Annotated in this window: 36 protein-coding genes (1 of these 36 cut by a window edge); 14 read left to right on the top strand and 22 right to left on the bottom strand. The window is 70.4% G+C overall.

Annotated elements, in window-relative coordinates:
• The 5 genes from ACFY9I_RS30465 to ACFY9I_RS30485 all read left to right on the top strand — a co-directional run.
• Positions 1 to 4,081: the end of an amino acid adenylation domain-containing protein gene (locus ACFY9I_RS30465; RefSeq protein WP_391007391.1), read on the top strand. 8,207 nt of this gene lie to the left of the window's left edge; only the last 4,081 of its 12,288 coding nucleotides appear in the window; its start codon lies beyond the left edge, outside the window; it ends in the stop codon at positions 4,079 to 4,081.
• Positions 4,074 to 8,963: a beta-ketoacyl synthase N-terminal-like domain-containing protein gene (locus ACFY9I_RS30470; RefSeq protein WP_391007393.1), complete on the top strand. Its 4,890-nt coding sequence runs from the start codon at positions 4,074 to 4,076 to the stop codon at positions 8,961 to 8,963. The genes ACFY9I_RS30465 and ACFY9I_RS30470 overlap by 8 nt, the downstream gene beginning before the upstream one ends.
• A 135-nt stretch (positions 8,964 to 9,098) precedes the next feature.
• A complete protein-coding gene (locus ACFY9I_RS30475) occupies positions 9,099 to 9,794 on the top strand; it encodes a DUF6875 domain-containing protein (RefSeq protein ID WP_391007395.1) in 696 nt (231 codons plus the stop codon).
• Positions 9,794 to 10,864, top strand: a complete 1,071-nt coding sequence (locus ACFY9I_RS30480; RefSeq protein WP_391007397.1) for a methyltransferase — start codon at positions 9,794 to 9,796, stop codon at positions 10,862 to 10,864. The genes ACFY9I_RS30475 and ACFY9I_RS30480 overlap by 1 nt, the downstream gene beginning before the upstream one ends.
• 253 nt (positions 10,865 to 11,117) lie before the next feature.
• Positions 11,118 to 12,593, top strand: coding sequence for an FAD-binding protein (locus ACFY9I_RS30485; protein ID WP_391007398.1), 1,476 nt, complete (start codon positions 11,118 to 11,120; stop codon positions 12,591 to 12,593).
• A gap of 180 nt (positions 12,594 to 12,773) precedes the next feature.
• Here the strand turns inward: ACFY9I_RS30485 and ACFY9I_RS30490 are convergent, their stop codons facing one another.
• Positions 12,774 to 13,646, bottom strand: coding sequence for a universal stress protein (locus ACFY9I_RS30490; protein ID WP_391007400.1), 873 nt, complete (start codon positions 13,644 to 13,646; stop codon positions 12,774 to 12,776).
• A gap of 703 nt (positions 13,647 to 14,349) precedes the next feature.
• Here ACFY9I_RS30490 and ACFY9I_RS30495 point away from each other — a divergent pair.
• On the top strand, positions 14,350 to 14,784 hold the full coding sequence (locus ACFY9I_RS30495) for a VOC family protein (protein ID WP_391007401.1): 435 nt from the start codon (positions 14,350 to 14,352) through the stop codon (positions 14,782 to 14,784).
• 102 nt (positions 14,785 to 14,886) lie between these two features.
• On the opposite strand, the gene ACFY9I_RS30500 is transcribed toward ACFY9I_RS30495, so the two are convergent.
• Entirely contained in the window at positions 14,887 to 15,435 is a 549-nt protein-coding gene (locus tag ACFY9I_RS30500; protein WP_391007403.1) for a hypothetical protein, read from the bottom strand.
• A gap of 590 nt (positions 15,436 to 16,025) precedes the next feature.
• Here ACFY9I_RS30500 and ACFY9I_RS30505 point away from each other — a divergent pair.
• On the top strand, positions 16,026 to 16,163 hold the full coding sequence (locus ACFY9I_RS30505) for a hypothetical protein (protein ID WP_327695736.1): 138 nt from the start codon (positions 16,026 to 16,028) through the stop codon (positions 16,161 to 16,163).
• 108 nt (positions 16,164 to 16,271) lie between these two features.
• Here ACFY9I_RS30505 and ACFY9I_RS30510 read toward each other — a convergent pair whose 3' ends face one another.
• The 3 genes from ACFY9I_RS30510 to ACFY9I_RS30520 all read right to left on the bottom strand — a co-directional run bounded on the left by ACFY9I_RS30510 (position 16,272) and on the right by ACFY9I_RS30520 (position 18,381).
• A complete protein-coding gene (locus ACFY9I_RS30510) occupies positions 16,272 to 16,673 on the bottom strand; it encodes a DUF4440 domain-containing protein (RefSeq protein ID WP_391007404.1) in 402 nt (133 codons plus the stop codon).
• Positions 16,674 to 16,974: 301 nt separating this feature from the next.
• Positions 16,975 to 17,325, bottom strand: coding sequence for an SgcJ/EcaC family oxidoreductase (locus ACFY9I_RS30515; protein ID WP_391007406.1), 351 nt, complete (start codon positions 17,323 to 17,325; stop codon positions 16,975 to 16,977).
• Positions 17,326 to 17,568: 243 nt separating this feature from the next.
• Entirely contained in the window at positions 17,569 to 18,381 is an 813-nt protein-coding gene (locus tag ACFY9I_RS30520) for an MBL fold metallo-hydrolase (RefSeq protein WP_391007407.1), read from the bottom strand.
• Between the two features lie 91 nt (positions 18,382 to 18,472).
• Here ACFY9I_RS30520 and ACFY9I_RS30525 point away from each other — a divergent pair, with 91 nt between their 5' ends.
• Positions 18,473 to 18,847, top strand: a complete 375-nt coding sequence (locus ACFY9I_RS30525; protein ID WP_391007409.1) for a winged helix-turn-helix transcriptional regulator — start codon at positions 18,473 to 18,475, stop codon at positions 18,845 to 18,847.
• Between the two features lie 183 nt (positions 18,848 to 19,030).
• Here the strand turns inward: ACFY9I_RS30525 and ACFY9I_RS30530 are convergent, their stop codons facing one another.
• The 5 genes from ACFY9I_RS30530 to ACFY9I_RS30550 form a co-directional block, all read right to left on the bottom strand.
• On the bottom strand, positions 19,031 to 20,098 hold the full coding sequence (locus ACFY9I_RS30530; RefSeq protein ID WP_391007411.1) for a hypothetical protein: 1,068 nt from the start codon (positions 20,096 to 20,098) through the stop codon (positions 19,031 to 19,033).
• Positions 20,099 to 20,147: 49 nt separating this feature from the next.
• A complete protein-coding gene (locus ACFY9I_RS30535) occupies positions 20,148 to 21,839 on the bottom strand; it encodes a hypothetical protein (RefSeq protein ID WP_391007413.1) in 1,692 nt (563 codons plus the stop codon).
• A 107-nt stretch (positions 21,840 to 21,946) separates the two neighbouring features.
• Entirely contained in the window at positions 21,947 to 22,204 is a 258-nt protein-coding gene (locus tag ACFY9I_RS30540) for a hypothetical protein (RefSeq protein ID WP_391007415.1), read from the bottom strand.
• Entirely contained in the window at positions 22,171 to 22,725 is a 555-nt protein-coding gene (locus tag ACFY9I_RS30545; protein WP_391007417.1) for a hypothetical protein, read from the bottom strand. The genes ACFY9I_RS30540 and ACFY9I_RS30545 overlap by 34 nt, the downstream gene beginning before the upstream one ends.
• Positions 22,707 to 23,450: a site-specific integrase gene (locus ACFY9I_RS30550; protein ID WP_391007419.1), complete on the bottom strand. Its 744-nt coding sequence runs from the start codon at positions 23,448 to 23,450 to the stop codon at positions 22,707 to 22,709. The genes ACFY9I_RS30545 and ACFY9I_RS30550 overlap by 19 nt, the downstream gene beginning before the upstream one ends.
• 412 nt (positions 23,451 to 23,862) lie before the next feature.
• Here ACFY9I_RS30550 and ACFY9I_RS30555 point away from each other — a divergent pair, with 412 nt between their 5' ends.
• From ACFY9I_RS30555 to ACFY9I_RS30565, 3 genes are all read left to right on the top strand, one after another.
• Positions 23,863 to 24,336, top strand: coding sequence for a hypothetical protein (locus ACFY9I_RS30555; RefSeq protein WP_391007421.1), 474 nt, complete (start codon positions 23,863 to 23,865; stop codon positions 24,334 to 24,336).
• Positions 24,333 to 25,190, top strand: coding sequence for a SigB/SigF/SigG family RNA polymerase sigma factor (locus ACFY9I_RS30560; RefSeq protein WP_391007423.1), 858 nt, complete (start codon positions 24,333 to 24,335; stop codon positions 25,188 to 25,190). The genes ACFY9I_RS30555 and ACFY9I_RS30560 overlap by 4 nt, the downstream gene beginning before the upstream one ends.
• 98 nt (positions 25,191 to 25,288) lie before the next feature.
• Positions 25,289 to 25,711: an ATP-binding protein gene (locus ACFY9I_RS30565; protein WP_391007425.1), complete on the top strand. Its 423-nt coding sequence runs from the start codon at positions 25,289 to 25,291 to the stop codon at positions 25,709 to 25,711.
• A gap of 25 nt (positions 25,712 to 25,736) precedes the next feature.
• On the opposite strand, the gene ACFY9I_RS30570 is transcribed toward ACFY9I_RS30565, so the two are convergent.
• The 5 genes from ACFY9I_RS30570 to ACFY9I_RS30590 form a co-directional block, all read right to left on the bottom strand.
• Entirely contained in the window at positions 25,737 to 26,672 is a 936-nt protein-coding gene (locus ACFY9I_RS30570; RefSeq protein WP_391007427.1) for an anti-sigma factor RsbA family regulatory protein, read from the bottom strand.
• Positions 26,669 to 27,004, bottom strand: a complete 336-nt coding sequence (locus ACFY9I_RS30575) for an STAS domain-containing protein (RefSeq protein ID WP_391007429.1) — start codon at positions 27,002 to 27,004, stop codon at positions 26,669 to 26,671. The genes ACFY9I_RS30570 and ACFY9I_RS30575 overlap by 4 nt, the downstream gene beginning before the upstream one ends.
• Positions 27,005 to 27,149: 145 nt before the next feature.
• Complete coding sequence (locus ACFY9I_RS30580) at positions 27,150 to 29,651, bottom strand: SpoIIE family protein phosphatase (RefSeq protein WP_391007431.1); 2,502 nt, start codon at positions 29,649 to 29,651, stop codon at positions 27,150 to 27,152.
• Positions 29,652 to 29,750: 99 nt separating this feature from the next.
• Entirely contained in the window at positions 29,751 to 34,031 is a 4,281-nt protein-coding gene (locus ACFY9I_RS30585; RefSeq protein WP_391007433.1) for a HAMP domain-containing protein, read from the bottom strand.
• Positions 34,032 to 34,302: 271 nt separating this feature from the next.
• Complete coding sequence (locus tag ACFY9I_RS30590; RefSeq protein ID WP_391007435.1) at positions 34,303 to 34,665, bottom strand: anti-sigma factor antagonist; 363 nt, start codon at positions 34,663 to 34,665, stop codon at positions 34,303 to 34,305.
• Between the two features lie 206 nt (positions 34,666 to 34,871).
• On the opposite strand from ACFY9I_RS30590, the gene ACFY9I_RS30595 reads away from it, so the two are divergent.
• The 3 genes from ACFY9I_RS30595 to ACFY9I_RS30605 all read left to right on the top strand — a co-directional run bounded on the left by ACFY9I_RS30595 (position 34,872) and on the right by ACFY9I_RS30605 (position 36,764).
• Positions 34,872 to 35,306 (top strand): ATP-binding protein, encoded by a 435-nt coding sequence (locus ACFY9I_RS30595; protein WP_391007437.1) that lies wholly within the window; start codon positions 34,872 to 34,874, stop codon positions 35,304 to 35,306.
• Between the two features lie 383 nt (positions 35,307 to 35,689).
• Positions 35,690 to 36,085, top strand: a complete 396-nt coding sequence (locus tag ACFY9I_RS30600) for a hypothetical protein (protein ID WP_391007439.1) — start codon at positions 35,690 to 35,692, stop codon at positions 36,083 to 36,085.
• Positions 36,086 to 36,104: 19 nt separating this feature from the next.
• The gene (locus ACFY9I_RS30605; protein WP_391007441.1) at positions 36,105 to 36,764 is read left to right on the top strand and encodes an acetoacetate decarboxylase family protein; all 660 of its coding nucleotides are present in this window, start codon (positions 36,105 to 36,107) and stop codon (positions 36,762 to 36,764) included.
• A 169-nt stretch (positions 36,765 to 36,933) separates the two neighbouring features.
• On the opposite strand, the gene ACFY9I_RS30610 is transcribed toward ACFY9I_RS30605, so the two are convergent.
• The 7 genes from ACFY9I_RS30610 to ACFY9I_RS30640 form a co-directional block, all read right to left on the bottom strand.
• Entirely contained in the window at positions 36,934 to 37,659 is a 726-nt protein-coding gene (locus tag ACFY9I_RS30610) for an SDR family NAD(P)-dependent oxidoreductase (RefSeq protein WP_391007443.1), read from the bottom strand.
• Positions 37,660 to 37,807: 148 nt separating this feature from the next.
• Entirely contained in the window at positions 37,808 to 39,613 is a 1,806-nt protein-coding gene (locus ACFY9I_RS30615) for an RICIN domain-containing protein (RefSeq protein ID WP_391007445.1), read from the bottom strand.
• A 21-nt stretch (positions 39,614 to 39,634) separates the two neighbouring features.
• On the bottom strand, positions 39,635 to 41,815 hold the full coding sequence (locus tag ACFY9I_RS30620) for a beta-galactosidase (protein ID WP_391007447.1): 2,181 nt from the start codon (positions 41,813 to 41,815) through the stop codon (positions 39,635 to 39,637).
• 57 nt (positions 41,816 to 41,872) lie between these two features.
• Positions 41,873 to 42,802 carry an ABC transporter permease subunit gene (locus tag ACFY9I_RS30625; RefSeq protein WP_391007449.1) on the bottom strand — a complete coding sequence of 310 codons (930 nt, stop codon included), beginning with the start codon at positions 42,800 to 42,802 and terminating at the stop codon, positions 41,873 to 41,875.
• Positions 42,799 to 43,623: an ABC transporter permease subunit gene (locus ACFY9I_RS30630; protein WP_391007569.1), complete on the bottom strand. Its 825-nt coding sequence runs from the start codon at positions 43,621 to 43,623 to the stop codon at positions 42,799 to 42,801. Before ACFY9I_RS30630 ends, ACFY9I_RS30625 begins: the two co-directional genes overlap by 4 nt.
• Before the next feature lie 112 nt (positions 43,624 to 43,735).
• Positions 43,736 to 45,124 carry an extracellular solute-binding protein gene (locus tag ACFY9I_RS30635; protein WP_391007451.1) on the bottom strand — a complete coding sequence of 463 codons (1,389 nt, stop codon included), beginning with the start codon at positions 45,122 to 45,124 and terminating at the stop codon, positions 43,736 to 43,738.
• 343 nt (positions 45,125 to 45,467) lie between these two features.
• The gene (locus ACFY9I_RS30640) at positions 45,468 to 46,544 is read right to left on the bottom strand and encodes a substrate-binding domain-containing protein (RefSeq protein WP_391007453.1); all 1,077 of its coding nucleotides are present in this window, start codon (positions 46,542 to 46,544) and stop codon (positions 45,468 to 45,470) included.
• Positions 46,545 to 47,088 lie beyond the last annotated feature (544 nt).

A 47,088-nucleotide genomic window follows, 5' to 3' on the forward strand; every position in this document is an offset into this window, starting at 1 on the left:
AGGACTCCTGGTCCCCGCCTCGGACTTCCAGCGCCGCATCGCTCTGGACGAGCAACTGCCGGGGGCCCGGAACCGCTACGCGGTGCCACTGGTCTGGCGGGTGCGCGGCGGACGGCTGCGGCCCGAGCCGCTGCGCCGGGCCCTGAACGCCGTCGTGGAGCGGCACGAGGCACTCCGCACCGGCTTCGTGGAGAGCCGAGGCCGGTTGTGGCAGCGCATCGGGGCACCCTGGCAGCCGCACCTCGAAGAGGTGGACCTGACGGGCCTGTCGCCGGCCGGGCAGGAGGAGCGGTGGCGGCAGTGGGTGCACGATGCCGCGTCCACGCCCTTCGACCTGGCATCGGGCCGGTTGTTGAGGTCGGCCCTGTTCGACCTGGGCGAGCACGGTCAGTTGTTGGTGCTCTGCCTGCACCACCTCGTGTGCGACGGCCCCTCCCTGGCACCCGTCGTGCGCGACATGAACACCGCCTACGAGGCTGGGGGTGGTGGGGGTGAGGTGGTGCAGTACCGGGAGTTCGTGCGTGAGCAGGAGGAGCTGCAGCGTTCCGTGGCCGGCCGGGGAGGGGTGGAGCGTTGGTGTGAACGGCTGGCGGGGGCTCCGGCGTATCTGCCGTGGCCTGCTCCGGCCTCGTTGGAGCCGTGCGGTGTCGTCGAGGTCGAGTTGCCGGACGGGCTGCTGGAACGTCTGCGGGAGGTGTCCGAGCGCGAGAGTGTCTCCTGGTTCATGACGGTGGCCGCTGCCTTCGCCGGTGCCCTGCACCGCTGGACGGGGGAGGCGGACATCACCTTCGGCTGCCCGGTGGCCAACCGGCCGGAGGAACGTCACGCCTGGATCGTCGGACCGTGTACCAACACCGTCGTCATCCGCTCCACCGTGGAGGAGGACACCTCGGTCGGGCAGTTGCTGCGCGCCACCCGCGAGCGGGTCCTCGAAGCACTGGAGGACCAGCACGTCTCCTTCGACAAGGTGATCGCCGCACTCAACCCACCCCGCAGGTACGGCACCACCCCCTACGCGGACGTGGTGCTCAACCTGTTGCCGCTGGACGAGGACTATCCACTGGGCGACACCACTCTGACCCCGCTCACCAGCAGTCAGCTGGCCACGGAGCTGAAGTTCGCCGTCACCGTCACCCTCTTCCGCGAGGAGGGGCGGGATCGTGTGGGCCTGTCCTATCGGGGTGACCGTCTGGCCCGGAAGGATGCCGACGCCCTTGCCGCCGTCTTCGGCGGGCTGCTCAGGGCCCTGGCCGGCGCACCGAACCGCCCTGTCCTCGCCCCGGATGCCGAGGCTGGGGGTGGTGGGGGTGAGGTGGTGCAGTACCGGGAGTTCGTGCGTGAGCAGGAGGAGCTGCAGCGTTCCGTGGCCGGCCGGGGAGGGGTGGAGCGTTGGTGTGAACGGCTGGCGGGGGCTCCGGCGTATCTGCCGTGGCCTGCTCCGGCCTCGTTGGAGCCGTGCGGTGTCGTCGAGGTCGAGTTGCCGGACGGGCTGCTGGAACGTCTGCGGGAGGTGTCCGAGCGCGAGAGTGTCTCCTGGTTCATGACGGTGGCCGCTGCCTTCGCCGGTGCCCTGCACCGCTGGACGGGGGAGGCGGACATCACCTTCGGCTGCCCGGTGGCCAACCGGCCGGAGGAACGTCACGCCTGGATCGTCGGACCGTGTACCAACACCGTCGTCATCCGCTCCACCGTGGAGGAGGACACCTCGGTCGGGCAGTTGCTGCGCGCCACCCGCGAGCGGGTCCTCGAAGCACTGGAGGACCAGCACGTCTCCTTCGACAAGGTGATCGCCGCACTCAACCCACCCCGCAGGTACGGCACCACCCCCTACGCGGACCTCGCCCTCACTCCCATCGTCCCGGAAGCCAGGCGGCCGTCACTCGGTGGCCACCCGATGCGGCGTTTCCCGGTGGGAGCGGAAGGCAGCGAATGGGCCGCCAAGGGCGCGGTGACCGCGTCCTTCCAGGAGGAGGGCGGCACGCTGCGGGGTCTGCTTGCCTACCGCGGCGACCGTGTTGGACGAGAGGAGGTCGAACGGCTGGCCCTGCTGGTGGCCACGGTCCTCGACACCGTCGTCCACGACCCCGGCCGCCGGCTGCTCTCGCTGGCCCGCATCAGTCCCGGGGAGCGCGCCGCTCTGGCCGCATGGGAGGAGGGGCCCGCCGCCTCGCGGCCCACCACGGTCCCGGAGCTGATCGCCGAGCGGGTGCGGGCGACGCCGGACGCCACGGCGATCGACACGTCCGAGGGGCCACTGAGTTACGCGTCGCTGGACGCCCGGGCGAGGCGGCTCGCCGCGCACATCCGCAACCTGATACGCCGGGACGGCGAGGAACCCGTGGTGGCCCTCCTGCTCGACAGGGGCGCGGACCTGGTCGTCGGCATGCTGGCGGCGTGGTACGCCCGCTGTGCGTACTGCCCCGTGGACCCCGGCTATCCCCCCGCGCGGATCGGCTACATCCTCGACGACCTCCGGGCGCAGGTGGTCCTCACCGGCCCCGGTCACCCGGTGCCGAACCCCTCGGCGGGTGGGGTCACCGCGCTCGATGTGACGCGGGCAACGGCACGTCCGGCCGCCGAGAGCGGCCACGTCCTCGACGACCCCACCGCGGAACCGGACCTGCCCCGCCCTGACGACACCGCCTACGTGATCTACACCTCGGGCTCCACGGGCCGCCCGAAGGGCGTCGTCGTCCGGCACCGGGGGCTCGCGCAGCACGCCCGGTGGTACGCGGAGACATTCGCCCTGCGGCCGGACGACCGGGTGAGCCAGCTCATCAACATCGCCTTCGACGCGGCCAATTCGGAGATCTGGCCGGCGCTGATCACCGGTGCGGTACTGGTGCCGCACACCGGCCCCGTCCTGCCGGGTGAGGTCTCCCGCTGGCTCGACCGCAACCGGATCACCGTCGCCGGCGTTCCCACCGCCCTCGCCGAGGCCGTGTGGGACCACGGCGAGGCACCCCGGGCGTTGCGCTGGCTGGTGTACGGCGGGGCGGTACTCGGTTCGGCCCCACCCCGGGACCTGCCGTACGGGCTCGCCAACTGCTACGGGCCGACCGAGGCGACCGTCACCGCGGCCAGTCGTATCGTCATCCCGAGTGAAGGCCATGTGCGGCCGGGCCGAGTCGGCCGCCCGGTGACCGGGGTGCGTATCCACGTGGTGGACGAGGCGGGCAACCGCTGCCCCGTCGGCACCAAGGGCGAGATCCTCATCGGAGGCGGTGGTGTGGCGCGCGGATACTGGCGGCGCCCCGAACTGACCGCCGAGCGGTTCCTCCCCAGCGGCCCCGACGGCGCGGCCGGGCCCGTGTACCGCACCGGGGACCTGGGGCGCTGGCTCGCGGACGGGACGCTGGAGTTCGTCGGCCGGGTGGACCGGCAGCTCAAGGTACGGGGCCACCGCATCGAGCCTGAGGAGATCGAGGCGAGGCTGGCTGCCCATCCACTGGTCAGGCAAGCCGCCGTGCACGCCTTCGAGTACCCGTCCGCGAGGCTGGTGGCGTACGCCGTGAGGCAGTCCCGAACCGGCCCCGACCACGCCGCCGGACAGGAGAGCGCGACCGTACTGGGGAACCTGCGCGAAACGCTGCCCGCCCATCTGGTGCCGGACGCACTCGTCTGGATCGATCAGCTGCCGCTGACACCGCACGGCAAGGTGGACTACGAGGCCCTGCCTCAGCCGACCCGGGACGACTTCCTGGGCGCGGCCCCGGCCGTGGCGCCCATGGGCGACCGGGAGGTCCGCATCGCCGGTCTGTGGCGTGAAGTGCTGGGTGTCGACGACATCGGCGCGCACGACAACTTCTTCGATCTGGGCGGTGACTCGCTCCGCCTGGCCGCACTGCACCGCCGTCTGGAGAGCACCTTCGGCGTCGATCTGCCGATCCAGCGGCTCTTCGAGCACTCGACGGTCCGTGCTCTGGCCCAGGCGATCGGCGCCGCGCGGACGCCGGACGCCGTCGACACGACGGCGAAGTCGGCTGCGGACGATCTTCAGGAACGGGCCAGGAGGAGCCGTCAGGCCAGGCGGAGGGAGCGCCGCACGGCGCACGGCCCGCAGGAGGGTACCGATGCGTGAGGACGCTGTTGCGATCATAGGAATGGCGTGCCGGCTGCCGGGCGCCGCGGACGTCCGGCAGTTCTGGGACAACCTGGTGGCCGGCCGTGACACGGTCTCCCGCTTCACGCCGGAGCAGCTCTCAGGCGCGGGCATCGACCCCCGGACCACGGCCAGACCCGATTTCGTGGCCGCGCGCGGAGTGGTCGACCACGCCGACCGCTTCGACTGGTCGTTCTTCGGCTACAGCCTCGGGGAGGCCCGTGGAATCGACCCGCAACAGCGGATCTTCCTGGAATGCTCCAGCACCGCACTGGACGACGCGGCCATCGACCCGCACCGCTTCCCGGGCCCGATCGGAGTCTTCGCCGGGTGCGACGCCGTGCCCCTGGGCGCGTCACAGGAAGAGCTCGTCGCACAGACCCTCGGCCGGGACAAGGACTTCCTGGCCACCCGTGCGGCGTACAAACTGCGGCTCACCGGGCCGGCGATGACGGTGCAGACAGCCTGCTCCACCTCGCTGGTCGCGGTGCACCAGGCGGTGCAGAGCCTGCTCGGATACGAGTGCGACGCCGCCCTCGCGGGCGGCGTCGGGCTCTTCTTTCCACAGGTGACCGGTTATGTGCACCAGGAGGGCGGCATTCTGTCGCACGACGGTTACTGCCGGCCGTTCGACGCCGACGCCGCCGGCACCGTCTCCAGCTCCGGCGCGGGCGTCGTGGTCCTGCGCAGGCTGGAGGACGCCCTGCGTGACGGCGACCGTGTGGTGGCGGTCATCAGGGGCACCGCGGTCAACAACGACGGCGGAGGCAAGGTCGGGTTCACCGCGCCCTCGCTGGGCGGGCAGCGCGACGTCATCCTGTCGGCCCTGGCCCGGTCGGAGGCCGACCCGGCGGACATCGGCTACGTCGAGGCGCACGGCACGGCCACCCGGCTGGGTGACCCGGTGGAAGTGGCGGCGCTGACCGCCGCGTTCCGTACGAGCACGGACCTCGTCGCTTCCTGCGCTCTGGGAGCGGTCAAGGGCAACATCGGGCACACCGGCTCCGCCTCCGGCATCAGCGGTCTGATCAAGACCGCGCTGATGCTGCGGCACCGGGAGCTGGTACCCACCGCGCACTTCCGGCGACCCAATCCCCTGATGAAGATGGAGACCACGCCGTTCACGGTGGCCGAACGGCACGGCCCCTGGCCCGAAGGAAGGCCGACGCTCGCCGGCGTGAGCTCCTTCGGGGTCGGCGGCACCAACGCGCACGCGGTCCTGGAGGCCGCACCCACGGTGTCCGCCGCGACCGTCGCCGTGAGCCACTCGGGCCCGCGTCTGCTGGCGCTGTCGGCCGCCTCGCCGAAGGCGCTGCGCACGGTTCGCGGCGAGCTGGCCCGGCATCTGAGGAACGGCTCACCGCCGCTGGACGAGGTGGCACGCACCCTGGCCGACGGCAGGCGCGTCCACCGGTACCGCACCACGCTGGTCGTCCGGGACACGGAACGCGCCGCCCGCCTGCTCGCGACGCCCGAGCCGGAGCGCCCGGCGGCGGCCGCACCTCAGTCGCCCCAGGTGGCCTTCCTGTACCCCGGGCAGGGAACGCTGCGTCCAGGCGGATCCGCCGCCGGAGCGCATGCCGTACTGCCGGTGTTCGCCGAGGCGTTCGACGAGGTGCGCGCATGGGCGCTGCGCGAGGCCGGCACGGACCTCGCGGCGTTGTTACGCCCGCGGACCCCACTGGAGTGGTATCACGATCCGGTCCATCAGCAGCTCGGGCTGTTCGCACTCGGACACGCCTTCACCCGCACCCTGCGGAGCTGGGACATCCGTCCCACCGCTGTGCTGGGCAACAGCATCGGCGAGTATCTCGCGGCCCTCGCCGCCGGGGTGTGGGAGCTTCCCGACGCCTTGCGACTGGTGTACACACGCGCGCGGGCCACGCGTTCCACGCCCGCCGGGCGGATGCTCGCCGTCGAGCTGACCGGAGACGGCGTCCGCGAGGCCGTCGATGACGTTCTGTCGGCCCTTCCGGAACCGAAGCCCGTGGTGGCCGTGGACGGTCACGACCGCTTGGTGCTGTCCGGCTCGGAGGAGGCTGTACGGCGGGCGGAGGACCGGCTCGGCAGGTGGCCCACGAGTCTGCTGGAGACCCGCAGGGCGTTCCACTCCCCCTTGATGGAGCCGGCCGTCGCCGATCTTCGGGCCTGTGCCGGACGGCTTCCCGCCCAGGCTCCGCAGATCCCCCTGGTGTCCAACGTGACCGGCGGCTGGGCCGAGCCGGAAGCCGTACCCTCCGCTGATTACTGGGCCGCCCAACTGCGCGGCACGGTACGCCTCGGGCAGGGCATGGACACGCTCCTGTCCGGATCCGCCGACGTCTTCGTCGAACTCGGCCCGGGCACCTCCATGACCCGGGCGCTGCGCGGTCACCCCCGCTGGAGCGCGCGGTACACCGCCGTGCCCCTGCTCGACGGCAGGACGCAGGACACCGAGGCGGGGGTGGCCGAGGCGGTCGGCAGACTCTGGGAGGCAGGTCTCGGCGTGGACGTCGGGCAGTTCGCCGGCCCGTCCCGGCAGCGCTGCTCCCTGCCACCGCACCCGCTGGACTCACGCCCTTGCGGCACCGGCACGGAGCAGGCCGTGGCTCCCCGGCCCGCACCGGTCACGGCTGCTCCCTCGCCCGCACCGGCCACGGTGACCGCGTCGCGCATCGCCGACCGGTTGGAGCCCGCGCCCGCCACCGGTCCCACCCTGTCCCAGCGGCCCGACCTGGCCCGTCTCCTCGACACCTACACCGCGGCCCTGATCACCCGGATGGCGCTGCGGATCGGCGGCCTGCGGCCCGGCGACTCGGTGGCCGGGGACCTCCTGCTGGACCGCCTGGCCGGCGGTGGGACGTTCGAGCGGCCGGCCAGGCTGATGGTCAAGGCCATGACCGAGCAAGGGTTCCTGACCCCGGACCCGGCCTCCGGCGGCCACGGCGTGCTGGTCCCGGTCGACGTCGACGAGCGGCTGGGGCCGGCACTCGACGCGGCCGGCCTCGACGACGTCAAGGGCGTGCGCCGGATGCTCGACCACTGCGCGAACGCCTATCCGGAGGTCCTCGCCGACCGCCGAAAGGCGGTGTCCGTGCTGTATCCCGACGGCACCGACACGTTCCTGAGGGCCTGTCTGACCGGCAACTCCATCGACGTCTCGGACGCGGCGCCCCGCGTGGAACAACTGGCCGCGGCCGTGGCCGTCGCCCGGAGCCTGCGGGAGACGGAGGGACCGTTCCGTGTGCTTGAGGTCGGCGCGGGGAGCGGAGAGCTCACCAGACGCGTCATGGCGTCCTGGCCCGCCGGTCCGCATGACTCGTACACCTGCACCGATATCAGCGGACTGGCCGTCAACCAGGCCGGCGAGCTGGCAGGCGAACAGGGCTGGCGGCAGTTCACCAGTGCTCGGCTGGATCTTGCCCGGGACCCGGCTCAGCAGGGGTTCGCCCCCGGCAGTTTCGATGCCGTGATCGCCTACAACGGTCTCCACGTCGTACCGGACCTGCCCGCGACACTGCGTCGTCTGCGGCGACTGCTGGCCGATGGAGGCTGGCTGGGCGCCGTCGAGGTCACGCGTGTCGCACTCTGGACGCACTTCATCTGGGGACTGGCGCCCGGCTGGTGGGACTTCGACGACGACCTGCGTACCGACTCGGTCCACCTGCCCGCCGACCGGTGGCGACAGGCCCTTGACGACGCGGGGTTCACCGATGTGGCCGTCCTGGAGCGGCCTGCGCAGGACCACGCGGTCCTGCTGGCCACCACGCACACGAGTACCCCGTCCGGGACGGCGGCCCTCGCGACGCCCCCTGCCGAGCTCGCCGCCGCCGAGGTGCCGCCCCCGGCGGGGCGTACGGATGTCTCCGGAGCGGCACCGAGCGGCGATGCCGTCGGCCTGGCGCGGATCTGGACCCAGTTGCTGGGGACGCCCACGGTGCGCGACGAGGACGACTTCCTCGCTCTGGGAGGGGACTCGCTCATGGCCGTGCGCCTGCGTGGACGCATCAACGAGGAGGTGGGAGCGGCCGTACCCCTGGCGGAGTTCATGGAACAGCCGACGTTCGGCCGGTTGGTCGCGCTGGCCCGGGACGCGGCGGGCGAGCGGCCGGTGCGATCCCCGGAAGTCCCCCGCGAGCTGGTGGTCTTCCACGAGGGCGGACCTCGTACGCCGCTCTTCCTCGCCGCGCCGGCGACCGGGAGCTCGCTGTGCTACCGCCGGTTCGCCCGGCACAGCGGCGGGGAACGCCCTGTCTACGGCATCGACGCCCCCGGGCTGCTCGACGGCAGGCACACGCCCGAGCGGATCGAGGACCTGGCCGCTCACCACGTCCAGGTGCTGCGGAAGGTACGCCCGCACGGCCCTTACGCCGTGGGGGGCTGGTCCGTGGGTGGTCTGGTCGCCCACGAGATGGCGGTGCAGCTGGAGCGGGCCGGTGAGACGGTGGAGCTGTTGCTGCTCCTGGACGGCTTCGCGCCGGACAGCGGCGGTCGCCCCCTCGGGTTCACACCGCAACACCTCGCGGCGGGTATGGGGCATCAGGCACTGGCCGCTCTCAGACTCGGCCCTGCCGGAAGGACGGTTCGGTCCCTGCCCGGTGTGGGTGGGGTCTTCCGCTCCTACGTACGGGCCATGCTCCGCTACCGTCCGCGGGCCGTGTCCTGCAGAGCGGTGTTGTTCAAGGCCGGACTCACTCACCGGACGGCCCTGCGACTGGGGGACCGGCTGAGTGCCATGCACCCGGCCGGGCTGCGCGTCCTGCCGTGCTCGGGCAGGCACTGGACCATGCTGACCGAACCGCACGCGGAGCTCCTGGCCCGGCAAGCGAGCTGGGAACTGGCCCGGCAGGCGAGCTGGGAACTGGACCGGCCAGAAAACTGACGGACCGGGCGCGGGCCGGCGGTCGGGCAGGGGGAGGCGGGCGCCCCGGGCCTGATCACGGTCGAGATCATCCGCCGTCGTCCCACGAAAACGGACGGCCTGAGGCCGCCGTATCGATCGAAGGAGTCAGATGCCATGGGTGCCGATCCGGACACCAGGCCGACGGACGCCCGGTTCCACCGCGCTGTCACCGTCTCACCGCTCCACGGCTACGAGGACCGTGCCGAGCGCGACCTGCGAGCGCTGACCACCTGGTTGCGCCGGTACGTCAGCCGTCCCCATCCAAAGCTGGGCCGCAAGGGCCCGATATGCCCCTTCGTGCCGGTGGCCCTCAACGCCGAGGCCGTCGGCTACCACCTCCAGTACGAGATCACCGGCAAGGACCCGGACGAGCTACGTGAAGTCCTGGCCCACCATCTCCAGCGGTTGCCCGTGACCGGAACTACCTGGCAGGGGGCGTCCCTCGACAGTCTCATCGTGGCTCTGCCCGATCTGGTCCAGGAGGGCTGGGAGGCCCTGGACGAGGCACATGCCCGGCTCAAGGACTTCGCGGTCGAACGCGGTCTCATGATCGGCCAGTTCCATCCCGGCTGCGACGAACGCTCGGTGCGCAACGACGGGTTCAGCGTGTCCCGGTCACCGATTCCCTTACTCGCCGTGCGTCATATGGCCTCCCACGACATCCTCTTCCTGCACGAACGCCCCCACTGGTTTGCCGCGTACCGCTCCCGGTTCCACGCACACCACGCGCACGGGCGGATCCGTGATCCGCTCATGCTCGAACTCTTCGCGGCGGCGGAGCGGCGCCGCATGCCCTGGAGGGAAGCCTGATGCGGCCGGACGAACTCGACAGCGCCGTGGAGGCGAGGGCACTGCTGTACGCTCCACTGGTTTCCCGGGCGCTGTGCAGCGTCGTCGAACTGGGCGTCCCGGACCTGTTGGCGTCCGAGCCCCGCACCGCAGCCGAACTGGCCGGACTGACCGGTGCCCACGAGCCGAGCCTGCGCCAGGTGATGACCGCGTTGACGGCCTTCGACGTCTTCGCGGCCCATGCGGACGATCGCTTCGCACTCGCCCGGATCGGCTCGGCCCTGGTCTCCGACGCTCCCGGCAGCGCGGCGGCGAGCGCGCTGATGGCGCTGGAGATGACGGGCCGGGCGTGGAACGGCATCCCCGGCACCGTGCGGACCGGAGTGCCGGCCTTCGAGACGGAGTTCGGGGCCGACTTCTTCGGCCATCTGGACGGGCGGTCCGATCTGCGCACCGTCTTCGACCGCACGCAGGCCGCCGACCTCGATCTGGAGATCGCCGCCATCCTGGGGGTGTACGACTTCTCCGGCACCCGCACCCTCGTCGACGTGGGGGGCGGAGACGGCGCGTTGCTCGCCCGCCTGCTGGACACGTATCCGCAGCTTCACGGCGTACTCGTCGACCGCCCGAACGCGGTGGCCGCGGCCGGCGTCCGCCTGAAGGAGGCCGGGTTCGCCGCCCGCGCCGATCTGAGAACGGGGGACTTCTTCCAGGACGTTCCCGAAGGGGGCGATGTCTATCTGCTCCGGGAGATTCTGCACGACTGGGACGACGACCGGTGTGTCGACCTCCTGCGCGTCTGCCGCCGTGCCATGCCGGAGGAGGGGCGTCTCATCGTCATCGAGCTCGCCGCGGACGACACCACCGGCGGTGGCCCCCAGGCCAGGATGACCGCCCTCATGTCGCTCTACATGCTGTCCGTGCTGCCAGGCCGGGAACGCACCACGCGCGAGTTCGCGGCGCTGTTGTCCGAAGCCGGACTGAGACTCGACGCCACGTACCGCCTGACGGGTCAGAAAGTCCTCATCGAGGCGTCCGCCGATCCCGAGGCGGGACCTTCGGGATCCGGGGCGGGCCGCGAGCGGGACTGACACGCCATCGTCCACAGGTTGCCCCGGCGAGGCCACAGGGGTCCGTGGCCATCACATGTCGTCACAAGCGGTCCGTCCGTGGGGCGGTGCCGCGTGAGGGGAGATACACATGTCCGCATGGAACCGCCGTCAGTTGATCCGTGACGCCGTCGTCGCCGCTTCAGGGAGTGTCGGCGGACTGGCACTGGGAACCTCCGCACCGGCCAGGGCGGCCGCCCCCGCGGACAGTGGCTGTGCGGCCCCGTTGGGCCCGGTGACCGCCGGTCCGGACGACCCCCGGTACGCGTACCTGGTACAGCGCGGTCCGAAGCGCTGGACGGGAACCCCGGATTATGTGCGGGTGGTCGGATCGACCCGGCAGGTCGTCGCAGCGGTGCAGGAAGCCGTGGACGCCCGGAAGAAGATCGCGGTGCGCAGCGGCGGGCACTGTGCCGAAAGCTGGGTGGACGACCCGGCTGTTCGCGTGCTCATTGACATGTCTGGGATGACACAGGTCTCGTACGACCCGACGCGCAGAGCCTTCGCCGTGGAGCCGGGTGCCACGCTCGGCGAGGTCTACCGGCGCCTGGTCCTGGGCTGGGGGGTCACGATCCCGGCCGGCTGGTGTCCCGGCGTCGGGGCGGGCGGCCACATCTGCGGCGGTGGCTACGGAGTGCTGTCACGTGCCATGGGCCTTGTCGTGGACTACCTGTACGCCGTCGAGGTCGTCGTAGTCGACAAGAGCGGTAAGGCATCCGCGGTGGTCGCCACGCGCGAGGACTCCGATCCCAACCGAGAGCTGTGGTGGGGACACACCGGCGGCGGTGGCGGGAACTTCGGGGTTGTGACCCGGTACTGGCTGCGCGGGTCGGACACGGAGACCGCCGATCCGACGCGGCTGCTGCCACGGGCTCCCGAGAGTGCGATTGCCTTCTCGGCCCAATGGCCCTGGCGAGCACTGGAGTTGGACGAGACGAAGCTCACCCGTCTGATCAGTAATCACACCGACTGGTGCGAGCGCAACAGCGCGGCCGACACGCCCAGCGCCCGGCTCTATGCCGACCTGACCGTGGGCCGCAAGGCCAACGATCTCAACCTCGCCAGTGGCCAGGTGTTCGGCCCCGACGCGGACAGGCTGCTGGACGACTATCTCGCCGCCCTCGGTGCCGGGGTGGGCACTCCCGTCAACGTCGTCCGAGACCGCCGACCATGGCTGGCGGCAGCGCTGGCCGGCCCGGACTCCAGCACGTTTCGCCTCAAGGTCAAATCGGGATATGTGCGCAAGGGCTTTTCCAGCACCCAACTTGCCGCCATCTATGAGAACTTGACTCGCGAGCAGGACCCGAATCTCCTGTTCGGCTCCGTCGGCATCGCCAGCTATGGAGGTCGGATCAACGCCGTCGCCTCCGATGCCACCGCGTTCCCGCATCGCGATGCCGTGATGCGCATCCAATATACGGCGGCATGGGCCGATCCCACGCTGGACGACCGCTACGTGGGCTGGCTCCGGAGGCTCTACCGCGAGATCTACGCCGACACGCGAGGGGTGCCTGACCCGAAGGACGGCGCCTACATCAACTACCCGGACGACGACATGGCGGACCCCGCCGTCAACACCTCGGGCATTCCGTGGTCCACCTTCTACTACAAGGACAACTACCCGCGCCTGCAAAGGATCAAGGCTGCCTGGGACCCGAGAAACATATTCAGCCACACACTGGGCATCGAAGCCCCGGGCACCACGGCCTGACACCGCCGACCCTGTCAGTCCACAGCCGCGCGGACGTGGATGCTTGTGTGCTAGGGCGAGAGTGGGCCTCCCGCTGCCCGGCCTGCCCGCCCGGCGCACCCTGATGTGCCTGGATCAGGGTGCGGGTCTCGCCCCGGGCAGGACTGCCTCAGTCATGGGGGACGATGGAGACGGGACACCTCAGTCATGGGGGACGACGGAGACGGGACAGCGCCCATGATGGAGGGCGGCGTGGACGACATGGCCCAGGTGGGGAGCCGGTCCGCGGTGGTGTCGACGACGGCCGACGACGAGAAGCGCCGCGTCCTGGCCCGCCTCTACGGCGGCCTTGGCAGGGCTTGTGAGTCGGACTTCGCGGGCCACGTCCACCTGCGGGTACTTCTCGCTCCAAGGCCGGAGCGCCTTGCTGAGCTGCTCCTGAGCGTCCTGCGTCAGCTCCTCGGTGACGTGGTGGTCCACGCCCCAGGGCACGCGTGCGTGGAGCGGGACGCTGCGGCCGTGGACGACCTGAAGCGGCGCACCCCTGGCCGCGGCGGTGTGGAAGGCGAAGTCGAGCAGTTCGTCGCCGCTCGACCCGTGCAGTTTCAGCGCCACGACCACGCGGTTCGCGGCCACCGCAGGTGTTCCCTCATCGCGGGCCTCGGCGCGCACCAGCACGACGGGCCGATCCGCTCGCGCCACCACGGGCATGCTCACATCGCCCAGGAAGTAGCTCTCCACGGAGGCCATGCCTCGCGAGCCGAGCACGATCATCTCCGACTCCGGCGCGGCCTTGAGCAGGGCATTCTGGGCGTCGTCCGCGACCAGGTTCCCCACGATGGACAGTCCGGGGTGGCGGGCCTGCAGCTCCGCCCGCGCGGTGTGGACAAGGCGCTTCGCCCAGTAGTTCTGGTCCACTTCCGAGGGGAGACGCGTCGGTTCCGGCACCAGTTGCGGCCAGGCGTGCAGCAGGCGCAGGGCGAGTTTGCGCTTCTCGGCCTCGTCGGCGGCCCAGCGTGCGGCGGCGAGGCTTTCGGGTGAGCCGTCCAGGCCCACGGTGACGACTGGTTGCATGGCAACGGCCTCCGTCTCGTACGAAGCTGGACTGTCTCCCCGGACGTGTCGCGCCGGGCGTACGCCCGGCCGCCGTGCCGGACGATCCACGGGACGGCCGCCAGGGTCTCGACGTCGTGGGCCACGGTCGGCGCGTCCCGCAGTCCGCTCTCGGTGGGGTACGACGGGCGGGGCCGGGCGCGTCCGCGACCGCCCTCCGGGCCCGCGCCGACACGGTCTCGTCACCGGCGACGTAGGAGCCGGCGCCCTGGGCGACGTGGTGGTCCAGAGAGGTGGCCCGGCACAGCACCACGCCCTGACGGGCCCCGCACGCTGAACAGGCCGGAGCCGGACCCTCCAGGACACGCCCCGTGTCGGCCTCCCTCAGCAGCCTGTCGTCGCACGGACCCGGGTGGCCCGCGCCGCCAGGGGCGGCCACCGCGCTCCCGGGGCCCGGCGCCATGACGCCCCAGGGGCCCGGCGCCATGACGCCCCAGGGGCCCGGCGCCACCACGCCCCCGGGGCCCGGCGTCACCAGAGACCGAGCGGATCGGTTGAGCGCCATGCATTCATCGTGGAGGAACGCGCACAAGACCGCAGCCGGGGAGACCGGCACGGGCATGCCGATGTGGAGGGGCGAGGAGGCCGGCAGCGGTTGCCTTCGCACAACAAGCGGGTTCCTACCGGGAAATGAGCGACAACGTTCCCCTGCTAAGGTGCGCCGATGTCATCGATCAAGAAGTTCCAGGTCACCTTCGACTGTGCGGAACCTGAGCGCGTCGCCCGCTTCTGGTGCGAGGTGTTGGGGTACGTCGTTCCGCCGCCGCCGGAGGGTTTTGCCACCTGGGACGATTTCGATCGCTCTCTGCCGCCTGAGCGGCAGGGTGCGGCGTTCGCCTGCGGCGATCCCTCGGGTGTGGGCCCGCGGCTGTATTTCCAGCGTGTCCCCGAAGGCAAGGTTGTCAAGAACCGGGTGCATCTGGACGTGCGAGTCGGCACCGGGCTCGTCGGTGAGGAGCGCCTCGCCGTGCTCGAAGCCGAGTGCGCACGACTGGTCGCGCTCGGCGCGGTCCGTGTGCGGCTGTTGCTTGCCGACGACCACAACGAGTCGTGCATCGTGATGCAGGACATCGAGGGCAACGAGTTCTGTCTCGACTGAGCACCCTCGTACCCTCGCACCCCCGCACCCTCGCATCCTCCGAGACGGCGAGGCGGGAGCCGTCTCCCTCATGCCTCCCGTACGCCGGTGAGCCGTCCGAGCTCAGACCGCCTCTGCCCCTCCCGCCCCGTGCTCGGCGGCACGTGCAGCCCCCGCGACCGTCCAGGCCGCCATGGACCAGAGGGAGAGCGCGGAACTGAGGCCCACCACGAGACGAACATTCCCGTCCGGGCCGTTCGCGAGCCAGACGATCACGCCCGCCGCGCCTGAAGCGATCAACAGGGCCGCCGGTATGCGCAGTCGGGGCTGCTCGAACACCGCCGCCAGCGGCAGGAAGTGGAGCCCGACGACAACCGCGATCAGCGGGGGGATGAGCGTCGGCACCTCGAGGTGACGGCAGACTGCGGCGATGGCGATGATCAGCAGCCACTGGATCCCGTTGATCTGGTTGAACCGCCGACGTCGGCCGACGGGGAACGGTCCCCCTGCCGACGAGGGCAGGAAACGGCGTGCCGCGAGCATCAGCCCCACCGTGACGACACCGCCGGCCACGACCAGGACCTGACGCGGCAGCCCGTCGAACGCGCTCGAGCCCAGAAGCCACCAGCCGAGGCCGAACAACGCTAGGAAACCCACCCCTGACTTGAACATGATCGAACCCTAGACGAAAAAGCGGCCGGCCACCCCGAGGGTGCTCGACCCGACGCGGGCGCCCTTGGCCAGCCGCGCCCACCACCCGTCGCCGACGCCGCGGTCGCGCCCCTTCCGAGCAGAGCCGCGATGAGGAGGGCGAACGAACGCCGTTCGATCCGGCACCGCACCCACGTCAACAGCGACGGGAGAGCTGCTCCTCGAACCGGTGTTATGGACAGGGTTTGTTGTTGCCCGTTGTCCAGTGCCAACGGCCTGCTGTGATGTCTCTGACGTGGATCCCCGGCTGGAAGTGGCCGATCGGGAGGTGAACGCACACCCACGCCGTATGCGTGGCCGTAGCTATTGTCGTCAGTGTCGTATCAGGCCCGCTCGTTTGACGGTCGCCAGCAGCGGGGTGGTGTCGATGACGGTGACCGTTCCAAGGGGCCGACGGCGTTGGTGAGGAAGGTGTACAGGGCGTCGAGGTTCGCGGCGGCGACGGCGGACCGCGTCCGCACCCGCGCTTACCGGCCTGCCTCCGGAACCCGGTCGGCACCGACGAGGCACTGCTGTACCTGTGGTTCGCCGGCACCGCTTTCCTCGGTGCCGTGACAGGCGGTGCCCGTGTGGACGTCGCCGGCACCGACCTGTTCACCGCCGGCAGTGGAGCCTTCACCGCACAACGCCACGTCGAAGACCTGCTCCCCCTCACCGGCCAACCGCGCCCGGACCACACCGGATCATGACCGGGTCAACGCCGGACAGCAAGCGGCGGCCGCATTGTGAAAGTCGATGCGGCCGTCGCTGCCTTGAGAAGGTTCCGTCGCCCGACGGTGATGCCGGGACGACGAGAATCAGACGCCGTAGGGGTTTTCGATGATGTAGACCCAGTCCCCCTCGGCCGTCCTCCTCATCACCTCGACCGACTTTCCTTGCACCGTGCCGCTCTCGCTCTTGATCCGCCAGGGCACCTGGACCATCGCCAGGTCGCCGTTCTGATGGACCGACGCGGCCCCCATCTCAAAGGTGCCGGGCGAGGCGAGGTAGGGCTTCAGCGCCTCCTTGATACCTTCTCTGCCGTAGACCGGCTCCTGTCCCGGTCCCGGCACGAACATCGCGTCTTCGTCGAACAGGGAACCCAGTCCGTCGAGGTCCCGGTCCTTGAGGTACTGGGCGAAGCGCTCGTGCACGACTTCCGGCTTCATATTCTTTCCTTTTCTCTTCGTTTCTTCGTTGCGGACGAGCGGGTCGGCCACAGGCCGATCCATGTGAGCCATTGACCGGTGACGGACGGCGTCAGCCCCAGAAAGCTGCTGGGCGCTGTCGTGCGCGCCAGTGCGGTGACCGCAGCCGCTCCCGCGACTGCGGCGGCATAGGAGGAGCGGGCCGGTGCGCCACCGGTACTGGGTGAGGTGTCAGCGGGTGTGCGGCTCCGGCAAGGTGACGGGCTCGCCCGGGGTGGGCCAGTGCAGCGGGGGCCGCATCGAGAACGTGGATACGGCCGCCGCTGCCGTGAGGAACTTCCCTCGCTCGACGGTGATGCCGGGATGCCGAGAATCAGACGCCGTAGGGGTTGTCGATGATGTAGACCCAGTCCCCCTCGCTCGTCCTCCTCATCACCTCGACCGCCTTTCCTTCCACGGTGCCGCTCTCGCTCGTGATCCGCCAGGACGGCTGGACCATCGCCAGGTCGCCGTTCTGATGGACCGACGTGGCCACGACCTCCATGGTGCTGGGCGAGGCGAGGTAGGGCTTGAGCGCTTCCTTGATGCTTTCCCTGCCGTAGACCGGCTCCTGTCCCGGTCCCGGCACGAACATGGCGTCTTCGTCGAACAGGGAACCCAGTCCGTCGAGGTCCCGGTCCTTGAGGTACTGGGCGAAGCGCTCGTGCACGACTTCCGGCTTCATATTCTTTCCTTTTCTCTTCGTTTCTTCGTTGCGGACGGGCAGGTCGGCTACCGGCCGATCCATGTGAGCCATTGACCGGTGACGGACGGCGTCAGCCCCAGAAAGCTGCTGGGCGCTGTCGTGCGCGCCGATGATCCTGTCCGGCACGGGGGCGAGGCCCTCATGCAGTGCGGTAACCGCGGCCGCTCCCGCGTCTGCGGCGGCATGGGAGGCGGCCGGTGTGTCGGCGGCGGCGTTGAGGTGTCAGAGGGTGTGGGGGTCGGGCAGGGTGACGGGTTCACCCGGGGTGGGCCAGTGCAGCGGGGCGCCGGCGGCGTCGAAGGTGTGCTGGACGTGGCTGCGGTCTTCGGTGTAGTGGGCCCAGCCCTCGGCGTGCACGGCGACCACGAGGGGGTCGCCGAGCAGGCGGCGGGCCTCGACGGCCTGGACCGCGGTCAGCGACAGCCGTACGTCACCGAATGCCTCGAAGCCGGCCGCGCCCAGGTGTAGCAGCGCCACGTCGATGCGGTACCGGTTGGCCAGGGCGCTCATCGCGTCCAGGTCAACGGTGTCACCGGAGACGTACACGCTCGGCGTGGAGCCGTCGTCGGTGTGCAGGAGGAAGCCGGTGACCGGACCGGTGATGTCCTCGGTGCCGATGGGGCCGTGGCGGGCGGGAACCGCGGTGATGTTCAGCGGCGTGCGGCCCGGCATCGACAGGGTCCGGGTCTGCCAGGGCTCCAGGCCGACGGCCGCACCCCCGAGATCGGTGGCGCCGGCGACGGTGGTGAACACCTGCGAGGCACCGGAGGCCACCGCACGCCCGGCGGTGTCGAGGTTGTCCAGATGCCCGGTGTGGCTGACCAGGACCGCGTCGAGAGCGGGCAGTTCCCCGGGCTTCAGCGCCGGGCCGGCGGTCTTGCGCACCGGGACCGGGCCGTCCTGGTACTCGGTGCCGGCGGCGTCGAAGGTCGGGTCGGTCAGCAGCGTCCAGCCGGCCAGGCGGATCAGCGCGGTGGGGCCGCCGAGCACCGTCACGGTGTTCGAGTCACGGGTCACGGCGTCGTCGGTTGCCACGGGTTACTCCTTGACGATCAGGGGTTGGTCCCCTCACTCTGACCGAGTTACTTTCTAGAGGGAAGTACATACCTTCAGGTGAGGTGAGCACGTGCAGGAAAGCACGCGAGGCAACGTCCGTAATCCCGCCTGCCCCGGCAGGCAGCTGTTCGACCTGGTCACCGCCCGGTGGGCCGCCCTGGTCCTGGTCGACCTCATGAACGGCCCGCAACGCTGGTCCGAGCTGCGCCGTCGGGCCGGCGGCGTCAGCGACAAAATGCTCGCGCAGACCCTGCGCGACCTCGAAACCGGCGGACTGATCACCCGCACCGTTCACACCGGCCGCCCACCGACGGTGCAGTACGCCCTGACCGACCTCGCCCGCGACGCCACCCCCGCACTGCAACACCTGCAGAACTGGGCCGAAGAACACACCCACGACTACGACCACCACCGACGCACCCACACCACCCACCCGACACCCTGAACAAGGCAGGTTCAACGCACACACGTCACCGCGCTTCCACCGTCTGAGTCAGCGCTCTGACCAGCATGAACCGCGTGCAAACCTCAGGACTCGATCACGGCCCGCCGCCACTCGCGGTAGATGCACGACGGCTTCAGCCGTTGCCCGTCACCGCCGAGGGCTCGTCGGCGGTGTTCGTGCGGGTCACCAGAGAACCCAGCGGCAAGGGTGCAGGTCGAAGCGGCACGACAGTCTCCGGCGTGCCCAGGTGCGGATGCGGCCGGTCTGCGGTCCCGTCAGGCGGACGGGCCCGACGTGCCCGATCCGGCCCGCGTGGCGTCCCCGCCCCCGGCTGCGCCTCCAGTTCAGGGGAGCGTGCGCGAGCGGGCAGTCCGTGTCGACTCCGACGTCGTCGGCGGCCTCCGCGATCATCTGTCGTGGCCGGGCCTCGTCCAGGCGGTGAACGGGATAGCCCAGGAGCCGAGCCAGGTAGCTGGTACTGGGGAAGGGCTCACCTCGGCGGGCGGAGGCCAGGCGCGCGGGTGCCGCTGGCAGGGGGTGCCGACGGCGGCGGAAGTCGTCCAGCAGTTCCGCCAGCGCGGTGGGCAGGTCAGGGCCGACGGGCGGCCGGGCATCGATGGCGTCGCGCTCTGCGCGGGCCGCCAGGACATCGTCGGCGAAGTCGTCGACGAAGCGCATCGCCCAGCTCAGCAGCGGTCCCACGATCTGCTCGGGGATGCGGTCGGTGCGATTCTCGCCGCCCGCGCGGCGGCGAAGGCGTGCCCATGCTTGCCGCAGAGGCCGTCGCAGCGGGTCCTGCCCGAGGTGGTCGGGCAGGACGTTCCTGTAGGCCCAGAGCATCCGCACCGCTCGCCGGTTGCATCGGGTGGCACCGCCGGACAGCCGAAGCGCCGTGATCTCGCGGTGGTAGTCGTCCAGGTCCTCGCCGTCGAGCTCCCGTAGGGTGCGGTCGCGGCTGTGGACCCACCACAGGAAACGCCGCACGCAGCCGAAGTAGGTGCGGATGCTGTCGATGGCCAAGGGCAGCTCCCCTGGCGGGGCGTCGTGGGCGAGGAGAGCGAGGAACAGCGGTTTGGCGACATCGACCAACGGAGGCGGCAGAAGTGTGAAGTCCAGCCGGAGGGTCTTCTGATCGGCCGGCAGCCAGGCCGGCGTCAGCACCCACACATCATCGGCGTACCGGGACGTCTCCTCCAGGGCGGCGTGATCGCGCAGCGGACGCCCGGTCAGCACCGGTGTGTCTTCGGGCATCGCGGCTGGCCTTGCGGCGGTTTCGAAGGCACTGGTCAAGGTGCTTCCTTCAGGCCGTCCAGCAGGTCGAGCGGCAACGCAGGTTTCCGCTGGGCTGCCGAGGCATGTTGGGCGGGGCTGAAGCGGGCAGGATGTCGCGGGTGAGGATCTGCCAGGTCGTGCCGTGCCAGGCCGTCCACTGCTCGGCGTCTCGCTGCTGGAGATCCTCACGCAGGGCGTCGACCAGGGCGAGGAGAGCGGGCAAGTGCCGCTCCAACACAAGCGCGTTGGAGCAGCTGAAGCAGCTTAGGAACGGGCGTCGGCATCGGCCGCCAGCCGGATGGTGCTCCATGTCAAGACACGAAGTGGCGAGCGTGTCGAGCTCTCCCACCTCCGCTTTGCTCCGTGCGGACTGCGGCACGGCCCTGGGGTCCGCGCCGGCCAGGCGGATCATGACGCCGCGGGCGTGGTGTTCGGCGTCGGTGATTGCCTCGGTCAGCACGTCGGCGGCCCATTCGGTGATGAACGGATCCGCTCGCAGGTAATGGGCGAAGGACGTCTGCGCCGTGTTGGTCAGCCGGGCGGACGGTAGGTGCCCGCCGACCCGCTTGGCCGTGCGGGCCTCGACGGTCTTCTTCATCCGGGTCACCAACATCTCAAGCGGCGCCCCGTCGTCGCCGACCAGACCGTGGCGGTCGGCCCACGCCCTCAGCTTCAGCTTGCGGGCCAGCTCAGCATCGAACGGGCCGCAGTGCCCCGCGGTCGCGGCATGCCTGGCGCCGCCACGACCGCTGCCCGCCCAGATCGACCACACCGAGGAGGTATGGGAGAACGCGCGGCTGCGCGCCATCATCCGGTGCAGCAGCAGGTAGAAGCTGCCCATCGTCCTCAGGTCCCGGTCCGGATCGACACTCCAGTGCACGGTCGCCCGGGAGTTGGCCTTGCCCCGGCGGCGCTTGGTCAGTGTTACCGCGATCGCCCGTTCCTCCAGCAGTCGGTGCTCGGCGGGCAGTTCCTTGAGCGTCTCCGGGTTCCTACCGCTCAGCCCTGCCGCGTAGATCAACAGCGGGGCGAGGTCCGGGTCGATGACGAACAGCTGCCGCGCCTGTGCGCAGCAGGCCGCCGGATACTCGCCCGCCGAAAGCCCTCGGTAGTCCACCTGGACCCGGCCCGTACGCGCCATCGCCTCCAGTCGCACGCCCTGCTCCCGTTCAGCGGGAGTCAGGGAATCGGGGGCCTCGAGGAAGCGCCGCAGCAGGCTCTCGCCCGCCGCGATCCAGTCACGGATGGCCGCCACGTCCGAACGAGCCGCAGCCATGACGGCTTGGAACTCCCGGTCCGAGTACCCCGAACGCATCTCCTGCTGCGCATCCACCCCGTGGCCGCGCTGCCCGGCGTAGTCCGCTGCCGTCCGATCCAGACGGTCCTGGCCCGGCAAGGCGCGCACGATCCGCAGCAGACCCTGGAGATCTCTGCGAACGGACTTCTCCGAGCACGTCTCCCGCCGGGACATCAGATACCGCTCCAGGTGACGCGCCCACAGGTCCTCCACCCGCTGCGGCGGAACAGGAAGGTGGCCCAAGAGCAGGAGAAACCGTTTGATCGACTGCCACTGGCCGCTCGCCGCCCGCTGTGTCCGGCACCCTCCACCAGGCCCGATCCGCACCTGCAGCGCGTACGCGAAGTCCAGATGCATCCCCGGCAGCGGCAACTCCTCGAGCCGGAACACGCACTCGCGCCCGTCCTCCCCGGTGAATCGCACTACCGGCGATCCCCCGTCCTCGGGAACCTCCACCACCGGTGGCGGCTGATAGAGCCCCTCAGGTACAGCCGCCGCACGCCCGCGGCCCGCACGCGGCGAGTCCTTGCTCACGCGGCGGCCACCGCCGACCGCTCCAGCCAGCCCTCCTCGCTGAAGCCCGCCGTCTCCCACGCCCCTTCCGGCACCAGTTCCAGGCGCGTACGCATCTCCAGCTCCTGCAAAGTGTGCAGGTAGATCGCCGTGGTGGTCGCCGACCGGTGACCGAGCCTGATCCGCACCCAGTCCAACGGATCTCCGAACACCCGCTGATACGTCAGCCGCTGCTGCTCGTTCATCTCGCCCAGCGCCTGCAGATGTCCCGCCACAACAGCTCCAGCGTGGTCACCGCGTAGGAATGGCGCAGCATGTGCGGCGTCGCCGCAACGCCGACGCCTCGGGCACGGCACCGGTCGTTGGCATCGGCGAAGACCTGTTTCCACCCGGAGACCGTCATCGGCAGGCCCCACTGGTTCAACCACACCATCGCCGGCTCCCATCCGCCGTCCGCTGTGGCCACCAGTAGCCGGCGCCGCTCAGCCGCGTCCAAGCGAGCCACCGACACCCAGCGGCCACCGATCCGTACTCTGGGCGCGGCCGGGTCTTCTACCAGCAGCGACCGGCGGGATGGGGTGTAGAAGCCGCGCGAGCGGCCGTAGTCGAGCATCTCGGCCCGGTCCCATTCCATGTAGTCCCGCACGTCCCGCAGCACGGACACCGGCCAGTACACCGCCCGCCCCGAGTTCCCCTTGGAGATGGCGTGCGGCAGCATCGCCCGTGCGTTGACGATCCCGGATCCAGGCGGCGGGGACTCGGGCAACTCGAACACTGTCAGCGTGAGTGCTCGCACAGCCGCAAACCTGTGCGGATCATCGAGTCTGCGTAGGCTGCGTTCCGCGCCGCCCACCTGCCCCGGAAGGCTCGCCTCGGCATCTCGTTCGCGTCGAAACCGCTCAGGCCCACGTTGCGCCACAGTCGGTACGACCTCGGCGGCAGCCACTTCACCTCGCGCCGTGGCCCCGTGTGCGAAGCCTCGGCCGGCACCTGCCGCCCTGTGCTCCCGTCAGCCCCGCGCCGCCAGGGCGACCACGCCGCAGCAGCGCGCTGGCGGACGGGATTGGCTCGTACGAGGTCCCACTCGATTGCCCACAGGTAGAACTGGTTAACCGTGGAGACCTCCCGGTCCCAGCTGGTGTCTTCCACGCGGGGCCCGAAGTCGTCGCGACGACGCCACCACTCGTACGCCGCCCGATCGTCTGTGGACGCATCACGCCAGTCGCACCGGCCTCGCCCGAACCACAGGAAGTCGAAGTATGTACGCAGGTCCCTGGCATGCGCCGCCTGAGTGTTCCACGGTGAAGATGCCAGCCACACCGAGAAGTAGCGGTTCAAGGCGACGTCGTACTCGGCCGACGGACTGATCAGGAAAGGCTGACCTTCGGGCACGCCCAGGTCATCCAGCCGCTGATCCAGATCGCCGAACAGCGCGCTGAACTCCCGTATGCATGGGCTTACTTCCCTTGGCCACGCCGGGTCTCGCCGGGCGAAGTGCACCCGCCAACCTGTGATCGACATGACTCTGGACGTTAGCCGCGGACAGCTCAACAGTGCATAACCCAAGGACGGGCCGCCGGCGGACGTCCGGCGGATCGCACCGGAAAGCCACTCGGCGAAGACGCCGGCCCCCGGCCGCATCCCGCGGTGCCGTCGAGACATGACGTGACCTGAAGCCGTCGTCGGGGAGATCGGCTGCCGAGGCCGCTGCGGAGCCTCGGCAGAGGCCTCCGCACAGACTCGTCGCCGCCCCGAGGACTGCTCTGACCTCAGTGAATGGATCGTCATCCGCGCACAAAGATGCGTCAACTCGTCGTTGACGGTGAAGTGCGGCGGGGCCAGGCTGAGGGGGACATCGGATTCCGATCACCTGTTTCCGGTCACCGAACTGCGTGCAGGAGGCCGTGATGCTCCAGACGGAAACGAGGTACACATGCCGACCGCCGCGGCCGTCGGGGAAGTGCTGGGCAGCCTGCACGCGGCGAGCGCGGGCGACGCGACCCTCGCCGAGGAGTTAGCCACCGACGACAACTTCCACGCGCTGCGCATCGAGCCGTACCTGCTGGCGACAGCCGCCGCGCACCCGGGTCTGGCGCCCGAAATCCAGGGCCTCGCCGACCGCACGGCGGGGACCCGTCTGGTCCTGGTGCACGGGGACGTCAGCCCCAAGAACATCCTCGTCGGACCATCGGCGCCTTCGCCGTCTCCGTCGCCTCCCGGGTCGGGCCGGACCGCCGCCGTGGAGCGTAGGGACGCGTTGTCCGCGGACAACCGATGCCGGGCCCGCCATGCGAGGCAGGGGTCCGTCGAATCACCCGCATGCTTTCCCGAAAGTGGGGTAACCGCCAGGTCGTCGGCCGCAGAAGGGCAGGTCGGCGAGGCTGCCGAGGGAGGGACTGGGACGTGACGGTGACGACGGCATCTGGTACGCGGACCGACGCGGAGGGGTTCGTCGCTGAACTGCCCGACGTGGCGGACCCGTTGAAGGTCGCCCCGAAGGACGCCCGGTCGTTGTCGAAGAGGTTCTTCGAGCGGCTGGCGGTCCTGGAAGAGGGCACGCACGAATACCAGTACGCCCGTAACACGCTGATCGAGATGAACATGTCGCTGGTGAGGTACGCGGCGGGCAGGTTCCGCAGTCGCGGCGCGGACGAGATGGAGGACATCGTCCAGGTCGGCACGATCGGACTGATCAAGGCCATCGACCGGTTCGAGCTGTCGCGTGAGGTGGAGTTCACCTCGTTCGCCATCCCGTACATCGTCGGCGAGATCAAGCGGTTCTTCCGCGACACGACCTGGGCCGTGCACGTGCCTCGCCGTCTGCAGGAGGCCCGGGTCGAACTGGCCCGCGCCACCGAGGAACTCCGCTCCCGTCTGGACCGTATGCCCACGGTCAAGGAGCTGGCCGAGCTGATGAACCTGTCCGAGGAGGAGGTCATCGAGGCCCGGATCGCCGCGAACGGCTACAACTCCGCCTCCCTCGACGCGACTCTGAGCGTCAGTGACGACGGCGAGGCGGCCCTGGCCGACTTCATCGGCACCGACGACGAGGCGATGGAGCTGGTGGAGGACTTCCACGCCCTGGCCCCGCTGATCGCCGGTCTGGACGAGCGGTCCCGCCGGCTCCTCCACTGGAGGTTTGTCGACGAACTCACCCAGGCCCAGATCGGTGAACGCCTGGGCTGCTCCCAGATGCACGTCTCACGTCTGCTGTCGCGCACCCTGAAGCGTCTGCGTGAGGGCATGCTCACGACCGGCTGAACCGCGCGCCCACCCCACCGTTCCGTGGTCGCCGTGCCTCAATCCATCCTCCAGGGGTAGCCGTTGTAGGGAGGTCGCGGACCAGGGAGGAGTCGCGAATGACTGAGTCGACGCTACGAGCGGTGGGCTGGGCGCGGTCGTTGCCCTTGCACAGCGATGTCAAAACGGCACGGGACTGGACCCGTGACCATCTACGGAAGCTGGGCTGGACCACCAGCGCACCGCAGACGGTCGACGCTGTACTGCTGACCGTCTCGGAACTGGTCACGAACGCCCACACCCACGCCCACAGCAGCGCCCAACTGGTGATGACCTGGGACGAGCGCTGTCTGCACGTCGCCGTGCACGACGGCTCCGCCACGCTGCCCGCACCCAAGCCGCCGAGCACCGAACGCACCGGCGGGCGGGGTCTGTTCCTCGTCGCTGCCCTGGCCGACAGCTGGGAGGCTCACCGGTGCCCCGACGGCAAAGCCGTCATCGCCTGCTTCCGCTCACCCGCCATGACCGGCGACCGCCACTGACCCGCGGCGCCCCGCAGCGGCGACGTCAGGGCCGGTCCTGGTCGAGGTGGAAGCGCACAGTGGTCCCGGTGGACGTGGTGTGGACGCGAACCAGGTCGCTGACGCAGTGGACCAGGAGCAGACCACGACCGCCCAGTTGCCCGGGCCGAGGCGGACGGCGTCCCGCCAGGGGGTCGGCGAGGTGCCCTTCGTCGGTCACCTCGCAGATGACCTGACCGTCGGCGGCCCAGAGGCGCAGGATGCCGGAACCACCGGCGTGCACGACGCTGTTGGTGGTCAGCTCGGCCACCGCCAGGGCCAGGTCCTCCAGCCGATCCCTGGACAGGCCCAGGGAGGCGGCGCGACCGGTGACGAACTGCCGTGCCTGCGGCAACCGGTCGGCGTCGAAGGAGAAGGAGGCCACGCCGGGCGGATGACGCAAGGCCTGGTTGTAGGCGGCGATGGTGTCGTCCGGGGCGTAGCCGTGGCTGACGCGTTCGACCGTGTCCTCGATGACGACGGGATGGGTGGCGTGGGCGTCGGCGATGACCCGGGGGGCGAGCGTGCCGGTGTCGTACGGGCACAGGATGGTGACGTGCCGACCGGTGAACGCGTGGTTGATCAGGGCCTCGTGCTGGACGCAGGCGGGGTACTCGTCCTCGCTCCGCCCGGCCCAGATCGGCTCACCGATGATCCGGACCCGTCGGTCGGCGTGGGCGTCGGCGAAGGCCCGCAGCACCCGAGGGATGATCCGTCCGGGGTTGCGGCCGGCCTCCTCCATGTCGATGAGCCGAACCTGGTCGGCGTCGGCGCCGAGCGCACCACGCAGCAGCCGCAGCCGAGCGGCGGGCACCGCTACGGCGACGGGTTCACCGGCGGCCAGCCCGTGCGTGATGAAGGGCACGGTGCCGGTCAGGTAGCTCTCCTGATCGCGGTAGAACAGGGCCGGGTGCACGAACGGCTCGGCCGTCATGCTGCTCACCTCGTCACCTCGATCGTTTCCAGGTCCGGCCAGAACATGTCCAACGCGCGCCGCAAGGACGGCGGTGGTTGTGCCAGGAGGATCCGTCGAGGCACCGTCAACCGCTGCGCCGCGTGCGCGAGGATCCTGGTTCCGGCGACGTCGATGAACGTCAGCCCGGCCAGGTCCAGATAGACGTCGTCGTCCTGGGCCACCAGACTCTCCAGCGCCGCTTCCCAGGCCGCCTGGGTCGGCAGACTGATCTCACCGGTCGCGCGCAGGCCCGGTCGGCTGGGCAGAGGGTGGAGGTCGAGCAGCGGCTCGACCCCGCCGGCAGTGGGGGAAACGGCCATCACCGCGACCTGCTCGCCCTGCCCGTGTCTCCTCGCATGAGAGGCATCATGCCACGGCCCACGCGGCCCGGGCTCATGTGCGCCGCCCGGGGCCGCACGCTCCGGCCCGGGTTCCGAGCGGCGGGGGCGAGCGGTCCGGCGCGCTTCAGACCACACGGATGCCCACGATGCAGGTGTCGTCGTCCGTGTCGGACCTGCTGTGGGTGAGCAGGCGGTCCAAGTGCTGGTCCAGCGTGGGCGGCACCGTGCGCGCGGCGGTCAGCAACTGTGTCAGGGACTCGTCCACGGACCGGTCGCGTCGCTCGATCAGACCGTCCGTGTACATGAGCAGCGTGTCGTCGACGGCGAGTTGGATCTCGTGCTCCTCGTAGGTGGCCTCGGGCACGGCACCGAGCAGCAGCCCGCTGACACGGGGCAGCGGAGTCGCCTCGGCGCCGCGCACCATGACGGGCGGCAGATGGCCGGCCCGGGCCCAGCGCAGCCTGTGACGGTCGGGGTCGTACAGGCCGCAGACCGCCGTGGCGGTGACGGCGCCCGTCAGATGGTGCGCCACCATGTTGAGCCAGGCCAGCAGTTGGCCCGGTCCGGCGCCCGTCACGGCGAGCCCGCGCAGTGCGTTGCGCAGCACGACCATGCTGGTGGCCGCCTCGATACCGTGCCCGGCCACGTCGCCCACGCACAACAGGACCAGCCGGGACGGCAGCACGACCGCGTCGTACCAGTCCCCGCCGACCAGATGCTGGGTCTCCGCCGGCCGGTAGCGCACGGCCACCTGCAGTCCGGGAATCTCCAGCGGTGCCTGCGCCGGAGGCATGATGGCGTGCTGCAACTGCAGGGTGAGGCGGTTGCGTTCGCTGGCCTGCTGCTCGCTGTGGGCGAGCTGGTCGCGTGTGGCGGCGAGGGCCACCTCCGTCCAGTGATGGGCGGAGATGTCCTGGTAGGCGCCGCGTACGACGTACAGCCTGCCGTCGGCGTCGATGACCGGTTCGGCCACGACGCGGATGTGGCGGGTGACTCCGTCGGGGCGTTGGAGGCGGAAGGCGGTGGACGCGGGGCGGCGGTGGTGGAGCAGCGCGCGCAGGAACCGGCCGATGGCGACGGCGTCGTCGGGGTGGGCGTGGGCGGGCAGGTCCTCCAGAGGCACGGGGGCGCTGGAGGCGGGCCTGCCGTAGAGGTGGTAGAGCTGGCCGTTCCAGGTGATCTCGCCGGTGAGGAGGTTCTCCTCGAAGCCACCGATGCGGCCCAGGCGCTGGGCGTGCTGAAGCAGGCTTGCCAGGCGGGCGGTCTCGTCCTCGACACGCCAGATGAGCAGGACGCTGCCCCCGTGCCTGCTGATGTTGATGTCGGCGACCGCCGCCAGTGGGACGTCGTCCACCAGGGCGGTGAGCCGGGTGCGGTGGGCGCGGTAGGGCTCGCCGGTGGCGTAGACGCGCTGTATCCGCTCGAAGAGCTCGCTGGGGCCGGCGGCCATCGGGTACGCCTCCAGCAACAGGGCGCCGTTGATGACACCGCGCGGCCGGCCGGCGGGGTCCAGGAAACGGCCGTTGGCGTGGTGGATACGGAAGTCGACCAGGCCTCCGTGGGCGTCCAGATGCGGGACGAGCACCAGGGCGGGGTCGTGGAGCCCGTCGGCCAGATCCATCAACTCGCTGACGTCCGGCAGGACCCGTGGGCCCGGCTCCCCGTCGGGACGGTCCGGCGGGTAAGTCTCCAAGGTGTGCGCGCACAGCTCGGCCAGGGCCTCGATCTGGCGGACGATCTGCGGGCGAGGAGTATCCAGGGGCGCGGACCAGGCGATCTCCAGCACCCCGAGGATCCGCCCGCCGGCACCGGCCGGTACGGCGACCCGGCCACCGTCGGAATGACGGTGCTGACCGATGGAGGGCAGGCCGGTCTCGGCCAGACTGCGGATCCACTGGCCCGTTCGCTCACCGAGCCCCCGGCGGGCCACGGTCGCCACGCCCGGGGGCACATGCCGCCAGCGTCCGGCCTCGGCGGAGGAGAACCCGGCGCTGCCCGCCAGCGTGAGGGAGCCGTCGGTGTTCAGCGCCCAGATCGCCACCGCCTCCGCGCCCAGCGGGACCAGAGCGTGTTCCAGCAGCGCGTCGGCGACGGCCTGGGTGTCGTGGGCGGCCAGCGCACCGCTCTCGGCGGCCCGTAGCCGCACGGCGGAGGAACGGCCGTCCCCACGGTCCAAGTCCTCGGCATCGCCCGCGGTAGCCGTGAGGAAGGCGGTGGTCACCTCCGAGAACCGGTCGCGCGAGGCCTGGTTGACGACCTCGACCGCGAACTCGAGCAGTGTGGTGCCCGCCTGTTCGGTGAGTTCGGCGAGCTGCCGCGCGGCCTGCGTCGGCCCGCACCCGAGTCGCTCGACCAGGATGCCTTTGGCCAGTTCGATCAGCGCGCGCCCCTCCGCCTCCGCCTGGGCCGCCCGTACTTCCCGGCGCAGCCGGTCCACGGTGGCCGCGAGCCTGCCGACGGGGGAGGTCTCCGCCGGTGTCCTCGAGTCACCGTCGACGGCGACGGGTGCGCTGTCGGTGGCACCGGGCGGCTCGACGGCCGTCGGGCCGACGCCCTGCGGTGCGGACGGTTCGCCCGCGGGGGCGTGGGGGCCCTTGGGGCCGGACGGATGACGGCGGTCACTCACGGTCTTCCTGTTCCTCGGCTGGGACGTCGGGCACGTCGGGCGCGTCGGGGACGTCGCGCGGTCGGCTGGCGGGCGCCGCGTGGCGGCTGTGACGCCTGCTCACGCGGGAAGCCAACTTCGGACGCGAGCCATGAGGTCACCCGTGTCGACGGGCTTGGTGATGTAGTCGTTCGCGCCTGCCGCGAGACTCTTCTCCTGGTCACCCGGCATGGCCTTGGCGGTGACGGCGATGATGGGCAGCTCGGCGTACTGGGGCATCGTACGGATCTCCGCGGTGGCGGCGTAGCCGTCCATCTCCGGCATCATCACGTCCATCAGGACCAGGGAGATGTCCGGGTGGGCGAGCAGCATCTCGATGCCCCGGCGGCCGTTGTCCGCGTGGAGGACCTCGAAGCCGTGCAGCTCCAGCACCCCGCTCAGCGCGAAGAGGTTGCGCGCGTCGTCGTCGACGACGAGGACCGTCCGGCCGAGGAAGGCGTCGTCCATGACCTCGGCGGCGGGGCGCTGGGGCTCCTCGGTGCGCACCAGCGACAGGACGTCGCCCGGCTGCTCGGCGGACAGGTGCAGGGTGATGCGCTCGCGCAGCTCGTCCAGGCTGGACAGGAAGTCCAGGGGCCGGTCGCCCGCGCGGGAGCGCAGGGCCTGTTCCTGGGCCAGATCCACGCGATGCCCGGTGTGGACGAGGACCGGCACGCTGGCCAGGGCGGAGTCGCCGCGCATGGCCCCGAGGAAGTCAGCGCACTCCTCGTCGGGCATGCCGAGTTCGAGGACGACACAGTGACAGGCTTCGGCCGCGAGCGTGCTCGCCGCCTCCTGCGCTCCGACGGCCGTGATGATGTCGATCGCCCCGTACGGATCGTCGGCATCCTGCGCGAGGTCCGCGACGGCGCGCTCGGCGACGAGAGTGAGCAGACCGCGTGGACGCTCCTCGACGACCAGCAGGCGTCGCCTGCGGCGTTCGGGAGTCACCTGCTGGCCGGTGAGTGCACGGTGCTCCGGTTCCCCCTCGGAGGCGACGGCGGCGTGGGGCTGCTCCACCGGCCGGCCGCCGCCGTCCGACAGTTCCTCGAAGTCGGCGCGCGCCACGGGCAGGTAGAGCGTGAACGTGCTGCCCTGGCCGGGGGTGCTGCGGACCGTCACCGCGCCACCGAGCAGATGGGCGATCTCCCGGGTGATGGACAGACCGAGACCGGTGCCACCGTACTTGCGGCTCGTCGTCCCGTCGGCCTGCTGGAACGCCCCGAAGATCGTCTCCAACTGCTGCTGGGGGATACCGATGCCGGTGTCCCTCACCCGGAACGCCACGACCGGGCCACCACGGTGGACGGCCGGGGGCACCTCCTGGTCGGCAGCGGGTTCGATGCGCAGCTCCACGCCTCCCTCCTCGGTGAACTTCACCGCGTTCGACAGCAGGTTGCGCAGGATCTGGCGCAGCCGGGAGTCGTCGGTCAGCAGGTCGGCGGGTGTGCCGGGCGCGGTGGCGACCGTGAAGTCCAGGCTCTTCTGGGTCGTCAGCGGCCGGAACGTCGCCTCGACGTATTCCAGGAGCCGACGCAGCGGGACGCGCTCGGGAGCGACGTCCATCTTGCCGGCCTCGACCTTGGACAGGTCGAGGATGTCGTTGATCAGTTGCAGCAGGTCCGAACCGGCCGAGTGGATGATGCCCGCGTACTCGACCTGTTTCGGGGTGAGGTTGCGCGAGGGGTTCTGGGCCAGCAACTGGGCCAGGATCAGCAGACTGTTGAGCGGGGTGCGCAGTTCGTGACTCATGTTGGCCAGGAACTCCGACTTGTACTTGGAGGCCAGCGCCAACTGCTGCGCGCGGGTCTCCAGTTCCTGGCGGGCCTGCTCGATCTGCAGGTTCTTCGCCTCGATGTCGCTGTTCTGCGAGGCCAGCAGTGAGGCCTTCTCCTCCAGTTCGGCGTTGGAGCGCTGCAGCTCCTCCTGCTGGACCTGCAACTCCGCCGACCTGGCCTGCAGCTCCGAGGTCAGGCGCTGGGACTCCTCCAGCAGCTCGTCGGTGCGGACGTTGGCCACGATGGTGTTGAGGTTGACACCGATGGTCGGCATCAGCTGCGCCAGGAAGTCCTGGTGGATCTGGGTGAACCGGGTGAGCGAGGCCAGCTCTATGACGCCGAGAACCTGTTCCTCGACCACGATGGGCAGCACCACCAGGGCGCTGGGCACAGCCTGCCCGAGACCGGAGGAGACGGTGACATAGCCCGCGGGCAGCTCCTCCACGGTGATGGGGCGGCGGTTGCGTGCCGCCTGGCCCACCAGTGAGGCACCTACCGGGATGCTGGTGGGCAGGTCGGCGTCGTCGGGGCGTCCGTACGAGCCCACCAGCCGCAGTTCGAGACCGCGCTCGGTGTCCTCGGCAAGGAAGAAGGCGCCGTACTGGGCCGAGACCAGCGGCGTGAGCTCGTCCATGATCAGTTCGGCGACCACCGGCAGGTCGCGGTGGCCCTGCATGAGGCTGGAGATACGGGCGAGATTGGTCTTGAGCCAGTCCTGCTCCTGGTTGGCCCGCGTGGTCTCCCGCAGGGACTCCACCATGGAGTTGATGTTGTCCTTGAGCTCGGAGACCTCGCCCGACGCCTCCACGGTGATCGAGCGGGTCAGGTCGCCCTCGGCGACGGCACTGGTGACCTCGGCGATCGCACGGACCTGGCGGGTGAGGTTCCCGGCCAGTTCGTTGACGTTCTCCGTCAGCCGCTTCCAGGTGCCCTCGACGCCCTCGACCTCGGCCTGTCCGCCGAGCCGCCCCTCGCTGCCGACCTCGCGGGCGACGCGGGTGACCTCGGCGGCGAACGACGACAACTGGTCGACCATCGTGTTGATCGTGGTCTTGAGTTCCAGGATCTCGCCGCGTGCGTCGACGTCGATCTTCTTCGACAGGTCGCCGTTGGCCACGGCCGTGGTCACCAGCGCGATGTTGCGCACCTGGCCGGTGAGGTTGTTGGCCATGGAGTTGACGTTGTCCGTCAGGTCCTTCCAGGTGCCGGCCACGCTCGGCACGTGCGCCTGTCCGCCGAGGCGCCCCTCGGTGCCGACCTCGCGGGCGACGCGGGTGACCTCGTCGGCGAACGCGGACAGCGTGTCGACCATCGTGTTGATGACGTCCGCCAGGGCGGCGACCTCACCCTTGGCCTCGACCGTGATCTTCTGGGACAGGTCGCCGCGCGCCACGGCGGTGGCGACCTGGGCGATCGAGCGGACCTGACCGGTCAGGTTCGACGCCATCACGTTGACGTTGTCCGTCAGGTCCTTCCAGGTCCCCGACACGCCCCGGACGATCGCCTGACCGCCGAGGTTGCCCTCGGTGCCCACCTCGCGGGCGACGCGGGTGACCTCGTCGGCGAAGGCGGAGAGCTGGTCGACCATCGTGTTGATGGTGTTCTTCAGTTCGAGGATCTCGCCGCGTGCGTCGACGGTGATCTTCTGGGAGAGGTCGCCCTGCGCGACCGCGGTGGCCACCTGGGCGACGTTGCGGACCTGCGCGGTGAGGTTGCCCGCCATGAAGTTCACCGAGTCCGTGAGATCGCGCCAGGTGCCCTTCACCCCCTTGACGTCCGCCTGTCCGCCCAGCCGGCCCTCGGTGCCGACCTCGCGGGCGACGCGGGTGACCTCGTCGGCGAAGGCGGAGAGCTGGTCGACCATCGTGTTGATGGTGTTCTTGAGTTCGAGGATCTCGCCGCGTGCGTCGACGGTGATCTTCTGGGAGAGGTCGCCCTGCGCGACCGCGGTCGTTACCTGGGCGACGTTGCGGACCTGCGCGGTGAGGTTGCCCGCCATGAAATTCACCGAGTCGGTCAGGTCACGCCACACCCCGCCGACACCCGGCACCTGGGCCTGTCCGCCCAGCCGGCCCTCGCTGCCGACCTCGCGGGCGACGCGGGTGACTTCGTCGGCGAAGGCGGAGAGCTGGTCGACCATCGTGTTGACGGTCTCCTTCAGCTGGAGGATCTCGCCGCGCGCGGGAACGTCGATCTTCTGCGACAGATCACCCTTGGCCACCGCGGTGGCGACCTGGGCGATGTCACGCACCTGCGTGGTCAGATTGCCCGCCATCGCGTTCACCGAGTCGGTCAGATCCGCCCACGTACCCGACACCCCCGGCACTTCCGCCTGACCGCCCAGCGTGCCCTCGGTACCCACCTCGCGGGCCACGCGCGTGACTTCCGACGTGAACACGGACAACTGGTCGACCATGCCGTTGAAGACCGTGGCGATGTCGCCGAGCAGACCTTCGCCGTCCGCCGGGAGCCGGGTACCGAAATCACCGTCCCGTACGGCGGTGAGCCCGGCCAGCAGTTGCCGCAGCTCCTGCTCGCCCGGTGCCCGCTCCTGGGTGTTCGTCGACTTGCCGGTCATGCGCATCCTCGTTCCGCTCCCCAAGAGTCCCCACCACGAGGACTCGGAACCGCGCAAGGGCCCGTTCACCAGCGATGATTCCGCCGTTCACGGATCCTCCACATCAGAAATCCGTGGCAGGTTAACCCAGTTGACGAGCGGCGGCCAAAGCCTGGACAGGGCATGGCGGTTCACCGGAAAAAGGCGGCATCAAAGGGGAATGGCGGCGCCGATGAGGGGTACTCGCAAAGGTTTCACACCCGGCACTCGGCACTCGGCGCTCGGCGAACCGTGCTCGTCACGGCACGAGAGCCTCACGCAGGGTCGGGTGACAGGTGACGACGGCGTCGAGTCCCACGAGCCGCACGGTGCGCAGCACGGCGCCCCCGGCTCCGGCGAGTCGCAGCCACCCCTGCGCGGACTGCGTGGCCTGGTGGGCGGCGATGAGGGCGCTGACGCCACTGGAATCCATGAAGGTGACGCGGCTCAGATCGACGACGACCCGGTCACCGGTGGTCGGATCCTCCGGAGGCAGCGCCCGGGTCAGAGCACCCACGCTCTGGTAGTCGATCTCTCCACGGAGATCGAGGACGGTGATGCCGTCGACATCCGTACGGTTCACGGACAGGTGGCCGGGGGCCACTTTTTCCTGGTCGTCCACCACTCGCGTCCTCTGCGCACTTGTCGGAAACCGGGCCACTTCTCCTCGCCATCACTGCCCCCGGGGGCGGCACACGATGCGCGATGCGACCCGTTCGTCGTCATCGCGCAGGACTAGGTCCGAGCCTCCGGGGTAATCGCAGGCCCATGAACGGGGAAGTGCAGATCGTGGGCAGGGAGCCTGTCGCGCCCGAGGAGTGTTCCCGGATGCCGGATGCCGCACCTGCCGAAGTGACCGTGGCCCTGGACGGTGCGGACGGCTGTATCGCCGATGCGCGGGGCCAGGTGCTGGAGTTCCTGACCCGGGCCCAGTCCGAGCACGGGCTGCCGGTGTCGGCCCGCACCATGGACCTGGCGCAGCTGGTGGTCAGCGAGCTGGTCACCAACGCGTTGAAATACGCGCCCGGGCCGGCCCTGCTGCAGTTGGGCATCGTCGACGGCATGGTGGAGATCGCCGTATGGGACACCGATCCGGTGCTCCCGCTCGCCCGGGCCGCTGACGTGGGGCGGGTGGGTCAGCACGGTCTGGAGATCGTGCTGGCGGTGGTGCAGGGCTTCCAGGCGCACCGGGAGCCCGTCGGCAAGCGCATCACCGCCCGGCTCGCTCTCTTCGACGATCCGTTGCTGGGCTTCGGCGGCTGACCGGCACGAACGCGAGCCCTGCTGACCGGCGGCCGGTTGCCCGCGCACGGCCGACTTGCCCGCGCACGGCGTGCAGCCGTCCGGCGGCGGTGTGCCATGCCCGTCACCGCACGGGTGCTCCTGTCCGCTCACCGGGTGTGTGGACCGGCGCCTGCCGTACGGGGTCGTTGCGCGAGGGCCTGAGGCAGCCTCGCCAAACCCGCCATCGGCTCATACGGCCCGGCGGTCGGCCGCGGGGGGCGCGGGCCTGGCGGGACAGGCCCCGGGAGAGACCCCCGGCGGCCGGAGCGGGTGACCGCGGCGGGCCCCGATGTTCGGGATGGTCCGGAGTGACCGTCCCCCATGGGCCTCGTTGGGAGAGCGTGCGCGTACGCGGAAGCGCTGTGAACGGCGGCAGTCGCCCGCTGCCGGGGCCACGCCCCGGGCAGACGGCGTCACTGCCGCCGGTTGCCGTGCTCACCGGAGCGGCGCGCGAGGTGGGGCGGAGCGTCGCCGCCCGTCCCGACCGGGACGGCTGCCGGCTGGTGCTCGGCGACATCGACGTCCCCCGGCTGCGCGGGACCGTGGCCGAACCCGGCCCGGACCACGTGACGTCGTCCCCCGACGTGGCCCGCACGGACGCGGCGCGTGAACGGGCCGCGTTGGCGTTCGGCCGTCGCGGACGGCTGGACGAGTGTTGCCCGCGCGCCTCCACAACACCGGCGACAGACTGCTCCGTACGGACCACATCTCGTTGGAGGTCGACACTGTTGCCCGCACCACCTACGAGTCCGAGCTGAGGAAGCGGGTGACGACACCGTGAAGCAAGCAGCCGCCCCCTTTCCCCCGTCACCGTGGCACCTCACCGGAGACATGATCGTCTCGCTGTGGCGCGTCCCCACACGCGATCTGCCGTCCTGGCCGCTGCCCGCCGGGACCCGCCCATGGGTCGTGCGGGGCCGCGCCACCCTGATCACCTTCTGGGTCGACTACAAACCCGGCGGCGTCCTCACCTACCGCGAGTTCCTCGTCGCCCTCGCGGTACGACACGGGCGCCGCCCGGCCGCCAGCACCGTGGCCGCCTGGGTCGACGACGAACGGGCCCTGACCGGAGGACGCACCCTTTGGGGCATCCCGAAGGAGCCGGGCCTGATCACGTTCCGCGTGCAGGGCCGGAGCACACGAGCCGAACTGACCGCCGCCGACACCCCGTCCGTCCGCGCGACGCACCACGACGCGCTGCGGCTGCCGTGCAGACTGGCCGCCCGCGCCCACCTGATCCAGCAACTCGCCGACGGTACGACATGCCGCGTCCCCCTGCGGATCAGCGGCCGCCCCTCGCTCGGCCACAGCCGCGTCACGACAGAGCCCGAAGCTCCCTTGTCCTTCCTCACGCACCACCGACCGCGGTTGTCCTTCGCCCTTCACGACTTCCGCAGCACTGTCGGCAGCTCTCAGGAGCACAGCGCGCCCCGGTAGCACGCCCACGAACGCGGATCAGGGGAGGGCTGTTTCTCGCAGACGGGCCCGACCGCTCGGCCCCGCGTCACCGTTCGTCGGCGCCCGCCACCCGCCGTACCAGGTCCACCCAGGTGCTCTGCGGACGGGCGGCCCGCACCGTGGCCCGGTCGGTCGCGTCAGGGGGCGGTCACAGCGCGGTGCCCGTCTCCTCGGTCAACGTCTCCAGGAGGAGCTCCTGGAACGCCTCGTCGTGGACGGCGCGGTGCGGCTGGAGCCGCCGGCGGTGATACCAGTACCCGCCGGTGGTCAGGGCCTGGGGTTCGTCGCTCGACGCGAGCCACTCCTGCGTCCGATGGCCGAGCTCGAGATCGTCCGGTGCGTTCGGGCCCCCCATCTTCGTGGGCACCCAACCCGGATCCACGGCGTTGCTCAGCACTCCGGGACGCAGTCGGGCCACCGCCGCCGCGAGCGTCGTCACGAAGAGCTTGCTGTCGGAGTACGAGCCCGCGCTCCCTCCGCGCCAGTCGACGTCGGCGAGAGAGGGGCGCCCACCGAAGTGCGAGCTGCTGCTGAGGTACACCAGCCGGCGCGGCCCCCGCAGCAGCGCCGTGAGCAGGTAGGGCGCGACGATGTTGACCGGCATGACCGCCGGCCCGCTCCACACGCCGGCGTTGTGGATGACTGCGTCGAGCGGCTCCGCGTCGTTGAGCGCGGCGGCGACGCTCCGTACGGCCGCACGCTCCCCGAAGTCACCGACCACGAGATGCGCACCGCGATCGACCAGCGCGTCGAGGGCCGCCGCGCGCTGCCGGTTCCGGGCGTGCACCACCACGTCATGGCCGGCGGACAGCAGCGAATCCGCCGCGGCACGCCCGAGGCCGTCCGCGGAACCGGTCACCAGAATGCGGCTCAAGGTCACACCACCCCTCCGACAGGCGAGGCCCCGCGCACCGTCGCGGGGGCCCAGGCTGATGAGTATGGGTCAGAAGGTCAGGAGCACGCGCCGAGGCGCGGCGGGCCGGCTCGCCCCGCCTCGGCGCGTGGTGTCAGGAGATCCAGGTCTACTGCAGGAGCTCCCAGTCCTGGGAACCGTCGCTCACCGCGGTCTGCAGGGTGAGCTGGCCCCCGGCGGTCGCACCGGTCAGGTACAGGCCGGTGTTCTTGACCGACTGCAGCTTGTAGAAGCCGTCGCCGGTCCTGACCAGGTTCCAGCTACCCGTCTTGCTGTTGTCGACCCACTGACCGATCTTCTGGCCGACGGTCGCGTTCCCGGTCCAGATTGCCGCCGCGCGCCCGCCCGACTTGTTCAGCAGGGTCACGCCACCCTGCGGCTCGGTCATGAGGTGCCAGTACTGGGTGTCCGGGTTCGCCGCCGAGCCGGGGGCCTCCAGACGGACGTCGGGGACGTCGCCGTTGCCGATGTTCGCGTCGTTGGTCTTGTTCCCCGTGCCGATCACCTGGTCGGTCCTGCGGTTCACCAGTTGGTAGTAGGCACCCTCCGAGTGACCGAGGTCGACCTCGGCGAACTTCAGCGTCGAGGTGCCCTGGTTGTTGAGTATGGAGATGCGGCCGGTGCCCTCGACGTACTGCAGGCTGCGGCTGTAGGCGCCGGGCGAGGTCGTCTGGTACTCCTTCCACTCACCGCCGCTTCGTCCGCTCTCGTTGACCCAGACGTTGCCGCTGCCGGCGGCGTTGTAGACCAGACGCCCACCGGGGAGCTGGATGAGGACCGGGCTGCCGCCCATCGACAGTGGGCGTGAACCGGTGTCGAGCGGGAGGCCGTTGACACCCGTGCCGGTCGCCGACCCGGCGAAGAACTTCAGCGGGTTGTCGGCGATCTGGTACCTGGTGTTGGCCCCGCCGCCCCAGTACTCGTAGGTGATCATCCACTTGCCGTCCGTCGTGCGGACGACGTTGGTCATGCCCGGCCGGCCGCCGCCGATCTCCGTCTTGCCGTTGCCCATGCTCTGGGTCAGGCCCGGGACGTCGACGACGGGGGCGCTCCACGCCGAGCTGCGGCCGTCCCAGGTCTTGTGGACCAGGATCTGACCCTGTGAGTCCGTGGCCGTGTCGTTGGCCGGGTCCAGAGTGGGTACACCGGTGGTCGCGTTGAAGCCGGTGTAGTCGTTCTCGTCGGAGTAGTAACAGACGAGCTGACCCTTGTGGACCATCAGGTACGGCTCCCAGAGCGGGTCCACCTGCTTGCCGGTGTTGGCGTTCGCGATGTTCTGGCCGGTCGCGCCCGCGCTGCCGCCCTGCCAGCCGCCCGTCGCGACGACGTTGACGACCTTCCAGGTCGCGCCGTCGTCGGTGCTGGAGTACAGGGCGATCGCCAGGTCCTTGCGGTCCCCGTCGTTGGACGGCGTCCAGTTCGGGTCGGCGGCCTTGTGCTCCTTGTAGTAGTAGTCGTCACCGGACACGACACTGGCGAGGAGCAGCGTGCCCTGCTTCAGGTTCCCGACGTCCTGCGGAAGGGCGTAGAGGTACGGATTGGTCCAGTTGCTCGTGTACTTCGCGTACTGCGGGTCGCTGGAGAGGTACGCGGGAGCCTTGACCTCCGACAGCGGCTGCCACGTCGTGCCGTCGTCGTCGCTCTTGTAGACCGGCATGGTCTGCTTGTCCGCGCTGCCCGTCTCGGTGACGACGGTGGACTTCTCGAACGCGGCGACCAGGCGCCCGCTCGGCAGTTGCGCCGACTTGGGGTAGACCGCGCAGTTGCCCCGCCCCTTCAGACACGGCTCGTTGCCGAGCTGGTACAGGGTCCCACCGGTCGGGTCGTACGCCTGCGCGCCCGACGCGGGTATCGCGAGCATCGCGGATGCCGCGGCGAAGGTGCCGAGCACCCTGCCCGCTCTTCTTCTGTTCATGGCCACTCCTTCGTGGATGGATCAGGGCCGGTCGCTCGCCTCGGCCGCCGGTGTCCCTGCGGCGTCGGCGCGGACGACGACACGGACGTCCCAGGGGCCGAGCTCCAGTGCCGAGCCCGCGGGGACGGGGGTGCCCGTGAGGGCGTCGGAGAAGTCCACCGGTGCCAGGACGCTCGCGGGCTCCCAACTCCAGTTGTGGACGATGTGGACGCGGCGCCCCTCGGGGGAGGTGCCGGTGGTGGCGGTGACCGACTCGGGAAGGTCACGCCACCCGCTGAGTGCGGTGGGCGCCAGCCACTCGGCCAGCGCTCGGGCGAGGTCGCGATCCGGCACCGTGCCCACGCAGGTGACACGGCCGTCGCCGTGACGGCGGGTGGTGACCGCCGGCCAGCGGCCGAAGTGCGGGTCGTCGTAGACGGCGAGGACCTCGGCGTCGACGACCGTGAGGCCCTCGATCCACCGGGTCGCCGTCGCGTCCCCCGGCACCGCGAACGGACTGCCCGGCACCGCGCGGACCGGGACCTCACGCGAGAGGTTGCTGAACTCGTCGTAGTGGACGCCGGTCGCGCCGACGAGACGTCCCGGTGCCGGTTCCAGGCGCGCACGGGCCTCGTGGTCGGCGTACGCCGTGCGCGGGCCGAGCACGAGGTGACCGCCCGCCCGGGCGTACGCCTCCAGCCACTCCAGCATCGAGTCGTCGACGACGTAGAGCGCCGGGGCGACGAGGACGGGGTGGCGCGGTGCGGCCTCCTCGGGCGTCATGCCTATTCGATCGCCGCTCGGGTCGTGCAGTTGCCGTGCGTGGACGATGCGCACCTGACGGCCCGCGTCGAAGGCACCCCGGTAGAAGGGGTCGAAGAGACGGTGATAGGCGGCCGGGTCCGGGGTGCCGTCGGCGGTGGCGAGCGGGGGGTACTTCTGCATCAGCCACTTGCTCGGCGTGGAGTACACCATCGTGATGTCGGCGTCCGGCACCAGGCCCGCGACGAGCGGGCCGGCCTTGTCGAACTCGGCTCCCAGCCGGGCCAGTTCGGCGTACGTACGGCCGGGCTGTCCGCTGTGCGGCAGGACACCGCCCCAGTAGGTCTCCGCGCCGAAACGCAGCGTCTGCCACTGCCAGTACTCGATCATCCGCGCGCCGCGCGCGACATGCGCCCAGGCCGCCTGGCGCCACTGGCCGTCGTAGCCCGGGCGGTTGTCCCAGGCGAACCCGATGGAGTTCGCGTTGGTCTCGGTGACCAGGAACGGCTCCTGGCGGGAGGAGAACATCCAGTCGGCCGTCTGGTACATCGACCAGACACCGGTGGTCTTCCAGATCTGTTCGTGGTCGTCGGGTGTCGGGTCCGGCAGCAGCAGGCCGTCCTGCATGTCGTAGTACGGGTTGCCGGAGGCGATGTCGAGCCGGGCGGAGAGTTCGTCGTCCGCCACACCCTGGCGGGTGTAGGAGATGCAGGTGGTGACGAACTGGCCGGGTCGCGCGTACTCGCGGACGAGGTCCGCCTGCCAGCCGATGAACTCCGTCACCTGGCGGGCCTGGAACTCCCGCCAGGCCACGTCGTACTGGGGCTGCTCGTTGCCGTCCGGGCTCCACAGGTCGGCCCAGGTCGACAGCCGGTGCGACCAGTAGACCAGGCCCCACTCGCGGTTGAGGGTCTCGATGTCGCCGTACTTCTCCCGCAGATGGTCCACGAACCGCTGGAAGACGCCGTGGTTGTGGAAGAGGTGCAGCCCGGGTTCGTTGTCGACCTGGAAACCGATGACGGCGGGGTGGTCGGCGTACCGTCCGACGACCTTCCGTATGACCCGCTCGGCGTGGAACCGGAAGCCCGGGTGCGTGAAGTCGACCTCCTGGCGGGCACCCCAGCCGATCCGCTCGCCGGTGCGGTGTTCGCCCGTGATCTCCGGGTACTGGCGGGCCAGCCACGGCGGTACGGCGTACGTCGGGGTGCCGAGGACGACCGAGATACCGCGCTCGTGGGCGCCGTCCAGGACCGGCTGGAGCCAGTCGAGGTCGAAGCGCCCGTTCTCGGGCTCCCAGGTCGACCAGACAGATTCGCCCACCCTGATGACGGTGAAGTGCGCGTCGGCCATCAGGTCCAGGTCGGTCTTGAGGCGTTCGGCGGGACGCTCGTCGCTGTAGCCGGGGTGGTACTCGTGGTAGTAAGCGGCGCCGAAGAGGACGCGGGCAGGCAGAGCCGCCATGAAGGGGAACCTCCGGAGGAGTGGGGGAGTGGGGGAGTGGTACGGGGAGTGGGCGGCCTACTGCTTGACGCCGCCGGTGGCCAGGCCGCTCTGCCAGTACCGCTGCAGCATGAGGAAGGCCACGACGAGCGGGACGACCGAGATCAGCGAGCCGGTCACCACCAGGGCGAGCATGTCGCTGCCGGCGCCGGCCCCGCCGTTCTGCGTCTGGTCCGCCCAGGAGGCGAGTCCGACCGTGATGGGGTACAGGTCGGGGTCGTTGAGCATGATCAGCGGCAGGAAGTAGTTGTTCCAGGTCGCCACCAGCGTGAACAGCAGGACCGTCACCAGACCCGGGGCCAGCAGTCGTAGGGCGATCCGGAAGAAGATCCGCGCCTCGCCGGCGCCGTCGATGCGGGCGGCCTCCAGGAGGCTGTCCGGGATGGCGTCCTCCGCGTACACGCGCATGAGATAGAGGCCGAACGGGTTGACGAGGGACGGCAGGATGATCGCCCAGGGGGTGTTGACCAGGCCCGCCTGCGCGAAGAGCAGATAGGTCGGGATCGCGAGGGCGGTGGTGGGGACCATGACCGCGCCGAGGACGAGGTTGAAGGCGGCTCGGTCCCCGCGGAAGCGGAACTTGGCGAACCCGTACCCGGCCGCCGCCGCGAGCAGCGCCGCCCCCACCGCGCTGACGCCGGCGTACATCACCGTGTTGCGCAGCCAGTGCAGGAAGACCCCGTCGTCCTGGGCGAAGGTCGCCTTGATGTTGGACAGCAGCTGCGGGGCGTCGGAGAACCACAGCCCGAAGCTGTTGAACAGGTCCCGTGTGCTCTTCGTCGAGGCGATCAGCAGCCAGAAGAGGGGGAGCAGGAAGTAGGCAAGGGCGGCCAGCATCGCGATCGTCAGCGGTGTGCTGCGGCGGTTCGGACGCTTCTTCGTAGGGCCGGTGCCCACCGGCTTCGCGACTGTGGGCGCGACTGCGGGCGGAGACGTGGTGGTCGTCATGCGGTCCTCCTCCGGTTCACGGTGAGCAGGACGGCGTAGGAGGCGATCACGATGACGAGGCCGAGGAGGAAGGACACCGTGGCGGCGTAGTTGACCTGCTGACCGGTGAAGGCGAGGGAGTAGGCGTACAGGTTGGCGGTGTAGGAGCTGCTGATGACGTCGGGGGCTATCTTCATCAGCAGGTTCGGCTCGTTGAACAGCTGGAAACTGCCGATCACGGAGAACAGCAGGGTGAGCAGCAACGCCGGGCGCAGCGCGGGGAGTTTGACGGACCAGGCGATACGCCAGGCCCCGGCTCCGTCCGTCGCCGCGGCCTCGTACAGCTCGTGCGGGACGGTGCGCAGCGCGGCGTACAGGATGATCATGTTGTAGCCGACGAACTCCCAGGTCACGATGTTCGCCAGGCTGCCCAGCATCCATCCCTCGCTGAGGAACCGCGGGACAGGCAGGTCCAGGTTCCGGCTCAGCTGGGCGAATGGGCCGAAGTCCGGCCCGTAGAGGTAACCCCACATGAGCGCGGCGACCACGCTCGGGACGGCGTACGGGACGAAGATGCCCAGCCTGATCACTCGCGCGAGCCACAGCAGACCGCTGTCGAGCGCGAGGGCGAACAGCAGCGCCAGGAGCAGCATCACGGGGACCTGGACCACGAAGAACAGGGCGACCCGTCCGACGCCGTGCAGGAACTGGGAGTCGCCGAAGGCCTGGACGTAGTTGTCGAGGCCGACGAACACCGTGCCGCCGACCAGGCGTTCCTGGAACAGACTGAGATAGGCGGCGTAGCCGAGCGGGGCGAGGAACAGCAGGAGGAACAGCACCATGAAGGGGGCGACGAAGAGCGGCCCCGCCGAGACGCGGTTCCCCCTGGCGCGGGCCGTGGCGGACGCGGGCGTGCCCCGTCCGGGCCCGGTCGAGGACTTGGCGGAGGCCATCTCAGTTCCCCTTGACGGTGAAGCCCTGGCTCTCGGCGTACTTCGTCAGCCGTGACTGCCAGGTGCCGAGCGCGCGCAGCGTGTCGGTCCGGTCGGCGAGGGACTTGCCCACCGTCTCGGTCCAGTCGGTCGCGGCCTGATCGAGGAACGGCGGCCACTGGAAGGAGGCGTTGACCGTACCGCCGATGTCGGCGAAGACCTGGTTGACCTTCTGGCCGCCGTAGAAGGAGGGAGCGTCCGAGACGAACTCCGCGTCCGAGAGCAGCGCCTTGGTGGCCGGGAAGAAGAACTGTTCCGTGGCGAACATCTTCGCGCTCGCCGGGTCGCTGTTGAGGAACTGCGCGAACACCGCCGCCGCGACGGGGTTCTTGGTCGACCGGACGACCGCGGTGGTCGAGCCGCCCCAGTTGCCCGAACTGGGCTTGTCCGCGTCCCACTGCGGCAGCGGGGCCGCCCGCCACTTGCCCGCCGTGGACTGGGCCGAACCGGAGAGGAAGGCCGGCCCCCAGGCGGCGGTGAGCCAGGTGGCGTACTTGCCCTTGTTGAACCCGGTGTACCAGCCGTCGGTGAAGTCCGGGTCGGTGCTGATGACCCCCTCCTTCGCCAGACCGCCCCAGTACTCGCCCAGCTTCCTCGACACGGCGTCGTCGACGCTGATGGAGAGCGTGCTCTTGCCGGACGTCGCGTACGGCCTGGCGCCCGCCTGCCACAGCAGGCCGTGCCAGGCGGCGGGTTCGTTCGCCGCGAGGTTGGTCAGATAGACGTCCGGGTCGGCCTTGTGCAGCTTGCGCGCGGCTGCGGCGAACTCGTCCCAGGTCGTGGGGACCTGGATGCCGTGCTTGTCGAAGATGTCCTTGCGGTACAGCATGCCCATCGGGCCGGTGTCCTGCGGTATCGCCCAGACCTCGCCGTTCGGTCCGCCGACCTGGGCCCAGGTCCAGTCCACGAACGTGTCCTTCAACGTCGAGGCGCCGTACGGTCGCAGGTCCAGCAGGCTGTCGGTGATGGTGAACGTGGGGATGGCCTGGTACTCGATCTGCACCAGGTCGGGGGCGCCGCTGCCGGCCTTCAGGGCGGTGCGCAGCTTGGTGTAGTGCTTGACGCCCTGTCCGGCGTTGACGACCTTGACCTTGACGGCCGGGTACTTCTTCTCGAAGAGGGCGATCTCCTTGGCGATGTTCGGGACCCAGGTCCAGAAGGTCAGCTCGGTGGGCGTCTTCATCGCCTTGTCGATGTCGGCCTTGCCGACGGGCTCGGCGGAGGAGGAGCCGCCGGAATCACCGCCGCCGCACGCGGTGAGGGCGGCGCCGAGCGACAGGGCGCCGCTCGTGGTGAGGAAGAGCCGGCGGCTCATGGAGGAAGGGCTGGCTGTGAACACGGTTCTGGGCATGGTGGACTCCCGCCGGTGGCTGGGCGGCACGCCTGGCGAGGGCGTGCGCGGGGGGTGTGGGAAGACAGGCACGGACGCGACGGTCGGCCTGCGGGCGCACATGGCCGGGGTGGTGCCCTCGGACGGGCACGACGACGCACCACGTGTCGCGCAGTGGTGGAGCGGCTCGGAGAGGCGAGGTGGTGGAGCGGCTCGGAGAGCTGAGGTGGTGGAGCGGCTCGGAGAGCTGAGGTGGTGGAGTGGCTCGGAGGGGCTGAGGTGATGGAGCGGCTAGGAGCAGCCGATGGCGTCGGTCAGATACGGGGAACCGACTGACGCCACGCCGGGGGAAGGAAGACCCGGATCAGGTGGAGGGGCCGCCGTTCGTGCGGCGGGGCGGTGGCGCTGTCGACGCGCGGACGATGAGGTCGACCGGTGGGCCGCTCGGTGCCAAGGCGTCCGCGTCAGGGTTCTCGATGGCGTGCACCAGACGCTTGAGGCCCTCCTGTGCCACGGCGTCGAACGGTTGTCGCACCGTGGTCAGTGGAGGGGTCACGTAGGCGGCGACGGGGATGTCGTCGAGGCCGACCACGCTGACGTCCTCCGGCACACGCCGGCCGGCCTCCGTCAGCGCGCGGATCAGCCCGATCGCCATGTCGTCGTTGGCGGCGAAGACCGCGGTGACGGAGTCGTCCCCGGCCAGCTCGCGTCCCACCAGATGGCCGGACGCGGCAGACCAGTCGCCCTCAACGGCCGGAGGTACGTCCCGACCCTGTTGGGTCAGTGACGCCCGCCATCCCGTCAGACGGTCCCTGGCGGCGTACCACCGTTGCGGACCGGCCAGGTGGTGGACGGTCCGGTGGCCGAGAGCCAGCAGGTGCTCGGTGGCGGCGCGTGCCATCAGATCCGCGCCGTCCCCGGCCGTCAGCACCGTGGGTGCCGTCACGGGCGGTGGCGGTGCGCCCAGGGCGAGGACCGGTACGTCGACGCGGAGGGGGTCGCAGCCGGCGGGGCTCTGCTCGTCGATCGGTTCGGAGATGACGATGCCGTCCACGCCCTGATCGAGGAGCGAGTCCACGGCACCGGCCAGACCCGCCGGGTCGCCCTCCATCGTGTTGACCACGCGCAGCGCGTATCCCGTGTCCCGTACGACCCGCTCGACCCCGATGAGGAGGGAGGCGGGTCCGTACAGGGCTGTACCCAGGGTGACCACGCCGATCGAGCGGGTTCGTCCGGAGGCCAGTGCTCGGGCGGCGTTGTTGCGCCGGTAGCCGAGCCGCTCGGCGGCTTCGAGGACACGTCGACGGACGTCGGCGGACACGTACGGCTCGTCGTTGAAGACCCTGGAGACGGTCTTCTGGGAGACCCCGGCCACCCGGGCGACATCCACGCTGCTCGGTGCCGCGGAGCTGCCGCCCCGCCCCGTCTTTCCTCGCGTCATGGTGTCTCCCCGGTGACCGCACGAATCAGTCCGCATTCCGCATGATGTCAGACGCTTCCTGACTGACTTAGCAGTCATGTCTGCGCAGTCATGTCTGCGCAGTCATGTCTGCGGTGACATGTCTACGCAGTCATACGGATCACGTCAAGACTTTGGACGCATCGTGTGGCGAGCCCGGCGGGGCCGGAAGTCCTCCCGCGGCGTCTCCCGGTGTCGGCCGCGCGGCGTTGGGCGGGGGAGTGAGCGCCAGTGAGTGCCGTCGGCCGGGTCTGGCGGGTGACCCGGTCAGGTCTGCGCATCCCGGACGACCCGAGCGTCGTCGGCTTCGACGACCTGCCGGTCATGGCCCTGGGCAGACCCGCCCCTGACCACCATTCACCAGCTCCTGAGTGCCTCTTTCGATCCTCGGCCGGGCGTGTGGGCCTGTGGCGTTGAACCGTCTGCCCGGCTGCGGTACGCGCCGATGACACGACGGGGCCGGGCCCGGACTCCGCTGAGGAGTCCGGGCCCGGCCCCGGCGTGCGGCGCGCGGCGTCGGAGGGCG

Source organism: Streptomyces sp. NPDC012510, assembly GCF_042955065.1.
Taxonomy (GTDB): domain Bacteria; phylum Actinomycetota; class Actinomycetes; order Streptomycetales; family Streptomycetaceae; genus Streptomyces.

Bases quoted from the DNA above. Each gene is read 5' to 3' on its own strand.
- ACFY9I_RS30495 (WP_391007401.1), top strand. From the start codon at position 14,350: ATGTCATCGATCAAGAAGTTCCAGGTCACCTTCGACTGTGCGGAACCT.
- ACFY9I_RS30595 (WP_391007437.1), top strand. From the start codon at position 34,872: ATGCCGGATGCCGCACCTGCCGAAGTGACCGTGGCCCTGGACGGTGCG.
- ACFY9I_RS30585 (WP_391007433.1), bottom strand. From the start codon at position 34,031: ATGCGCATGACCGGCAAGTCGACGAACACCCAGGAGCGGGCACCGGGC.
- ACFY9I_RS30470 (WP_391007393.1), top strand. From the start codon at position 4,074: ATGCGTGAGGACGCTGTTGCGATCATAGGAATGGCGTGCCGGCTGCCG.
- ACFY9I_RS30565 (WP_391007425.1), top strand. From the start codon at position 25,289: ATGACTGAGTCGACGCTACGAGCGGTGGGCTGGGCGCGGTCGTTGCCC.
- ACFY9I_RS30515 (WP_391007406.1), bottom strand. From the start codon at position 17,325: ATGAAGCCGGAAGTCGTGCACGAGCGCTTCGCCCAGTACCTCAAGGAC.
- ACFY9I_RS30475 (WP_391007395.1), top strand. From the start codon at position 9,099: ATGGGTGCCGATCCGGACACCAGGCCGACGGACGCCCGGTTCCACCGC.
- ACFY9I_RS30500 (WP_391007403.1), bottom strand. From the start codon at position 15,435: ATGTTCAAGTCAGGGGTGGGTTTCCTAGCGTTGTTCGGCCTCGGCTGG.
- ACFY9I_RS30635 (WP_391007451.1), bottom strand. From the start codon at position 45,124: ATGCCCAGAACCGTGTTCACAGCCAGCCCTTCCTCCATGAGCCGCCGG.
- ACFY9I_RS30640 (WP_391007453.1), bottom strand. From the start codon at position 46,544: ATGACGCGAGGAAAGACGGGGCGGGGCGGCAGCTCCGCGGCACCGAGC.
- ACFY9I_RS30480 (WP_391007397.1), top strand. From the start codon at position 9,794: ATGCGGCCGGACGAACTCGACAGCGCCGTGGAGGCGAGGGCACTGCTG.
- ACFY9I_RS30620 (WP_391007447.1), bottom strand. From the start codon at position 41,815: ATGGCGGCTCTGCCTGCCCGCGTCCTCTTCGGCGCCGCTTACTACCAC.
- ACFY9I_RS30575 (WP_391007429.1), bottom strand. From the start codon at position 27,004: ATGGCCGTTTCCCCCACTGCCGGCGGGGTCGAGCCGCTGCTCGACCTC.
- ACFY9I_RS30555 (WP_391007421.1), top strand. From the start codon at position 23,863: ATGCCGACCGCCGCGGCCGTCGGGGAAGTGCTGGGCAGCCTGCACGCG.
- ACFY9I_RS30490 (WP_391007400.1), bottom strand. From the start codon at position 13,646: ATGCAACCAGTCGTCACCGTGGGCCTGGACGGCTCACCCGAAAGCCTC.
- ACFY9I_RS30630 (WP_391007569.1), bottom strand. From the start codon at position 43,623: ATGGTGCTGTTCCTCCTGCTGTTCCTCGCCCCGCTCGGCTACGCCGCC.
- ACFY9I_RS30530 (WP_391007411.1), bottom strand. From the start codon at position 20,098: ATGCCCGAAGACACACCGGTGCTGACCGGGCGTCCGCTGCGCGATCAC.
- ACFY9I_RS30550 (WP_391007419.1), bottom strand. From the start codon at position 23,450: ATGTCGATCACAGGTTGGCGGGTGCACTTCGCCCGGCGAGACCCGGCG.
- ACFY9I_RS30625 (WP_391007449.1), bottom strand. From the start codon at position 42,802: ATGACGACCACCACGTCTCCGCCCGCAGTCGCGCCCACAGTCGCGAAG.
- ACFY9I_RS30615 (WP_391007445.1), bottom strand. From the start codon at position 39,613: ATGAACAGAAGAAGAGCGGGCAGGGTGCTCGGCACCTTCGCCGCGGCA.